Below are 57,671 nucleotides of genomic sequence, written 5' to 3' on the forward strand. Positions count from 1 at the left end.
ATTTGGATGCGGCGTCTCCGGCGTTGTAGAGCTCGCATTTGTCCAGAGACAGGCAGCCGCACCCCATACAGCCTTCCAGTTGCGCTCTCAGGTTCTCCATGCGTGCAATGCGCTCATTCAGATGAACTTTGAACTGCTGGCTCAAACGTTGCCACTCTGCTTTGTTTGGCGCACGGCCCGGGGGAAGTGTCCCGAGCTGATCTGAAATCTCTTTGATGGTGAAGCCAAACTCCTGCGCGACTAACGCAAATGATAAGCGGCGGATGTCTGCATGCATAAAGCGGCGCTGACCACCAGAATTGCGGCTGGCAGTGACGGCATTGCGCTCCTATGTGCGTTCGTTTGCGTTATTAGCGTTAGGACAGCGTTGCTATGTCTACACAGTTCGCGAAAGTAGCTCTGGCAATGCGTCAACGATGGACCGTGTTCTGTAGGATAACTCCAGCTAGCATCGGCTCTATACTGATGCCGCGAAAAGAGGATAGGAGTAATCTATCCCCCTACCTCAGATAATGCCGTCGTTACCCGTCTCAATACACGCCGGGGATAAGTGATTTGGGTGGAGTCAGCTTCCTGAAGTTACTCAGCAACTAAATCTTGTGATGAACTCAGCATCATCTGCTCCGCATCTTCTTTCAAAAAAGCATCGGGACTGTTGCAGGAGGTTGCCAACTCTACAAACCGTCGTTCGCGGCCAGAGGTTAGAATTGAGAACATGATGTCGGCGACATGGAGTGCCAGCGCCTGATTGCAGCGATGTGGGCGGTCTTCAAGAATTCCCATCGCCATATCGGAGAGGCCTGCGGCTCGGTAATTTGCCATAGCGCCCATGCTATCGTGTTGCTGATTGGGCTCTCCAAATGGATGCTTCCAGGTTGGGAGGTCTACCGATGTACCATTTTCATCTGTAACGCGTACCTCACCACCAAAGAAGTTTGGATCAGGCCCATACAGCGTGCCAGTTTGGCCATATAGCTCCATGTGGTTATGACTATGATCCTTTACATCCCAGCTCGCACCAAATGTAATTACAGCACCGCTATGGAACTCGAGCAGGGCATGAACAGTGGTCTCAGTTTCAACGGATAGTGTCTCTCCGTAACGTTGTGCAGACGTGATGGTTCGCTTTGAGGACGGAATGGACGCTAAAGAAGAAACGGCTTTTACAGGCCCAAGCAATTGAACGAGGTTCGTGAGGTAATACGGACCCAGATCAAGAATTGGCCCACCACCATCCTTAAAGAAAAATGCGGGATTTGGATGCCAATGCTCCATGCCACGGCTCATGACGTGACACGTCCCGCTCCCAACCTTACCAATTGCCCCACTATCGATCAGGCTGCGACATTGCTGATGAGATCCGCCAAGGAATGTATCTGGCGCGGAGCCAATACGAAGTCCTTTTTGCTCTGCTAACTCAAGCAGGGCCTGTCCTTCCTTCAAAGAAAGAACAAACGGCTTTTCTGAATAAACGTGTTTGCCAGCTTCGAGTATCCGGCGGCTGATTTCGAAGTGGGCTGCTGGAATTGTAAGATTGACGATTATATCGATATCGTCTGCCACCAGCAGTTCGTCAACTGTATAGGCCTGAACTCCGAATTCCGCAGCTCTGGCATGCGCAGCATCCATGTTGATGTCTGCCACGGCCTTCAGGTCCAGCCCTCGAAACTGGGGGCCAAGTGTAAGGTAGGTTTCCGATATATTGCCGCACCCAATAATGCCAATGCCAAGTGTTTCTAGCATTTACGCGCCCTCCAGTGCTTTGAGTGAGTTCAAAGAGCGTTGCGCAAAGCGGGCAAAGTCACTCGGGTTGTCGTGTTCCATGACATAAACACAAGCACGGCTTTTCTCTTGTAAGACTGAGAGGATTTGGCCCCACTGTACAGTGCCGAAACCAACGTCTGCCCAGCCATCTTCATCGGCACATTCGCCAGTGGCAGCAATGTCTTTGACATGAACAGCTGTAATGCGGCTGCCATAGCGCTCAATCCATGAAATCGGATCGTGACCACCTCGGATGATCCACGCAATGTCGGCTTCCCAATCGATCTCTGGCGCTTCAGTGAGGATGATTTCCATAGGTGTACGTCCGTTGTACTCACATTGGAATTCAAAATCATGATTGTGCCACCCAAAGCTCAGGCCTGCAGCCTGCACTTTTGTGCCGACCTGCGCGAGGCGGTGAGCAAATGAGATCCAGTCAGCTTCAGTTTGAGGGCGCTCTGATGGGGCGAGGAAAGGCGCGAAAATGCGCGTTATTCCAAGATATTTTGCCAGTTCAATATAGCGTGCTGTATCTGCTTCCAGTTCATCAATTCCAAAATGGCCGGAGGGCATGGAAAGGCCGTTGGCATCCAGCATCTGTCGCAAAGCATTGGGATCTTCATAAACCCCACCAAAGCCTTCTACTTGGGTGTAGCCCATTTTGGCCAGACCGCTCAAAACCTCAGTCAGTGGCTGAGCATTGCGTGCACTATAAAGCTGAAGGGAAAAATCCATTGTGATCAATTTCCTGCGTTTAGAGACGTAATTCAGATGTCTTGTCAAACAAAGAGGCTTTAACCGGGTCAAAGCCGATAGGCAGGCGGTCACCCACATTGACAGTGGCTTGTCCGTCCATACGGAAATGGAAGGGTTGATTGTCCAGCGAGGTCCACACCAGCGTATCTGATCCCATTGGCTCCACAACTTCGACTGATATGTCGGAGTTAAATGGTTGCTCCTGAGCTGCATTCCCCACGTGAACATGCTCTGGACGGATGCCAAGATAAATTGGTCTGTTGTCTTCTGCTCTGGTTTTGAAGTTGTAGCGGCCTAGCGCAATATCCAGGTTATTTGATGTGAAACTAGGCTGTTCATCAATGCCATATGCACCATCAAGGAAGTTCATGGCCGGGGAGCCGATAAAGCTCGCCACGTACTTGTTGACCGGTTGATTGTAGATGGTAAACGGGTCTGCGAGCTGTTGAATGACACCGTCGCGCATAATCGCAATGCGGTCTGCTAGTGTCATCGCTTCCACCTGATCATGCGTTACATAAATCATGGTGTTGCGTAGTTTTTGATGCAAACGCTTCAGCTCCACACGCAACTCCGCACGCAGCTTCGCGTCCAGATTGGAAAGAGGCTCGTCAAACAAAAAGACATCCACATCACGAACAAGAGCGCGCCCAATGGCAACACGTTGGCGTTGACCGCCGGAAAGTTGCCCCGGCTTGCGGTTTAGCAAGGGCTCGATCTGGAGCATTTGGGCTGCGCGGTTTACCCGGTGCTCGATATCCTCACGAGGCACCTTGGCATTCTTCAAGCCAAACGTCAGGTTCCCGCGCACCGTCATTTGCGGGTAGAGCGCATAGGATTGAAACACCATGCCGATGCCTCTGTCTTTCGGCTCAGCCCATGTAACGTTTGTGCCGTTTATGATGATTTGGCCTTCGGAGAGATCCAGCAATCCTGCAATGCAATTCAGCAGGGTAGATTTCCCACATCCTGATGCACCCAGCAGAACAAGGAACTCTCCTTCAGCGACATCCAAGTTGAGTTGATCGAGAACGGTAGCTTCACCAAATTTTAGCGACAGATCGCGAATGCTGATTGAGTTCACTGTATTATCCTTTCACAGCGCCGGCGGCGACCCCGCGCACAAAAAAGCGCCCAGAGAAGAAATAAACAGCCAATGGCACTGCGCCTGTCAGCAGGGTTGCAGCCATGTTGACGTTGTACTCCTTCACACCTTGTGTGGTGTTGACGATGTTGTTGAGCTGAACAGTCATGGGGAAGTTTTTAACACCGGCGAAAATGACACCAAACAGGAAATCATTCCAAATTCCAGTGACTTGCAAAATCACGGCAACGACGAATATCGGCGCAGACATTGGTACCAGTACCTTTAGGAAAATACCCCAAAACCCGGCACCATCCACACGTGCAGCTTTGAACAACTCCTCAGGCAAAGCAGCGAAATAGTTGCGGAACAAGAGTGTCAAAATCGGCATTCCAAAGATGGTGTGAATGAAGATCACCCCTTGAAGAGACCCGAATATGCCCAGCTCACGGGTAACAATCACAAGCGGATACAGCATCACCTGGTAAGGAATGAAACTGCCGAAGATGAGAATGGTGAAGAACACCTCAGAGCCCTTAAACTTCCAATTGGAAAGGGCATAGCCATTCACAGAGGCAATCGTGATGGACATAACAACACTTGGAATAGTGATCTTCACGGAATTCCAAAACCCAACCTTCAGCCCTTCGCAATAAAGGCCCGTGCAGGCGGTATCCCAGGCTTTTGCCCAGGGAGCAAAAGTGATTTCTACTGGTGGAGCAAAGATGTTGCCAAGGCGGATCTCTGGGAGCCCCTTTAGGCTGGTCATCATCATCACATAAAGTGGCAGCAAGTAGTAAACAGCAGCCACCAACAGAACGGAGTAGAGCATTATCCGTGTGGGGTTGAAGCGGCGAAGTGGTTTCGCACCGGATGGCTCGATTGCAAAGCTCTTGCTAGGCTTTGTCTGAGTAATTTCATAGGGTTCAACAGTCATATCAGCCCCTCTACCTCTGCGCTTTCTTCTTGCCGTATTCGAGATAAACCCACGGAATCAAGATGATGAGGACGGTTGTGAGCATGACCGTAGAGGCGGCGAGTGCCTGCCCAACATTGGCTCTGGCGAACATGAAGTCATAAACGTACTTGGCGGGGACTTCTGATGCGATGCCAGGACCACCCTGTGTCATCGCCACGACGAGATCGTAAAGCTTAACGATGCCGGCTGCGACAATCACAAGAGTGGTGACCATGACGCCGCGCATCATGGGAACAATCACAAAGAGATACGTCTTCCAAACCGGTATTCCATCAACTCTTGCTGCGTTCCAGATCTCCCGGTCAACGCCGCGAATACCGGCCAGCATTAACACCATGACAAAGCCGGTTCCTTGCCAGATACCCGCAATGAGCAAGGCGTAAAGCACTGTGCCCCGGTTGGCGATCAGGTCAAAAGTGAAGTTTTCAAACCCCCATGATCGTACAGTTTCCTGGATGCCCAGACTTGGGTTCAAAATCCATTGCCAGACAATGCCGGTTACGATGAACGAGAGCGCAAATGGGTAAAGGTAAATGGTTCGAAACGTATCTTCAAAGCGGATCTTCTGATCAATGAGGGCTGCGAGTATGAACCCGATCACAAACGAGATCAGGAGTGAGAGAACCCCGTAAATCACGATGTTTTCCATCGAGATTAGCCAACGAGATGTGCGAAACAATCTCTCGTATTGTGCAAAGCCAACAAACTCATTGAGTGGCAGTGCCCGGGACTTAGAAAAAGAATAGATAACTGTCCAGATAGAGCAGCCAAGAAAGACCAGCAGCGTCGTGGCGATCATTGGCAATGCCGCAATCTTGGCATTAAGGTTTCGAAACAAGGGGTTTGGCCGCTTGGCGATGGACATTAACACATCTCCGATGCAAGCCAGACGGGCCAATCATGAAGATCGACCCTCCGACTGTTTTTAAAGGAGAGGCGCCATTAATCGGCGTACTCGATGATTTCGACATAACGAGATTGCGCTTCATCGACGCTCATTTCTGGTGAGCTGAAAAACTCCACCCACAAATCTTCAATCTGTCCTTGAGTGTCAGATGAGAAGGCTTGCTCAGATCCGGGTAGAATGTTTTCCGGGTTTGCCAAAATAGCGATACCCTTCTTCATGCAAGCATTTGCATCATCAAGATTGATGTCCCCACGGATGGGAAGAGACCCTTTTCGCAGGTTGAAGCCCACTTGCACTTGTTTTGAAACCAGCAAAGATGCCATTTCCAACTGAGCTGCAACGATCTCAGGCTTGTCGCCGTTCGGTTTAGGGAAGAAGAATGAGTCCCCACCGGTGTCAAGAACAGGGTTTGCGCCCAGACCCGGCAAACAATCATACTCATTGCCAGCAGTTTGTCCGGCTAACGAGAACTCTCCCTGAGCCCAGTCACCCATAATTTGAGCGCCGGCTTTACCAGTGATGACCATGTTTGTTGCATCGTTCCATGCTCGCCCGACATAACCGCTGTCGACCAATCCACGTGCAGCAGCAACAGCTTCAAACACTTTTCGCATTGCAGGGCCTCCAGCTGCCTCAACGCTCTTTTCCTCTTTAATCTGGCGGTAGAGGTCAACACCACCCAGCGCAACCTGAAAGACATTTGCCATACCGCTGAGCTGCCAGGCTTCACCACCAACTGCCAGAGGTGTAACCCCAGCTTCTTTCAGTTTGGAAGCAGAGCCAATAAACTCTTCCCAATTGGCAGGAACTGTCAGGCCATTGCTTTCGTATACGCCGCGGTTCAACCACATCCACTGGAATGAGTGAATGTTGACGGGAACGCAGTATACGCGGCCTTCATATGTGCAGCTCTCAAGCAGCTTTGCAGGGCGAATGAAGTCTGCCCAACCTTCTTTTTCGGCAATCTCAGTAAGATCGGTCATCAGACCTGCTTTGATCAGGTCTTCGGCATCACGCCCCGTGTTGAGCTGGGTTGCTCCCATTGGGTCACCGCCAGAGATGCGGCTGATGATGATTGGCCGTGCGTTGCTGCCCCCTGCGATCGCGCTGTCCACCCAATTGTGCCCGGCACCGTTGACTGCATCAGCAAACACTTTCACAGCAGCAGCTTCCCCACCGGATGTCCACCAATGCGTCACTTCCAGATCAGCAGCATAAACAGAAGAAACGCCTGCCAGCATTGTTGCTGCAGTTAAAAAAACTTTGATCTTGAGCATTGAATTACCCTCCCAATAATTCGAATGATGATCAGGCCTCCCAACCCGACCAATACGTCAATCACAGTAGCTTTATGATAGTTTTATTTTGACTGCAATCGATTACATATATATCGTAGTCAGTGAAAATGCGCTGAGTCAACAGTAATTATTGGACAGTAACTGTCCATAAATAGTATCGGTCAACGTATGAATTCAAAAGTTGTTACAATACAGGATGTTGCTATTGTCGCCGGTGTTTCTACAGCTACGGTAAGTAGAGCTCTTAGCAAGCCTGAGAAGGTGAATAAAGCAACTCGAGAAAAGGTGATGGCTGCTGTTCGTGTCACCGGTTATCGCATCAATCAAACTGCTCGAAATTTGAGGAAAAAGGAGGCAGGAGCGGTTGTTGCTCTTGTGCCTAATCTGGGAAATCCGTTTTTTTCTTCAATACTTTCCGGCATTGAAAGTGTGCTCGCCAAAGAGGGGTTGAGCCTGCTGGTGGTGGATATACTTCAAACCAGTTTTGAGCGTGAACAGGCCTATGACTACCTCTCGATGAATCAGGCAGATGGTTTGCTGGTGCTGGATGGGACATTGGATCTCACGAACCTAAATGACGGTTCCGTATCCTCAGAATTGCCACCTGTCGTGTACTGCTGTGAGTGGGGCACAGACCCACGTTTCGGATCGGTGCGGGTTGATAACCACCAAGGCTCTCAGTTGGCAGTGAGCCACTTACACACGCTTGGTCACAAAGCTATCGGCTTGGTGAGGGGCCCAGCTGAAAACAGGCTTACAGCCGCTCGTCAGGAAGGGTTTGAGGCAGCTATTTTAAAACATTCTCTGCCACTCCGCACAGAGTGGTTGATTGACGGCGGTTTCTCGCTGGAGGCAGGCGTACAGGCAGCACACCAATGGTGCGCACTGGAAGAGCGCCCAACCGCAATTTTCTGCATGAGTGATGAAGTTGCCTTTGGGTTTATTTCAGAGCTTGACCGGCTCGGATTTTCCGTCCCCAAAGATGTCTCCGTCGTCGGCTTTGATGACATCGCAATTGCCGAACGTTTTATCCCCTCACTGACAACGATCCGCCAGCCCAGATTTCGCATTGGGCAGGAAGCAGCAGGTAAGCTGCTACGCCGCATTGCCGGAGAAGTTGAAAACCGTGCGGAGAGCGAAGCAACTGCACACCGAACGGTTCTGCCAGTGGAGTTGATTGAAAGGCAAAGTACAGCGCCTGTTAGCGAAAAACAGCGTGCCTTGTAACAGCCAAACGCCACAAGACACTCATATTTAATCCAAACAAGCTATTGGAATATTGGGAGATTATGTGATGAAAACGCTCAAAGGTCCCGCGCTTTTTCTAGCGCAGTTTGTCGGAGATGTAGCCCCGTTCAACACGCTCGGATCAATAGCCAAATGGGCCGCAGATCTGGGCTACAAAGGTCTGCAGATTCCCAGTTGGGGTGAGCGTTTGATCGATCTGGAAAAAGCAGCCACAAGCAAAACCTACTGCGATGAGTTGAAGGGAATGCTAGCGGATCATGGCGTCGTAATCACTGAACTTTCTACTCATCTGCAAGGCCAGTTGATCGCTGTTCACCCCGCTTACGATGCGATGTTTGACGGGTTCGCGCCGCCTCAGGTGCATGGCAACCCTAAGGCGCGGCAGCAATGGGCAGTCTCACAATTACTTTTGGCAGCCAAAGCCTCGCAAAATCTGAGCCTTACCTCTCATGCCACGTTTTCGGGAGCCTTAGCATGGCCCTATGTCTACCCGTGGCCACAGCGCCCGGCTGGTCTCATTGAGGCTTCATTCGAAGAGCTTGGTAAGCGCTGGATGCCGATCCTCAATGCCTTTGATCAGGCAAATGTTGATGTGTGCTACGAGATCCATCCGGGGGAAGATTTGCACGATGGCGTCACTTTTGAGATGTTTCTGGCCGAGGTGAAAGATCACTCCCGCGCGAATATCTTGTATGATCCAAGCCATTTCGTACTGCAGCAACTGGACTATCTCGGCTTTATTGATGTGTACGCTGACCGAATAAAAATGTTCCATGTCAAGGATGCAGAGTTTAACGCGTCGCCCAAACAAGGCGTTTATTCAGGCTATCAAAAATGGGAGAACCGCGCAGGTCGTTTCCGCTCTTTGGGAGATGGTCAGGTGGACTTCAAATCAATCTTCTCCAAACTTTCTGCTCTCAATTTTGATGGGTGGGCCGTGCTGGAATGGGAATGTGCCCTCAAACACCCGGAGGACGGGGCAAGAGAAGGGGCGCAATTCATTAAGGACCACATTATCCGCGTCACCGAGCGCGCCTTTGATGACTTTGCTGATGCAGGAACGGATGAGGCAGCCAACCGTCGCATTCTTGGTATTTCAGAGCTAAAAAGCGTCCAATAAGCTGAAAACCAAATAGGTTGCCGGGATACGCAAAATCAGGGTGCATGCCCGGAAGGACACATTGCGTGGGTGAGGGGCTTAACTCGTTTAAAGTTCAGGTGCGATTATATGAACTTCGGAGCCATTGGGAGTTGAAGGTTCCGTCAAGGATATGTTGTTTGCACGACTGATGTGAAAAAAGGCAGCCGAGATATCCTGAGTGATCTCGTCATGGAGTACAAATGAAATTCTGCCCGCGTTGAGCAATGCTTTGTTTTCCTGATTAAGGTCATGTGCAATGTAGCTGTCCGGATACATTTTGTACTGCTCAAGCATTTGAATTATTGCCCTGTTTCCTCCGCCCATGGAGTACACAGCACATATGTGCTGCTCTTTCTCAAGAATAGAGGCCAGGTCTTTTTCAATTTTATGATCAACTCCAGAACCTCCTGTGGTTTCAACAAATTTCAGGTCAGGACGATTACGTGTGAGCCATGATCGAAAACTGATCGCGCGTGTTTCTTCACCTTTAAAATGCTCGTGGCTGCGGCTCATCAATATGGTTCCGTCAGTCGAATGCAGTGTCTTAGAGATCAGATAGGTAGCTAAGAAAGTCATGCTGGATTTTAATGTGGCATAGCAAACTAGGTAACGTATCTGCAAAGCTATTCTAATTTTGGGTTCGTTTTCGAGAAGTTGAACAAGTTGAGACGTAAATGCTCCAAGCAGATTTGGGTACCTTTGAGCAGGAGTGCATCAAGTGCGAGTTGCTGACTAACTCCGGTGGTATGAGCTGGCTTGATGCAAGACGTGTCATCTACGAGATATTTTGTGCTTTAAAGGTGAGGTGATCATGGCACAATTAAACCTTCCTAGCATGATGATCTATAACTGTTTCCGCTGCCAATCAAAAATTGGTATCTGGTTTAAATCGTATAACCTTCAGCAACAGAGACGACAACTCGTTACTCCCCCTCACTTCTTCCCCCACGCCAGCAGGGGGCCGAAGGTCGCCACGTAGACCGCGAATGCCAGGATCCATGCCAGAGCTGACATATCGTAGAGCCTTGCCGCGAGATCTGGGAAGAGGCCTGCGGAGAAGCGGAGGAGGACTGATGTGGCCATTGCGCAGTAAAGGAAGGTGGCACTGCGGCTTGCTTTGAGCTCCTGACCAGTATGGCCGAGGGTTGCGCGGGTCATGACGGCCAGGGTCATCATACCCAGGACGCCAGCCATAAGCAGGTGTTGGGCTCCGGTGATGTCCAGCAGGTCTGGCTGGAGAATGGCAAAGCCAAGTGCAAGCAGACCCAGAGGCATAAACAGATAGCTTGCGTGCAGCACCAGAACCAGAGGTTCCTTGAAGGTATACTGCCCTTTCCAGCGAACCAGACGCGCAAAGTGCAGCGCTCCGGCAATCAAAAGTATCACGCCCGCCAGCCAATGATCTTGCAGCGCAGTCCAGACAAGCAGTGCGATCAGGAGGGTAAGCAGTGAGATCTTGTCGAACACCTGCATCGGGCTCGCTGGCAGGCTCTTACGGCCTTGCTTCACCAGCCAGTTACGGGTGAAGGAGGGAATGATCCGCCCGCCGATCAGGCCAACCATCAGAACCATGGTGGAGATACCCAGACGCATACCATAGCCCTGCGCTGCGTACCCATCGCTCCAGGCTTCCCAATGGAACAACAGGTTGGATGCAATGAGCACGCCCAGCAAACCCAGCACGATCAGATTACGCCAGTTTTTGCCTGCCATAATTTCACGCAGGCACGCAATGGCCAGCACCAATGGCATTGCAACATCAAGCGCGGCAACGATGCCTGCTGGAAGGTAAGCGCCGAACAGGATCGCGGCACGGCCAATCACCCAAAGACTGAACAGGACAATGAGTGGCCTGCCCACAATAGGCATACGCCCGGTCCAGTTGGGAATCGCGGTCAGCAAAAACCCTGCAACAACGGCGCTCAGATAGCCGAAAAGGAACTCATGGGCGTGCCATGAGACCGGATCAAACGCAGTCGGCAGCTCGATGTGCCCGGAAACGAGTGGTATCCAGAGCAGCATAAGCACGATTGCCCAGACTGCGCTGGCGAGGAAGAACGGCCTGAACCCATAACTGAATAGTACAGGGCCTTGCCAGGATCTGACTTGTTCCATAGTGGTCGACATGAGGCGCTCTTTTGGCTTTATTGATGCGCGCGTGCACATTCAGTGATCGATGCGTTAGAGCGCGTTCCGTTTGATTGCATTCAATCAAACAACAAGAATTCGCTCCACCAAAGATGCTAGAGCGCGATGCATAAATGAAAATGAACGCAACGTGCTCTAGCTTTTACAGTCAGCTTCATCAATCTAACTCACCATGTCCTTGACTATTATTAAGTGCACTCTGCATTTAAAGAATGTTCCCGAAAAGTGGTTCCGGTTTTTGGATAAGAATACGCGTAAAATTAAAGAGTTAGAGCTTGGTGCGTGAATGCATATGAACGAAACATGCTCTAATGAGAGGAGAGTGTCTCGATACGTCAGCTCGTCCAGGATATCTCTTAGCTGGCTTAGGACAATACAAGCACTGAACCACCACATGGCCTCCCATGCAGTGTTGAACCAGAATTCCCGGAAGCCGGGATGAGCAAGGCGGCAGGCAATACCTGCGCTACTTGTTAGTAATGAGTCTTCAGCATTGGCTACACGCCTTGCCCGGGCTTTCTTGTAATGAACTACGTCGCCTCTTTTGCCTATAAGGCACGATAGTCAGTTTCCTGAAAAGAAGGTGGCTTATCCAGACACGTTTCCATGCCCAAACAGTTCCTCCGTCTTTGACAAACACATCTGCAAAAGCAGGTCTTTCTGCCGGTACATTTGCACCTGTCACCGCGTGATACCCTATAGTCCTGGGCCCTTCCCCTCAAACCATGCGGTCACGTTTGAAGTTCGGTTCACCGGACCACTGAAAGGTGCGTTACGTCTTCCAATAGCCCCGCCCAACCTACGACAAACTGACGGTCGCTCCGCCAGCAGCCCGTTACGTAGGCATAGGTTCACAGTATGGGAGGAAAACACGAGGGGGATAAGTTTACCCTTAAAACCAGTCTAGTTTTCAGGTGTTCCAACACCTGCAATCCTGTTGCCTATGTTGTACTTGCCGCGAGGCTTTCTCATGGGCAGGCGCCGCACTTCTTCCAGCGTTTGCGCATCATAAACAATGACAGCCCCATCCTCTTCCCAGACAGAAACCAGGGCGTATTTGCCATCATCTGTGAACTCCACATGGGCCGCACGGGAGCCTTTTTGAGGGCGCAGGGTCTTTACAATCTCAAGGCTCTGCTTGTCTATCACCTGGATCGCGTCTTTGTCTGGACCAAAGAAAACATCTACCCAGACATAGGGTGAGTTCTCGTGCGTCCGGGTGAAGAAGCCGGAGCCGAGCATCTCAATCTGTTTGATGGTCTCCCATGACTTCATGTCTACAATGGAAACCAGCGGTTCTCTCAGATGCGGGGTGGCCATGACGGTCCGCTCACCCATCTTCCAGGTAGAACCTGAGCCCAGGTGTGGCAGACCTTCCAAGTCCAGATCAGCAATCTTGTGCCCGATGACCAAATCAACCACCTGTCCACCAATGCCACTGGGGGAAGCACCCATCACGTATTCATCGCTTGGGTCGAGATAGAAATCTTCAACCAAACTTTTGACAGTGATCTTGCGCAAAGGGAACGGGTCTTTGTTAGGCGCAGGCCCCTCAACACGCCAGTCATGGGCAAATCCGTAATGTGGTGGATTAGGGCCATAAAACACTTCCCAAATGGAAGGCGCATCCTTCAGCGCCAACACAAAGCTCTTGCGTTTGGCGGCGAGGTAAACAGCGGAGACACGGCTTGGTGTGCCGTCCTTGCCTTGAACATACTCTAGTTTCTGCGGGCTCAAATCATCAGCGGAGAGAATGACAAAGGTGTTGGGCAGATAGTTCGCTACGGCAATCCACTTGCCATCGTGGCTCAAAGCAATATTACGGCTGTTCAGCCCGGCACGAATACGGCTCACCTCCTGTAACCCGTAAAGGTCATACTTCAGGATCCAGCCATCGCGGGACATGATGTAGACGTAGCGCCCATCAGGGGAGAACTTGGGCTGCCCGCGCGTCCCAAACGGAATCTTGAAACGCGTCAGAACCTCGAAGCTGTCGCCATCCACCACGCTGACAGAATGGTCCAGCGTCTCCACGACCAATGTCAGGTTCATCGGATCGGCAGACCAGACAGGCTTCACAGTCGCTTTGTAATCATCGTTGGCAATCAGGCTCGCGGAAATCTGCTCCATCATCCATGTCGGTGCAGGCTTCAATGGCGTCTTGAGAGAAGCGCTGAGTGCGTCAATCTCCTGGTCACTCAGCACATCCTGAAAGGACGGCATCTCAGTTGCGTTTCGCCCGCGTTTGATTGTGTCTTGCAACGCCGTGCCGCGCATACCTCCCAAAGTTTCAGGAAGCAGAGCCGGACCGATCAGGCCCAAACGGTTCTCACCGTGGCACTCTACACAATGCTTTTGGTAAAGGGCGGCAGGGTCGGCAAGGCAAGCAGATGCTGAAAGAACAGCCGAACCAAGAGCAACAAGGAGCCTGATCATTGAATAAACTCGAATTAGGGGAAAGTACCTCTGAAGCGCAGTCGCAGTGCAGGTTCAAAGCCACGCAAAACAAAGGCAAAACAGTTCATGTGTTTCACCTTAAATGCGAACTGCTTTAAGGTGTGACGGTCACCATACCGATCATCTTCTGCGTTTCCCAATGCGGACCACACAGATATTGCTGCGATCCCGCGCTCAGGAAGGTGAACTCGAAGACCTCTTCAGGAAACAAGCGATCGGATTCTTTCTCACCCGCCTCATTCAAATGAACGGTGTGGCTTGTCCGCTTGTCAACATTCACCCAGCGTACGGTGGTGCCAACAGGGACAGAAAGCTTTTCTGGGCAGAACCGATACTTGTACATCTTCACGATCGTAACGCCATCTGCCTCAGCTGCCGGATGTCCAAACATATCGACATAACGAGCTTCTGCTTTTGCGCAAAGTGCAGCAGCTTTGTCATCCGCCGCAACGGCAGGTGTCACCATCAAAAGACCCAGAAGAAGTGCGGAACAGTGAAGAAATCTTGAGTACATGAAGCGCCCCCTTGCAAATGCATATCCAAAAATCACGTACTATTATTGATAAGGATACGCTCGGAAAAACTTAGAGCAAGTTCTGCATATCTCTGAAAAGTGGAAACCGGTTTTCGGATAAAGATACGCAAAAGCAAAAGAATAAAGGAGGATCCAGCCTCCAGAAAAAAAGGTGGCCAATTGCTCGGCCACCCTTTGTGTTTTCTTAGCGTCCTACCACATTGATTTGGGCAGTTTCGTCATCCAGTGCCAGACTGGTGTTCAACGTCACGTGGTGGAAACGTGCAGCTGAGAAGTCATCATGGATAGCAAAGCCAACTGTGTAGGTCTTGCCAGCTTCAAGCGGCACATCACCTGGCTTGTCGCTTGCCAGCGGACGGGAGAACACCACAGTCCACATACCAGCAGAAAGCTTGGCAGAAGCAGTGATATCACCGTCGTTTTGGACGCGACGCTCAAGCAGGTAGCCATTGGTTGCGGAACCGTCAGCATAGACGCGCATCAGATCCATGAAGGTACCATCAGCCAGCAGCTGGTCGATCTCTTCAGCTGATTTCAGCTTGTTCCAACCACCCTGTGCTTTACCGCGGCGACCTTTGATCTCGACCTTTGTCCGGGTCTCACTCAGGTACTTCTGGATGGACTTCTTGGCTTGCAGCATCTCAGCAACATCACCGGAAGCAGCGATTGCTTCTGGACCCGGATCAAACGGCATGTAGGTGTTGTCTGCATGGCATGTTGCCCAGCAACCAACCTGTTCACCCATCTTGATACCGGTGCCGGTGATCATCATGGCAACCTTGATCTGGTTTTCAGGATCCATCTTTCCACCGTCAACAAATGGTGCAGGTGCATGAGGAGTATCTGGCCATTGCAGGCGGAAGTAGACATTCTCATCATCATGAGCAGCCTGCATCGTTGCGTTGATCACACCACGCTTCCCAGGAATTGGGGTCGGCTCGGTGTTGTCAGTGCCTTTGACGATCTTGTTGCCAATGTTGTTCAGCTCTTTCGCATGACAGGTTGTGCACTGGTCGCCACCCTTTGTCAGCGGACGAGCACCACCGTGCTGCTTGCCGTTCTGCACAAACTCGAAGGAAGCCTGACCAGGGTAGAACAGTGTCATGTCTACGCTGTCCACACCGCTCCAGTCGATGTTGGCACCAACAGTGTCGCCTGCATCAGCAGCAGGTGCTTCACCGGCAGCTTTTGCACGTTCTTCAGCAACGGCTGCGTCAACAGCAGCTGCAATCTGAGCCTGTGTAGCTTCCTGCTGTGCTTTCTTCGCAGTGCTTGCAGCCTCAGCTTCAGCAGCTTCTTTGGCTTCAATGCGAGCAAGGCTCTCCAGATACTCTTTCGGAATCTCGCGAACGTAATTCTGGTCAGGAGCTTCAATCATCTCCAGATATTCATCAGATGCGCGGTCACGAACGTTCTTATGCGCAATACCTTTATGGCAATCGATACAGGTCTGCCCTGTTTTCATTGCATTCAGGTGCTGCTGACGTGCGCGTGGCTTCTGGAACTCCGGCATCATGGATTCAAAATCATGACAGTTACGGCATTCACGAGAGTCAGAAGATTTCATCCGCGCCCATTCGTTTTTGGCGAGGTGCAGACGTTTCTTGTCAAATTTCTCTGGTGTGTTGATCGTGCCGACCAGCTTGCCCCAAACTTCTTTGGATGCCTTGATCTTACGGATGATCTTATGTGTCCAGTCTTTAGGAACGTGGCAGTCTGAGCAAACTGCACCAACGCCTGACCGGTTTACGTCGTGGATTGTACCCTGATATTCCTGATAGACAAAGTCATTCATCTCGTGGCACGAGACGCAGAATTCTTTTGTGTTTGTGGCTTCCATGACGGTGTTGAAACCGCCCCAGAAGATAATGCCGACGACAAAAGCCCCCAAGAGGCCAGCAACCGGCATTCCCCATAGGAAATACCGGCGCCAGATCGGCTTTTTCTTTTCCGTACCGTTGGACTGGGTCATTTCCAGGCTCCGTTTTGGATTTTCTGTCGACCCATCCTTGTCGGGTCGTGTGCGGTCGGCTTTCAAGATACGGGGAGCAAATCCGTCATCTCCGACTGGTGTCCAGCCGTTGCAGTCTCGATACCGCTGATAAAAAAGAAGGGCGGGCGTGGTGCCCGCCCCTCAAAAGGATCGTTAGATCACATTAGGTAACGTGGTTCGAACGGATGTGAACGTTGAACTTGCCGGTTGGAGCGTAAAGGCCCTTAATCCGGGTTTTCTCTTCAAGGGTTTCTGCGTCGTAAACAACGATTTCACCGTTTGGAGCAAGAGAGTCGCCCATGTTCCAGTTGGATACCCAAACTTCAGAACCATCTGCGTTGAACTCGAAGTGAACAGCGGCATTGCCCTCTGTTTCGGTGATGGTGATTGTTTTCACAATCTCACCGGTTTCTTTCGAGATCACCTGAACAGCCTGCTGAATTTCAGGATCTGGGTGTTTGGTCTGGTCAGCCCATACGTACTTGGAGTCTGGATGTGTACGGATGAACAGGCCTGGGCCGTCAGTTTCAACTTCGTAACACTTCTTCCAAGCTTCATCAGGACGTCCTGCTGGGTCGTTCGCCCAAACAGAAACAGTACCAACGCCGAGGTGGGTTGTACCCGCAACCGGACCACACTTAGGATCGTTCCAGTTAGCGCCTGGACCTGGGTGTGGAAGAGCAGCAACGTCGATCATAGCTTCGAGCTTGCGCTCTTTGGTGTCGACAACAACCATTTTGTTCGATGCGTTAGCAGCGATCTGGAAGTAACGGCCTGTTGGATCGAAGAAGCCGTCATGCAGGAACTTAGCGGAGTCGATTTTGTCGATACGAAGGTTGTCGATATCGGAGTAATCAACCTGCCACATCTGGCCAAGTTCTTTAACAGCAACCAGCCATGTAGGCTCATTTGGAGTTGTGTAGATAGCAGCAACACGGCTTTCTTCTACATAATCTCCGTCCACGTTCACGCCGCGGGTTGAAACAACCTTAAGCGGTTCCATGGTCACTGCGTCAGAAATCACGAAGTGTGGAGGCCAGTAAGCACCACCAATGATGTATTTACCATCGCCGGATACGGCAACGTCGCGTGCATCATAAGCAACGGTAACTTCAGAAACGAGCATCTTGTCTGGTGTCTGCCAGAGGTCGATTTTCGTCATCTTGCCGTCACGGCCCATGGTGTACCAGAAACGACCTGGATTCTCAGGCTCTGCCAGTTTGTGGTGCTCGGATGCTTTGATCACGTGCACTGCATAACCGGTAGGAATATGAACCAGAACTTCTTTGGTGTCGCCGTCGATGACTGCAACTTTACCTGCATCACGCTCGATAACAACGAAGAAGTTTTCCCAGTTGCGGCCATGCATAGGCTTGGTTGGGTAATCTTTTTCTTCGACGTAAACCTTGCGGGTTTCCTTCATCTGAGCAAGTGACATCTCAGGTGGCTTTGGCGGATCCAACATAATGTAGGTCGCCATGTCCTTGATTTCTTGCTCGCTCAGGATTTCCGAGAAGTTGTTCATGCCGCCTTCTGTGCCCCAGGCGATGATCTTCTCAAGGCGTTCCTGACCTAGCTGAAGGGTACCACCTTCAGTGACGGTGCCGTCTTTGCCTTTTTTCTTCCAATGCGGCTCAAGGTTTTTACCTGTCGCGCCCTTGCGCAAAACGCCGTGACAGCCTGCGCACTGCTCAAAATAAAGCTGCTTAGAACGTTCAAAGGCTTCTTCGCTCAGTGTTGGACCTTCAGCAAATGCAGGTGCAGCTGCACTACCTAGCAACATCGCGAAGCCGGCCGCTAAAGCGTACCCTGACCCACGTCTCTTATTTTGTAACATTCTCAATCTCCAATGCTGGTGAGACCAAGTCACAGTGAATTGAACGGCCGCTGTCCTCCTTGACTAATGTTAAGCAAGAAAACTTAGAACCCCGCCCTGAAACATCACGCCCCAAAAAACCGCCGAAAACTCCCCATTTAGGCAAACTTGCGACAGAACGTCTCAACCGGGCTTTTCATTCAGTGGACAATAATCATGCGATGAAGAGGCGTTGAGACAGCCTTGAGCTGGAAATCGGCATTAAAATAGATAACGTATTGAAGTAATTGACTTTAATTTCATGAGCAGCTGTCGTGTGTGGCAGTCAAGGAGAATGACGAACGATCGTTCAACTGATTCTTGCTTTTGAGACTCCAGTTTTGCGTACTTCCAAAAACAGCCCCACAGACTCGCACATAGTTTTCAACTTCGGTTAAATTAAACGTTTATATTTTGTAGTGCGCTCTGATATATCTCTGGCGTGGGTGATTCTTTGAGCGTCACTTTTTGAGAGATAGTCGTTGTATTGAGGCGTTTTGAATGTTGGAGTTGGGGACCTGTTATTATCCTGAGCAATGGCCAGAAGCTATTTGGGCTGATGATGCGTATCAGATGGTTGAGCTTGGGTTGAAATGGGTACGTATTGCTGAGTTTTCGTGGGCTTTGGTTGAACCGGAGGAGGGGAAGTTCGATTGGGCTTGGTTGGACAGAGCTGTCAACGTGCTCGGTCAAGCAGGGCTGGATGTTGTTATGTGTACACCAACCGCAGCGCCTCCCAAATGGCTCATCGATAAGCATCCAGAAATTCTTCCCGTCGATGAAAACGGAGTAACACGAAAATTTGGAGCGAGGCGCCACTACTGCTTTTCAAGCCCAATTTATCTTGAGTATGCGACAAAAATTGCGGAAGCATTTGCTCAAAGATATGGTCAGAATCCGTATGTCAAAGCCTGGCAGATTGACAACGAGTACGGGGATCACGACACGATTCATAGTTATTCGCCTGCAGCAAAGCGGGCCTTTGGCGAGTGGTTAGAACACCGTTATAGCTCAATCGAGCAGCTAAACGAGGCATGGGGAACATGCTTCTGGGGTATGAAATACTCCGCATTCTCTCAGATTGAGCTGCCGAACAATCTGGTAGAGGAGCCAAGCCCAACTCATTTGTTGGATTACTATCGCTTTTCCTCTGATCTGGTCGTTAAGTTCAATCGGGCTCAAGTAGATACCCTTCGAAAATTTGTTGGAAGCTCGCCAATCACGCATAATTTTATGGGCCACAATGCGGACTATGATCATTATGCCGTTGGTGCGGATGTCGACTTTGCCTCTTGGGACAGCTACCCCATGGGTGCACTTGTCTACTCGCCGAAGGAAGATGCTGAGAAAGCAAAGCTTCTGCGGGTTGGTTTGCCAGATCAACCTGCGTTTAATCATGATCTGTATCGCCATGTTGGCAAAGGTAAAGCCTGGGTGATGGAGCAGCAACCCGGACCTGTGAACTGGGCGAAGCATAACCAATCTCCTCAGGATGGCATGATCCGCCTTTGGACGTGGCTGGCTTATGCGCACGGCATTGATGTTGTCTGTTACTTTCGTTGGCGCCAATCAAAATTCGCGCAAGAGCAATTTCATACAGGTCTTCTCTTGCCGAACAATGAGCCCGATCAGGCTTTTAGTGAAGTGGCTCAAGTTGCGAACGAGTGCAAACTGCTGCCCGAAGCCGGTGAAAAGCCAAAAGCACAGGTTGCGCTTGTCCTTGATTATCCATCTCGATGGGCAGCTCGTACCTTGCCTCAGGGAGCTGATTACTCCAGCGCGAAAATTGCGATGGATTGGTACGCAACACTCTCCAGGATGGGCGCGGATGTCGATATCATTGGCCCGCACTCCGATCTCAGTGATTACAAGCTGATCATCCTCCCGGATATGATCATAGATAATCCGAAATTTACTTCGCGATTAAATGAGGCAGCCGCCAAGGTCTTTCTGGGGCCGCGCTCTGGCAGTAAAACTGAACACATGCATGTTTCGGAGCCTTTGCCACCAGGCAGCTTCAAAGAGCTCATCCACCTTGATGTTGTGCGGGTGGAGTCTTTGCCTCGTTACAATCAAGATCAGTTTGTTTTCGAGGGGGAGCATGGAAATGTCACCAACTGGCGGGAGAGCATTAAGGCCTCTGAGGAGGTCTTGGGGCACTTCAGCTCCGATTACCGCGATGGGTATCCGGCATTGGTTGGTAATCAGAAATGCATCTATGCAGCGGCACACGTTGACGATGCTTTACAGGAAAGAATAGCAGCTTATCTTGTGAAATGGGCGGACGTTGAGTTGCATGCAGGCCTACAAGAAGGTCTCCGTATTACGTGTCGCGGACAGCTTAAGTTTGCGTTCAACTTCACCAATGAAACCAAGTATCTGAATCTGCCGGAAGCGGCGGTGATCTATGTAGGGGCAGAGCACATATCGGCCTTTGGAGTTGTAATCTGGTCAGACAGTCCGATTGAGTGAGTAAGGTGATCAAAACATAAGTAGCTTTACATATAAAATTAAACGTTTATATTTTGAGTGGCCTTGATCAGCTTCGGGGGGAGATCCATGGCAGGCGTAGATATCAAGCAGCTTTACAAAAGCTTCGGCAAGACAGAAGTGCTCACCGGGATCGATCTGAGTATCCGGGATGGAGAGTTCGTCAGCTTCCTTGGTCCGTCTGGATGCGGAAAGACGACGCTCCTGCGTTCCATTGCAGGGCTTGAAGAGGTGTCTGGTGGCTCAGTCAGGTTGGGAGAGCGCAACATAACGCAGTTGCCACCCGCTAAACGCGATATTGCGATGGTGTTTCAGAACTACGCGCTCTATCCGCACATGAACGTCTACAAGAACCTGTCTTTCGGTCTTTCCTTAAATGGTGTCCCTAAAGTGGAGATTGAAGAACGAGTACAGACTGCCGCACGAATTCTGCAAATTTCCGACCTTTTGAAACGCCGCCCAAGACAGCTTTCGGGTGGTCAGCGTCAGCGCGTGGCTATCGGGCGTGCCATTGTCCGTGATCCTAAGTTATTCCTGTTGGATGAGCCTCTGTCTAATCTGGATGCAGGTCTTAGAGTGAGCATGCGGGTGGAACTGGCCAGTCTTCACCGCCGGTTGGGTGTGACCATGATTTATGTCACGCATGATCAGGTAGAAGCAATGACGCTTTCTAGTCGTGTCGTTGTCCTGAACAAAGGTGTGGTGGCACAGTTCGGTACACCGCTTGAGTTGTTTTATGCTCCGCAAAACCTGTTTGTTGCCGGTTTCATCGGTTCACCCAAGATGAACATGATGAAAGTAAATGCCAATGCTATCAATGAGATGAGTATCGCACTCACATCAGAAAGCATCTCTGGCTCTATTTCGTTTCAGTTAAGTGCTCCCGTGCAACAAGTCCCCGACCAGCCTCACACTTTTGGTATTCGTCCAGAAAATGTGGGGCTGGTTGAGGAAGCCGAGTCTCATATGAGCGGCAACGTGGAACTGGTCGAACGATTGGGAACAGAAAGCCAGGTTCATGTTCGTTTGGACTCTGGTCAGGGATTCACGGTCGTCACCAGAGGAACGCATCCGGTCAATATGGGCGACAGGGTCCATCTCAATTTTCCAGCAGAGCACTGCCATCTTTTTAGTCCTGAGGGGGAGGCCTATCCACGCAAGTTGGATGGGGAGACGCGTTCATTGATTGAACGTCAGGAGACTGCAGCACTTTGCATTGCATAGAAGGAGGAGAGGAATGAAAAAGCGTCTGAAACAATTAGCGATGGTGACAGCAGTTACCTCAATGGCTTTGGGAGGAGCCAGTGCTGCATTTGCAGAAGAGGTGCTCCGCTTTGCAACATGGAACAGCAGCGAGAACCTCGCTATTTTACAGGAAATCTCAAAGCGTTTTGAAGCCGCAAATCCCGGCGTAAAAGTGCAGGTAGAATCCTACGGTGATGGTTATGACAAGAAGCTCATTGCAGCATTCGGGGCCGGAAACCCACCTGATGTCATGTACATGTGGAACTACCCTAAGTACTACAAGTCTCTGATGCCTCTTGACGAGTTGATGGCGCGTGATGCTGAGAGCATGGATCTTGAGGATATTCCGGCGGGCCTAATCAACACCACGCGGATAGAAGGCAAGGCCTACGGCATTCCTGCGGGCTTCACCACTCATGTCGTCTTCTACAACAAAGATATGTTTGAAGCTGCTGGTGTTGCCGAGCCAAAAACAGGATGGACTTGGTCAGATCTGCGTGAAAAAGCCGCGCAATTCCGCGACAAGGGCAGTAAGACCTATGGTTTTGCTGTGGAAGCCAAGCCAGATCCATATGACTATGAGCAGTTCTTCTGGTCCAACGGTACGCGCTTTATTGCGGAAGATGGTAGTTCAGTTGATGGATACATGAACAGTCCGGAAGCTGTCGAAGTGCTGACCATGTTTGCTGAAATGGCGAAAAACGAAGAGGCAACGGTTCTCGGCATTGGTGATAGCACTTCTGGCTCTGCACTCTTTAAAGGTAGCAAACTAGCCATGTTCCAGAGTGCTATGTGGTCCAAGGGGGGCATTGACAAAGCAGGTATAAACTATGGCGTTGCCATGTTACCTGCGTTTGGTGACAAGCCTGTTCATTCATCAATCGGCGCCTCTGCTATGTCCGTCGCGAAGGCGACGAAAAATCCTGAGCTGGCTTGGGAATTTGTTAAATTCTACGCCTCCCCAGAGGCCGTCAAGTTGCGTGAAAACGACTTACCAATCCGCACAAGTGTCGCTGAAGAGATGAATCTTACAGCTGACCCGATCTACAAGCCATTTTTTGAAATGCTGGCCCTTTCTGATCGGGAATCCAACGCGTTTCTCAAGCACAAAAACTGGAGCAAGATCCAGACTAATCTTGAACGTGCGATTGAGGCGACCATGATCGAAAAAGGTAACGCTAAGAAACACTTGGACAGTGCTGTCGCGCGCTCTAAGCGTCACCTGAAATAAGAATTGTTGGGGGAGGGAGAGATGTCTACATTGGTCGTGCAGGATGAAGCATCTGAGGAGCGGCATCGCTTCATCGAAAAGCTAACACCATATCTATTCATCTCTCCCTGGATCTTGGGCTTCCTGTTCTTCACATTGGGGCCGCTCATCTTCTCGTTCATCATGAGCTTTTATGACTGGCCTGTGGTGGGAGAGCGTACATTTGTTGGGCTACAGAATTACGAGGTGATGCTGACAGAAGATCCGCTGTTCTGGGACAGTCTCTGGATTACCGTCAAGTTCGGTCTGTTCTTCGTGCCATTTAATGTGATCCTTGGATTATTGCTGGCTGTACTGCTCAATCAGAAAGTCTTTGGCACAGGCGTCTTTAGAACAATCTTTTATCTGCCCTCGGTAATCTCCGGCGTTGCACTGGTAACCATCTGGGCGTGGATCTACAGCCACGAATACGGCATCCTGAACTTTCTGCTTGGATTGGCAGGTATCGAAGGGCCGAATTGGTTGGGGGATCCAAACTGGTCGCTGCTGGCTATCGTGATTGCATCTCTTTGGGGCCTGGGCGGCACCATGCTCATATTACTGACTGGCCTGCAATCCATCCCGAAAGAACTTTACGAGGCGGCCAAAATGTCTGGTGTGCCAGCTTGGGCACGACTTATTTACATCACCATCCCAATGCTCTCACCCATGCTGCTCTTCACTGTGATCACGTCGATCATCTCAGCCTTTCAGCAACTCACAATCGCGCTGTTACTGACCGGTGGAGGACCACTGGAGAGCACCTATTTCTTCGCCATGTACATTTACGACAATGCTTTCAAGTATTTCGAGATGGGTTTTGCTGCTGCGAACTCATGGGTCATGTTCCTGATCATTCTCGTCCTGTCCATGTTGGTCCTGAAATCATCTTCCGCATGGGTTTACTACGAAGGGGAGATGAAGAACTCGGAGGCAGCTGATGACTAGAGCTCTCACATATGGCGCCCTGCTGTTTCTCTCAGCAATGTTCATCATACCGTTCTATTGGACATTCATCACGGCAGTAAAAAGCATTGGCGAGCTCTATCAGTTCCCGCCAGTCTTCTGGCCCGATGAGGTTATGTGGGATAATTTTGTCACCGCTTGGTTCAAGCAACCATTCGATGTCTATCTCAAAAATTCTGTGATTGTGGTGATCCTTTCCACCATCGGGCAATTGTTTTCCTGCTCTCTGGTAGCTTTCGGTTTTGCCCGCTTCAAGTTCAGAGGCCGTGACGCTATTTTCGTCCTGTTGCTCTCCACCATGATGATCCCGTGGGATGTGAAAATGATCCCGCTCTACATGGAGTTCAACATGCTCGGCTGGATCAACACGCTCAAACCACTGATCGTTCCGGCCTACTTCGCAGATGCGTTCTTCGTGTTCCTGCTGCGCCAGTACATCATGACTGTACCCATCGAGATTGACGAAGCCGCCCGCATGGATGGTGCCAACTCCTGGCAAATCTACTGGCGTATTCATCTGCCGTTGATGATGCCCGCTCTGGTGCTGGTTGGCACGTTCCACTTCATGAACGCGTGGAACGACTATCTCGGTCCGCTGATTTATCTGAACGACCAATCCAAATATACACTCACGCTGGGCCTTTCCATGTTCAAAGGTCTGCATGAAACGGACATCACGTCCATCGCGGCCATTACTGTGGTTCTTTGCATCCCGCCGCTGATCCTGTTCTTTTTTGCGCAGCGCTACATCATGGACGGCTCAATCGGCTCCTCGGTGAAAGGATAAGGCATGACGCTATTTGACTTCGACCAGGTGCCATTCTCCCGCCACCAGCGTTTTACAACGCTCTCCATGATGCGCGGCCGGGATGATGAACAGCACTGCTATCTACGCTATATTGCTGGTGGAGATGAACGACCAAGCCTGGGCCGCTTGTGCAAGCTGGAGTTTCTGAGCAAGGATGGCACAGTACTCACCCCTCAGTTCACGCTGTCTCCACATCGTCTGGATGTTGATCTGTTCTCAAATGAGAGAAAGCAGGGATATGTCAGCTTCTGCATTGGTGAGGGAGAACTGCTACATATCAAAGGGCAGGGCGTCTTACTGAAGTTCGCCTTGGAAGGCTCCCGTTATGATTACGCTTTCCAACACCCCAACGGAGACCAATGCATCGTTGCAGCAGGTGAAAACCTGCGCCTGACACCGTTCACAACAGTTGGCAATGCTGTTGTTGAAGGCAACTGGCGCCGCGATCATGCAGACAACGTTTCCCTGATCTTTTCTGGAGAGCAGTTTGAAGGTGGTATAATCCTTCACCGCCGCCTCTGTCCTGAAGTCGAGAAACAGTCCTTCGAAGAAGCTCAGGCAATATCTCGGCAAGCCTTTTTCAACTGGCATGGCAAGCAAGACCAAAGTGAAGCGGAGCAACTCGCCACCTACCTCCTTTGGGCAAATACTGTTCCTGCAGAAGGAGTGCTAACGCATCCGTCTACCTACATGTCCAAGAACCACATGATCAATATCTGGAGCTGGGACAACGCCTTTTCTGCAATCGGGCTTGCTGGTATCGATCCTGATCTGGCATTTAGTCAGTTCGCTGCAATTTTTGACTGGCAAGATGACAGCGGACTGCTGCCAGATTTTGTGCACGATGCTGGCACTTCCTTTGCATTCACAAAACCACCCGTCCACGGTTGGGCACTCCTGCACATCTTTGAAGCCTATCGTGATTGCTTTAACTCAGAGCAGCTCGTGTATCTCAGAGACAAGATGGAACGCCAGCTCAGCTATTGGCTCACGCATACACGCGCAAATGAACAGGAGCTTCCCAGCTACTTTCACGGCAACGACAGTGGCTGGGACAACGCCAGTTTCTTCGATCACGGCGGTCCGGTCGTTGGACCAGACCTGCCAACATTCCTATGCCTGACAGCCACCTGCATTGCGCGGCTCTACCGCACATCTGAAGACCCGAATACCGCGAGTAAGTATGATCATGTCAGTAAGCAACTGAAAGACCTGATGATAAACCAGTTATGGAACGGCAAGACCTTTGAGTTCCGCAAACCTGCTCAGCCAGACTTGGTCTTGCCAGACACTAGCCTGGCGCAGTTTATGCCTCTTCTGCTTGGCAGTGACCTGCCAAGAGAGATTGCAGGCAAACTCATAGAAAGGTTCAATACTCAGGGCTTTCTCACAGAATGGGGACCTGCTACTGAAAACCCGCAAAGCACGTATTATGAAGCCGATGGGTATTGGCGTGGGCCAATATGGGCTCCAACGACACTACTGATCTTTGACGGTTTATGTCGGCAAGGCGAAATCCGGCTGGCTCACGAGTTGGCAAAGCGGTTCATGAAAACCTGCGAGGCCTCAGGAATGGCGGAAAACTTTGATGCCTTGACTGGAACCGGTCTTCGCGACAAAGCTTTCGCTTGGACATCTGCCGTTTATCTTCGTTTTCAGAATGTGCTTTCCAAAGCGCAACTGACCCCAGCTTGAGTACCCCATGGCACAAAGACCGACGATCAAAACAATTGCTAAGGAAACCGGGCTTTCCACGGCAACAGTATCGAAAGCACTAAATGCCTCGCCGCAGGTACGCCCACGCACACGTGACAAAGTACTGCAAGCGGCTAAAGAGCTGGGATACGAACTTAACATCAGTGGAGTTCAACTCCGGACTGGCAAGACCTATCAGTTAGCCATGATCACAGTCATTGCATCACCTGATGATGACGAATGGGCAGGCGTTGGTTACACGCAGCTGATCAGCGGAATATCCCGCGCAATTGAGCATACGCCTTACAGAGTTGTGCAGCATCAGGTTGCCAGTTTTGATGATAGCTTTGAGGTTATAAAACGCATCGTTCAAAACAAAAAAGCCGATGGAATCATCATCTCCGGGACGAGAGCAAATGATCCGCGCATCAGCTTCATGCAGGAGCAGGACTTTCCGTTTGTTACCTACGGAACCAGTGACGCCAGCGCACCCCATGCGTTTGTTGATACCGATAACCGCCGTATTGTGACGATCTGTGTTGAGCGTCTGCTCTCCAAAGGTCATCGCCGCATCGCGATGATCAATGCCAGAGAAGAGTTGAACTATACTCAAAACCGTATTGAGGCTTACAAAGCCGCACTGTCAAAGGCGGGCCAGACATTCGACCCTTCACTGCTTGCTTACGGGCGCCTGACACCGGCCTTCGGGCGAGAACAGCTTTTTGAAATGTCCATGTTTGATGAGCCGCCGACTGCCTACATCTGTGCCAATGAAGCAACCGCAATGGGGGTTCTGTCAGGCTTTCAGGTGCGTGGTATGGAACATGGCCGGGATGCTGTCGTTATTGCGACAGATGACCTGAACGTGTCGCAGTATTTCTCACCGCCAATTACAACATGTTATCTCCCGATATCAAAGCCGAGCGAAACGCTGGGCAAGTTCATGCTGGACTTAATTGGCGGTGAGGATCCTATCAATCTCCAAAAGCTGTTCGTACCAGACCTCATCGAGCGCGGCGCAGATACCTGTAACTTGGAGAGACAGTAAGGGCTCTTCAGCCGCTCCCATCTGCAATCAGAGCAACATCCTTATACCCTTGCTTTGCAAGCGCCTCTGCTCCGCGCCACGCGCGCAGGCCTGTGCGGCAGCAAAGGGTGATGCGGTGTGCAGGGTTAAAGTTGTGCTGGTCGAGTTCATCGGGGGCAAGACGCAGTGCGGTATTGCAGACAGGTTGGGGTGCTTCCAATGCATCTCGAAGCTCAACCACAACGTCGTCCTGCCTCAGTTCACTAACTGAGATAAAGGGTGCATGCCATTCCGGTTCTTTGGCGTTGAGAAACGAAAAGCCACCGAACTCAAATCCCTTTAAATCCACTGTGGTGAGACGACCCAATGGGCTGGGCGAAAAGCCCAACAGTACCGCTAAAGTCATTTGTGCCTGCATTGCTCCGATGCTTCCGACCGAAGGGCCGAGGACACCCGCACTGGCGCAATTGGCAGAGTTGGTTGATGGGGTGGGAAACACTGCTCGCAATGATGGCGCACCACCACAAAAACCTCCGAGATAACCGGAGGTTCCAAGCGCCGAGGCTGAGATAAGCGGTTTGCTTTGTTGGTAGCACTCATCTGAGAGCGTGTAAGAGGCAGCAAACGTATCTGCAGCATCCACGATGATATCTGCCTGGGCAATCAGTCCGCCCGCATTTGCAGGATCCAGAGCAATGTTGAGGGCGCGTAGCTCCACCTCTGGATTGTAGCCATGTAACCGAGCTGCTGCGGCATAGGCCTTGCTCTCCCCTACATTTGCCGGTGAGTACAAAGGCTGTCGATGCAGATTACTCTCTTCAATCACATCGGGATCAACAATCGTGATAACGCCCACCCCGGCCCCGGCAAGATATTGCAGGACTGGACAGCCTAAACCGCCAGCACCAACAACGAGGACATGAGCGGATAGCAACCGCTTTTGCCCTGCGGTTCCAACTTCTGGCAAGAGCATCTGGCGGTCATAACGCGTCATTGCTTACAAGCCTCTACCCATTCCTGAGTTCGGGCAATCGGATCGTGTGCCTGTAAAATGTCTGTCACCACCGCAGCGCTATCAGCACCAGCTTCAAACACACCGGCAAGTCGCTCCGGCGTTAACCCACCTATGGCAACAAGAGGCGTCTCGCCCACCATCTGTTTCCAGCGGCTGACACGCTCCAAACCTTGCGGTTCCCACTTCATTTTCTTCAGCTTGGTTGGATAGACCGGGCCCAGAGCGACATACTCGGGCTTGAAGGAGAGGGCGTGATCCAATTCGGCCTCATCATGGGTGGAAAGACCAAAGCGAACACCAGCCTTCTGGAGTGCTGCAAAGTCAGCACTGTCCATGTCTTCCTGTCCAAGATGAACGAAATCACAGCCAAGCTCTAACGCCAGCTCCCAATAGTCATTGATGATCAGTTGAACGCCATGTTGACGGCAATAGTCACGAGCCTGTGCAATTTGCAGACGAACAACTTGTTCAGGTTGGTCTTTGATCCTCAGTTGAACAAGCTTCACGCCGTGAGGGACAAGCTTTTCAATCCAGTCCGCGTCTCCGGCAATCAGATAAAACCGTTCCATCAGATCAACTCCGCCATGCCAAGGATTGGGGTAGAGGGAACCGCCATGTCGCGCGGGTCCATTGGGTCTGCTATGTATCCATTGCGCCCTGCTTCAATTGCCTGCGCCATTGCCTGCGCCATCAAAACCGGGTCACCCGCTTTGGCAACTGCGGTATTGAGCAGAACAGCATCCATGCCAAGCTCCATTGCACGCGTGGCGTCAGAGGGACGCCCAATACCAGCATCCACGATCAAGGGTACATCCGGAAAATGCGCTCGCATGGCCCGCAAGGCCTCGGGATTTCGCAGGCCCTGACCAGACCCGATGGGAGCCCCCCACGGCATCAGCAGTTCGCATCCGGCTTCCAACAGCTTTTCGCCAACCACAAGATCATCAGTCGTGTATGGAAACACCTTGAAACCATCTGCACAGAGAAGCCTCGCAGCTTCGACCAACCCAAACACATCGGGCTGTAAGGTGTCTGAGTTGCCGATAACCTCTAGCTTGATCCAGTCAGTTCCAAACAACTCGCGAGCCATCTGTGCAGTAACAACGGCTTCTTGCACGCTATGGCACCCAGCGGTGTTGGGCAGAATTCTGCAGCCACTATCTTTCAATAGCCCCCAGAAACCAGCCCCAGAACCGTCAGCGGTTTCGCGTCGCAAAGAGACTGTGATGATCTCTGCCCTGCTGGTCTCAATTGCTTTTTGTAGCACAGCAGGAGAAGGGTATTGCGCTGTCCCGAGCAACAGCCGGGAACTGATGTCTGTACCATAAAGCTGCATGTTACCCTCCCTGCATAGGCGCAAGAACTTCCAGTCGATCGCCTTCTGAAAGGGATGTCTCAGAGTAGTCCTCACGAGGGACAAAACGGCCGTTCAAAGCCGTCGCAACAGCGGGGCTGATGAACTCCAGCTCCGTAAGAGCATCCTCCAACGTTTCGTTGGTGACGTCGCGTGGTTCTGCATTCACGATGATCTTCATGCGCAAGCCTCCTTCAAAAGATGTTGTGCTGCTTGCTGTGCCAGTGCTGGTGCAAGCAAAAAGCCGTGGCGGTAAAGCCCGTTGAGGTGGAGAGACCCGTCATGCTCGACCAGTCGAGGCAAGTTGTCTGGAAACGCTGGACGCAATCCCGCTCCAATTTCAACCACACTGGCCTCGGCAAAGGCAGGGTGAATGGCAAAGGCTGCGCTCAGCATTTCTGTAAGGGATCGTAGGGTAGGAGGACGGTCAGAGTTACTCTCCACCATCGTTCCGCCAATCATGAACAACCCATCAGCCCGCGGCACCAGATAAAGCGGCATACGTGGGTGTAAGAGCCGGATGACACGGGAAAGCTGAACCTCAGGACAATGCAAAATCGCCATCTCACCGCGCACAGCCCGCAAGTCAGGAAGGCTGGATGCGGTTGCTGTGCAATTGAGATTGACCCGCGCAGGTGCAGTCCTTCCATATTGGATCTCTACCCCAAGCTCCTGAACAACGCCTGTCAGGTCAGCCAGTGCCTGCCGTGGATCCAGATGCGCCTCCTCTTTGAAAAACAGCCCGCGCTCAAAGCGTCCAGCCAATGCTGGCTCCAGCTCTGAGATCGCTTGACCGTTCACCTCGGTAAAGTGTGAGGTCCGCCGTGCAAAACGGGTCAGCTCGGCCTGATCGCGCGGCGGAGTAACCACCAGCGTTCCGTGCCGGGTAACAAGCGTTACCTGAGACCACCAATCAGCGGCCTGCACCCCAAGTGTAACAACGTCTTCTTCTGCACTTTCCCGTTCGCAAAACGGAGCAAGCATGCCGCCGGCAAACCGTGCGACACTGCTTTCGCCCGGTTTAGCGGATTTTTCAAAGATAGTGACGGATGCACCGCTCTTTGCCAGCTCATAGGCGGAAGCCAGCCCCGCAAGGCCAGCTCCTGCAATCGTAATCACTGCTCTGTTCCTTCAAGTGGCAGATACAGTTTACCGCCTTCCCGGAACTTGGCCGCCATAGCCTCCATGCCTTCCTTCTGCGCTTCCGCGCGGATGTCATGGGAGATCCGCATAGAGCAGAACTTCGGTCCGCACATAGAACAGAAATGAGCCACTTTATGCGCATCTTTCGGCAACGTTTCATCGTGGAACTCTCGCGCAGTATCCGGATCGAGAGAAAGGTTGAACTGATCCTCCCAACGGAATTCAAAGCGTGCACGGGACAAGGCATCATCCCGGCGCTGGGCACCCGGCAATCCTTTCGCAAGATCAGCGGCGTGAGCTGCAATCTTATAGGTAATCACACCGGTTTTCACATCATCCCGGTCCGGCAACCCTAAATGCTCTTTCGGTGTCACATAGCAAAGCATGGCGCAGCCAAACCACCCGATCATCGCAGCACCGATGCCGGAGGTGATGTGATCATATCCGGGCGCGATATCCGTGGTGAGAGGGCCAAGCGTGTAAAACGGTGCTTCATGGCAGCATTCCAGCTGCTTATCCATGTTCTCTTTGATCTTGTGCATGGCCACATGACCCGGGCCTTCAATCATCACCTGACAATCCTTGGCCCATGCAATCTTGGTCAGCTCCCCAAGCGTCTCCAACTCGGCAAACTGGGCTTCATCATTTGCATCTGCAATGGAACCCGGACGCAATCCATCACCAAGAGAAAACGCCACATCGTACTGGCGGCAAATATCGCAGATCTCGTCAAAGTGCTCATAGAGGAAGCTGTCTTTGTGATGATGTAGACACCACTTCGCCATGATGGAACCGCCACGGGAGACAATCCCCGTCACGCGATTAACGGTCATCGGCACCATGTGAAGGCGCACGCCAGCATGGATGGTGAAGTAATCAACCCCTTGCTCTGCCTGCTCAATCAACGTGTCGCGGAAGATTTCCCAAGTCAGATCTTCCGCAACTCCATTCACCTTCTCAAGTGCCTGATAAAGCGGGACGGTCCCAATCGGTACAGGACTGTTGCGGATGATCCATTCACGGGTGTTGTGAATGTTACGACCGGTAGACAGATCCATCACCGTGTCAGCGCCCCAGCGGATCGACCACACCATCTTGTCGACTTCCTCTTCCATGGAGGAGGTAACAGCAGATGTACCCATATTGGCGTTGATCTTGACCAGAAAGTTCCGCCCGATGATCATCGGCTCACTCTCAGGGTGGTTGATGTTCGACGGAATGATCGCGCGGCCAGCTGCCACTTCATCACGTACAAACTCTGGTGTTACATAATCTGGAATGCTCGCACCCCAGTCATTGCCACACCGCTCTTCTGCAACCGCTTCCCGCAACTGGTTTTCGCGGATGGCGATAAACTCCATCTCCGGTGTGATAATGCCAGCGCGGGCATAAGCCAGCTGGGTGACGGCTTTACCGTCCTTTCCGCGCAAGGGGCGAGGCTTCACCGGAAACTCAGGAACAAGCCGGTCGCCTTTCACAAAACCATTGTCTTCAGGTTTAATCTCGCGGCCATCATACTCCTCAGTGTCACCGCGCACCTCAATCCACTTGCGCCGTAGAGCAGGCAAACCTTCAGAAATATTCGTTGTTGCCGTTGGGTCTGTGTATGGGCCGGAACTATCATAGACTGGCAGCGGTGGTTCACCTGCTGTCGGGTGAACGCTGATTTCGCGCATGGGCACAAGCACGTCTTCGTGCAAGCTGCCACGAACATAGATTTTGCGCGCTGCTGGCAAAGCGCCTGTGGTGATGGATGGGTTCGGCGTCGTCATAATGGTGCTCCTCAAGTTCATAACTCGAAAAAGACACCAGATGAGTTTTGGCTGGGAAACGGCAGAAAGAACTTCTGCTGCTAAGATCGCGGTTGTTACACTGGCCCTTCAAACAGGCCCCGCGACCCGTGCTTCCTACGCCAGTATCAACTGGGTCAGGTTCTAAGGGTCGCGTCGCCGAGCTTGCGCTCTGTCAGCCTCTCAGTCTCCTTGGTGAGACTCCCCTGCAGACATGATTTTGCTAGAACGATTATGAACTAGTGTCAAGGCAGGTTCGGTTCAGGCGAGGTTCAGAAATCTTTTGTAAGTTGGATTTTATGAGAGGGGAGTCGCTGACACTTATTGGATTTTGCGGTTTGCGTTCCTATCTCTCATCTAAGAATTTCACATCTGGATATCGCGAAAAATAATATCAACGAATGCTTGAAAACTATTCTCTCCCATCCGTTTTAGCTGGCCCGATCTTGCGTCGACTGGAAACCTCACGTTTAACATTCTGGCTCGCAGTGCGCGCTCCGGCAGATGTGAAACTGGATTTGCTCCCACAAGGCCGTGAGCCGCAAACCTACGAGCTGACGAAAGCGCAAACTGAGGTAAACCTGATCTCAGCAGGGGTACATCTCCATTACCTCCTGATCGATCTACCTCTCCAAAGCCCTCTACCGCATGACACTTGGATCAGTTACCGCCTTGCTCTGCGTATGGAGGATGATGAGGAGGCTGGGTGGCAGGATCATTCCGTATGGGCTCCTGATCTCTGCTATGAAAATCAGGAACTCCCAGGCTTTCTGCTAAGCTCAAAAGTTTCCTCACTCCTGCACGGGTCTTGCCGCAAACCACATCACGAATCCGGCGATGGTCTGGTCGCAGCTGATCTGTTTCTGGCAAAGCACATCAGAGCTGAGAAGGGCACCAAAGTTGATAAGGAAAAATGGCCAGCTGCCCTCGTGATGAGTGGCGATCAGATTTACTCAGATGATGTTGCTGGCCCCATGCTGCGAGCTATCCATGTGCTTATCGAAAAACTCGGTATCACTGAGGAACAGCTGGCGGGCTTGGAAAGCAAAGTGCCTGATAAGGCATCAGATTTCTACCAGCACGGCGACACCTACTACCGCCGCGAAAAATTTCTCCCAAGTCTGGAGAAAAACCGAAAGCTCTGGCTTGTCTTGTTCGGTGGCGTAGAAAAACCGATCTTCACTGCTGATCACGCCCATAACCATCTGATCACACTTGCTGAATTCTTGGCAATGTACCTCCTCGTCTGGTCTCCGGCGCTATGGGGACTGGTTGAGACAGATGCCCCCGAAGGACTGACACCAGAAGAAGCAGAGCTCTATGAGAGCGAACAGAAAATCCTGAAGGAGTTTGTTGTTGGCCTCAGTCAGGTGCGCCGCCTGTTTGCCCATCTTCCGGTCGCGATGATCTTTGATGACCATGATGTCACTGATGATTGGAACCTCAACCGTGACTGGGAAGAGACCGCCTACGGCCATCCGTTCTCCCGACGGATCATTGGCAATGCCTTGTGCGCCTATATGCTCAATCAGGGGTGGGGCAACCGACCTGAAGCGTTCTCAGGTGGAACACTTGAAGCGATGACGCAAGCTGTCACAGTGCCAGGCACAAACAGCTACGATGAGTTTCTGGATCACCTCTTCGCCTTTGAAAACTGGGACTATCACTGGGAACTAGACCCACCACTGCTGGTGCTGGATACGCGCACACGTCGATGGAGATCAGAGCGGGCAGGATATCTACCCTCGGGTCTTCTGGACTGGGAAGCGGTCACAGATTTACAACGATCTCTGCGCGGAAAAGACGCCGTGCTACTCGTCTCCGCAGCTCCGATCTTCGGCGTAAAGCTGATCGAAACGCTGCAGAAGCTGCTCACGTTCATGGGCAAGCCGCTCATGGTGGATGCGGAATACTGGATGGCACATCCGGGAACGGCAGATGGCATTTTGAACGTGTTCCGCCACCGCAAAACGCCAGATCGCTTTACGATCCTTTCCGGTGATGTGCACTACTCCTTTGTTTACGATGTCGAGTTGCGCGGACACTCTCGTGGGCCTGACATCTGGCAAATCTGCAGCAGTGGCATCAAAAACGAGTTCCCGGCCAAACTGCTTGATAAACTCGACCATCTGAACCGCTGGCTCTATGCGCCTCGCTCTCCCTTGAACTGGCTCACCAGACGACGTGGCATGAAGGTTATTCCGCGCAAACCTGTGGGCACGCATCATGGCCGACGCTTGCTGAATGCAAGTGGCATTGGATTAGTTGAGTTTGATGAACACGGCGGCCCAGATCAAATCAGCCAGTTGCTGCCTGATGGACGTCAGGTCGTCTTTGTACGCCGCGAAGAAGAAGCACGCTGGGATTGACCAAGAAAAAACTAGGTCCAAAACAATACCTGTGGCCTGCAATTGTCACAGGTAACTGCTAGAAATCTATTGTAATTACGCAAATTGCGGGGCTTCTCTAATATATCATTGCCATATCGTGAGTTGTTGGTATGCTATTGGTATCAGGGAGAGTCTCGTGTCCAGCATGTCCAAAAAAGTGGGGTTTCCAGAACATTCCAATCCGCAGGAGTGGCGTGAAACCGAGCAAAGATCTTCACGTTATGCAGGCTTGGAAACATGGGGGACTGACGAAGTCCTCAAAGCCTTGCTGGGTGGTCAAATGCAAGCCCTCAACGCTGTCTGGTCTGCGTTGGGAGAGCTGGAAGCCGCAGTTGATGCAGCTGCCCAAAGACTGCAGGGAACCGAAGGTAGACTTGTCTACGTCGGCGCAGGGACCTCAGGTAGACTGGGCGTTCTGGATGGCATTGAACTCATCCCTACATTTGGCTGGCCAGAGCATCGCCTGATCTATGGTCTGGCAGGCGGTGAAGCTGGATTGTTACGCCCGCAGGAAGGCGCTGAGGACAGCGAAGAAGCAGGCCGTGCTTTTATTTTGGAGAATAATGTCGGCGCTTCTGATGTCGTTTTAGGTGTTGCAGCAAGCGGCACCACACCTTTTACCCGCTCTGCCATTCAAACCGCCAGAGGCGCGGGGGCTCTGACCATATCACTGGCGAACAATCCGCAAAGCCCGTTACTGGCCGATGCCGAGCATGAAATCCTGTTAAGGACGGGTCCTGAAGTATTGGCAGGATCAACCAGACTATCCGCAGGTACCAGCCAAAAAGCGGCGCTCAACCTGTTCTCTACGGCGCTTATGGTGCGGTTGAAGAAGGTATATCGTGGCTACATGGTGGATATGCAGCTGACCAACATCAAGCTTGATCAGCGCGCCAAAGACATGGTGGTCTCACTCACCGCTTGCTCTCAGGAAAAAGCCGCTGCGGCCCTGCATGAAAGCGGAAGCCAGATTAAACTGGCTGTCTTGCTGGTGCTGGGAGCAACAAAGCAACAGGCCATCAACGTATTGAATGAAACTCAGGGAGATTTGGGAGAATCTCTTCGGGTGCTTGGGTTACATCAACCTGATTGATTTATGCGCGCATTGCGATCCGTTTAGATCGTAATGTGCCAACAGGAATATTCGCCCGCTGGGGGGCAGGCGAGTTGCGATACCGACGGTTTTTCAAGGCGGTATTCGATTATTTGTTATGGGAGGAAATAATGAAACACTATTTGTCATCAGGCATTGCTGCATCCCTGCTTCTGGGCTCCGCATCCTTTGCTTTTGCTGCTTCAGAACTGACAATTGAGAGCTGGCGTAACGACGACTTGAGCATCTGGCAGGAAACCATTTTGCCAGCGTTTATGAAGGCGCATCCAGAGGTCAAAATCAGATTCTCGCCAACAGCTCCAACGCAATACAACGCTGCACTGAATGCAAAGCTGGAAGGTGGAACCGCTGGTGATCTGATCACATGCCGTCCGTTTGATGGGTCGCTGGATCTTTACAGCAAAGGTTACCTGAAGAACCTGCAGGGCATGGCAACCCTCGACAACTTCCCGGATTCAGCAAAAGGGGCGTGGAGCACAGATGATGGCAGCGCAACCTTCTGTGTGCCAATGGCCGCTGTGATCCACGGCTTCATCTACAACAAGGATGCTTTTGCTGAAGTCGGTGTTGAACCACCGAAAACTCAAGCAGAGTTCATTGCTGTTCTCGACAAGTTCAAGGAAGACGGCAATTACATCCCAATGGCGATGGGCACGTTGGATCAGTGGGAATCCGCTGCAATGGGCTATCAGAATATTGGGCCAATGTACTGGAAAGGTGAGGAAGGTCGTAAGGCAGTCGTTGCTGGCACCGGCAAGTTGACGGATGATGGCTGGGTAAAGCCGTTTGAAGTGCTGGCAAGCTGGGGGCCGTACCTTGGGGATGGCTATGAAGCTCAATCCTATCCGGATAGCCAAACCCTGTTCACACTGGGCCGCGCTGCAATCTATCCATCAGGCTCTTGGGAAATTGCAGGTTTCAACCGCGATTCAGACTTCGAGCTTGGCGCCTTCCGGCCACCTCTGCCAGCAGAGGGTGACAGCTGCTACATCTCAGACCACACTGACATCGGCATTGGCCTGAATGCAGCCTCGCCAAATTCTGAAGCTGCCATGAAGTTCCTTGAGTGGATGGGCACCAAAGAGTTCGCAGAACTCTATTCCAACGCTGTGCCGGGCTTCTTTTCTTTGTCCAAGCATGAGATTTCGCTCACTGATCCATTGGCAGACGAGTTCATCTCCTGGCGTAAAGACTGTCAGTCCACCAACCGCTCTGCGGCACAGATCGTTTCTCGCGGTACTCCAAACCTCTGGAACGAAATGTGGGTCGTGTCTGCAAACGTCATCAATGGCAAGCAGACGCCTGCGGATGCAGCGAACCAGCTTCAGAAGGGGCTGAGCGCCTGGTACGAACCTCAGATGGATTAAGCCATCTCTCTGACTGAATACAAAACAGCAGATGTGCGGACTGACCCGTGCATCTGCATTGCAATGAGAGATGATGGAATTGGAACAGGACCTTATGGTCAGTGAGCGGAAGAAGAAGCCGTTCCGCTGGCATGTACTTGTCTTTTTGGCACCGGCAGTCATCGTTTACACGATGATCATGATCCTGCCGCTGGCCGAAACCCTGCGCTTTTCGTTCTTCCAAAGAGATACGACCACGCAAGTGATCTCGTTTGTCGGCTTGGAAAACTACATCAAGCTGTTCTTCGATCCGTACTGGGTCAAGCCGTTCCTCAATTCGCTTTGGAACAACTGCTATTTCTTCCTGATCCATATGCTGGTGCAAAATCCGATCGGTGTCTTGATTGCGGCTTTGCTCTCCATGGCGCATCTGCCGGGCAAGAAGTTTTATCGCACAGCCATATTCATGCCGACCCTTCTGTCCTTCGTTGTCGTCGGGTTCGTCTGGAAGCTTATGCTCTCCCCGCTATGGGGCGTTTCCAAAGGTCTGATGAAGTCTGTCGGGGTTGGCAGTTGGTATCTACCGTTCCTTGGTAAAGAGGAAACAGCGCTGACTACACTTTCTCTCATCTCTGTCTGGCAGTTCATCGGCATTCCAATGATGCTGATTTATGCTGCGCTTCTCTCCATTCCTGATGAGGTGATTGAAGCCGCAGAATGTGATGGTGTGACCGGCATTTCCCAGTTCTTCAAGATCAAGCTGGTCCTGATCCTGCCAACCATCGGCATCATCTCTATCCTAACCTTCGTAGGCAACTTCAACGCATTTGATTTGATCTACACCACGCAGGGGCCGCTTGCGGGGCCAAACTTCTCGACAGACCTGCTGGGCACGATCTTGTATCGAACGTTCTACGGGCAACAGTTGCAACCCGGTGACCCCAACATGGGCGCTGCCATTGCAACGGTGATGTTCTTTATCATCCTGATGGGTGTTGCTGTCTATCTCTTCTTTATTCAGCGCAAGCTGACCCGCTACGAGATGTGAGGCGCAAATGGCTATTTCTCGTGCAAGACGAAACCGAATGGCAGAACTGGGAGCGCATGTAATCCTGCTCACGTTTGCAGTGATCGCGCTTTTCCCTGTTCTCCTCATTCTCATCAACTCGATCAAAACCAAAAAAGCGATCTTCCGCAAGCCTTTGGAACTCCCAACCTCCGAAACTCTGGATCTGGTCGGGTATTCAACAGTGCTGCAGCAAGGCAACTTCCCGCTATATTTCTGGAACTCGCTGTTCGTGACTGGTGTGAGCCTGTGTCTCATTCTCCTGTTTGGAGCAATGGCAGCTTTTGCGCTCAGTGAATACAAGTTCCGCGGTAATCGCCTCATGGGTCTTTATATGGCGCTGGGCATTATGATCCCAATCCGTTTGGGAACTGTCGGAATTCTCCGCCTGATGGTCGCAACAGATCTCGTGAACACGCATTGGGCACTCATACTGGTCTACACAGCGCAAGGCCTGCCACTGGCGATCTTCATTCTCTCCGAGTTCATGTCGACAGTGTCATCAGACCTCAAATCTGCTGGCCGTATCGATGGCCTTTCGGAATACTCAATCTTCTTACGCCTCGTACTGCCTCTCATCAGACCCGCAATGGCAACAGTGGCTGTTTTCTCTATGATCCCGATTTGGAATGATCTCTGGTTCCCACTCGTTCTGGCCCCCGCAGAGCATACCAAAACACTCACACTGGGCGCTCAGGTGTTTGTTGGGCAATATTCCAACAACTGGAACGCAATTCTCGCGGCTATGGCGCTGGCAGTCATTCCGGTCCTCATTCTCTACACGCTCTTCTCGCGCCAACTCATTCGGGGCCTAACATCTGGAGCAGTCAAATGAGTAAAAAACCTATCCGCGTGCTCGTGGCTGGCCTAGGAAACATGGGAAAATCCCACGCTCTGGCGTATGAGACCAATTCGGGATTTGAGATCGTCGGACTGGTCAATCGATCACCGGTGGAATTGCCTGAAGAGTTGAGTGGCTACACCATGCAATCTGATTTTGCGCAGGCTCTGGTCGAAACCAAACCCGATCTTGTGTCCATCTGCACTTACTCAGACAGCCATGCAGAATATGCAGTCATGGCGATGGAAGCAGGGGCAGATGTGTTTGTAGAAAAACCACTGGCAACCACTCTGGAAGATGCTCAAAGTGTCGTGGAAACTGCTCGCAAGCTGGGACGTAAACTGGTGGTTGGTTATATCCTGCGCCATCACCCATCATGGACAACCCTCATAGAGCAATCGCGCAAACTGGGCGGCCCTTACGTCTTCCGCATGAACCTCAATCAGCAATCCAGCGGCGCAACATGGCAAACCCATAAACAGCTGATGCAAACAACATCGCCCATCGTGGATTGCGGCGTCCACTACATCGATGTCATGTGCCAGATCACTGATGCAAAGCCCGTTGAAGTGCGTGGCATGGGCGTGCGCCTGAGTGATGAACTTCCCGAGGACATGTACAATTACGGCCATCTGCAAGTCCAGTTCGAGGATGGCTCCGTCGGTTGGTACGAGGCAGGGTGGGGCCCGATGATGTCGGAAACTGCGTTCTTCGTAAAAGATGTCGTCTCGAAAAATGGCAGCGTCTCGATTGTTATGGAAGGCGAGGCCCGTTCGGACGATATCGACATGCACACCAAAACCTCCACCATCCGGGTTCATTACGGAGAAACGGATGCGAACGGCGAGTTTGCAAGCAAAGACGATGTACTCAGCATGGATGGTGAACCGGGGCATCAAGCCCTGTGTGATCGCGAGCAAGCCTTTGTGCTCACAGCTATCCGTGAAGGGCTGGATTTAGAAGATCACATGAATGCAGCGGTAAATTCTCTAGCTGTCGTATTGGCGGCAGATCAGGCTGTGCGCACAGGCACAGCTCAGAAACTGGACTTGTAATATGGCTAACTTGAAAATCTCATCCCTCTACAAGTCTTTCGGTGCTGAGAATGTGTTGGATGGTATCAACCTTGATATCCAATCCGGTGAATTCCTCGTCTTGCTCGGACCATCCGGCTGCGGAAAATCCACACTCCTGCGCATCATGGCAGGGCTGGAAGACGAAAGTGCGGGCGATATTGCCATTGAAGGCAAATCCATCGCACACCTTCCGCCGTCTAAGCGTGAGATCGCCATGGTCTTCCAGACCTATGCGCTTTATCCGCATTTGAGTGTGCGGGGAAACATGGAGCTGGTCCTGAAGCAAGCAGGGTACTCAAAGGCAGAAATCAAGGATCGCGTTGCTGAAAGTGCCCGTGCGCTGGAGCTGGACGCGTTGATGGACCGAAAGCCCTCTCAGCTCTCAGGTGGACAGCGCCAACGTGTTGCAATTGGCCGTGCGATTGTGAGAGATCCCAAAATTTTCCTGTTTGATGAACCTCTCTCAAATCTGGATGCAGCATTGCGTGGGCAAGTGCGGTTGGAAATCGCGCGCCTTCATCAACGTCTGTCAGCAACCATGGTGTATGTGACCCACGATCAGGTCGAGGCTATGACACTGGCAGATCGTATCGTGGTTCTGAATGACGGCGAGGTCCAGCAGGTCGGCACACCGCGAGATCTTTATGAGCGTCCAGCAAACCTGTTCGTGGCCAGTTTCATCGGCTCGCCCAATATGAATTTTTTGCAGCTGGAAAAACTGAGCGAAAACAGTGCGCAGCTTAAGGATGGGACACTGCTCCCTATCTCCAACAAGGCCTCGGTCATCCCGACAAATGTCACACTCGGTATCCGTCCGTCTCACGGCATTTTGCATGATGAAGCAGGGGAGAGCTATCTGAAGGCAGAAGTGTTACTGGAAGAGTATCTGGGGGACACCACTTACGTGCATGTTGAGTTGGAAACTGGCGAGCAAATGGTTGTTCGCGAAGATCCAGAGATAACGCGCCGAACTGGTGACCAGGTCCACGTTGAGTTGACACTGTCGGGCGTACATCTCTTCAATGCTGATACGGGCAAGCGGATGGATGTCAGAATTTCTGAACAGGAAACTGCTTAGGGCTTAAACTGAGGGAACATGCAGATTTCCCTCAGTTCTCATCAATCTGCGGCTTGTAGTCAAACTCGATGAACTGCAGAAACTTGCGCAAGATATCTGTCTCATAGTTCTTTTTGTAAATTGCGCAAAGGTCTGCCGGAATGTCTTCCTTCAAGCGAATGAAACGCACATTCTTGGATTTCTGACTACGAAAACAGTCGCTAACCAAAGCAATCGCCTGACCGGAAGCAACCAACGCCAACAAGGTACTTGGCTCCTGAACCTCAAAAGCGGCTTTGGGGTAGAAGCCCTGATCCTTACATCTTGCAATCAAAAATGGCGTCGAGTTGGACATGCTCCGGTCCAAAACAGCCATTTCCTCATCTTTTAGTTCTTCCAGTCCCACCACCCTGCGATCCTTGAGAGGGTGTGTGCTAGGCACTGCCAGAGTAAGGTTTTCTCTCACCAATACTTTTGAGTTTAAGGCTGGCTCATTGAGTGTATCGCCATAGCGGCAGATACCCAGATCAATGATGCCGCCATCCAGCGCTTCCTTCTGTTGATTGGGCGCCAACTCGGTAAAATTCAGAGAACAATCCGGATGCTTGCTCTTGAAATCCGAGAGCAGGTTCGCAAATCCATCCAAAAAGGCGCTGCTCACCATCCCGATGCTGAGGGTCGAGTTTTCCGCACGTCCCTGCCGCTGGGTGTTGGTGATGGCGTAATCCAACGTATTGAAAATCTGCTCGCACTCACGTTTCAGCACGCGCCCCGCAGCAGTCAGAGAAACATTTCGTGAGTCACGCTGAAAGAGAGAGAGACCAAGGGCAACCTCCAACTCTTTGATTTGTATGGACATAGGTGACTTAGAAATATGCAGCTCTTCCGCCGCACGCCCAAAGTGTCCACTTACTGACACTTGATGGAAGTAACGCAGCATTCGCAAAGTAATGCGGCCTGATGTGATTAGATCGTGCATGAACTTGTTTTGTTATTCTTATTTTGTTCTAGGTTGTAGCTCTTAAAGTTCTACTATTTTTATTCTATATGTTCTGTAAGAACTATAATCTACGAAATAATCCGTATGTGGCGTGGTTTTCTACGTAATATTTTCTAGTTTGTTTCGAACTTCGAAACGATTGATATATTTAAAAAACTTAATAATTGCCTCTCAGGCAACTAGGTTGCCCTCACCAAAGGGAATTAATTAAAAGGTGAGGCAAACTATGCAATCGGGTCAGTTCACATTCGCACCTACGCAAGGTGAGTGTACTGCGCCTGTCGTATGCCGCACGTTCACAGAGACTGATGGCTCATACTCGCGAACTCCCACCGTGTGTATATCCTCAGCACTGACAATTCCTGATGAAGCACTAGAAGGTTCTACAATCGCAGGTGTTTTGCATTGTTTTTCAATGACAAAGCATTTGTTGGATGCGGGTGGCCATCTCAACTGTCCACGTGAAGGTGGGTACGGTTAGTCGCCTTCCGGCGCTTCAAATTTCTCCCCAACCATAATCAACAACTTACCTCAGAGCCTCTGGGAGGAGCTCATAATGTTCGCAACAGGTTTTCTTGGCATCGCTACACTGATTGTTATTGCTGTATTGGTTTCAACCAATCGCAAGGCGATCAATCTCCGCACCGTAGGTGGTGCGCTGGCTCTACAGATTGGTATCGGCGCTTTCGTGCTCTACGTTCCAGCTGGCCGTGCTATTCTTCATGCAATGTCAAAGGGCATTTCCGGTGTGATCGACAGTGGTCGTTCCGGCGTTAACTTCCTTTTCGGCAACCTCACCAACGGTTCACTTTCTGAAACTGTTGGCTTCGTGTTTGCCTTCAACGTGCTTTGCCTCGTTATTTTCTTCTCCGCTCTGATTGCAGTTCTGTACCACCTCGGTGTTATGCAGGTCGTCATTCGTGTCATCGGCGGTGGCATGGCAAGACTGCTCGGTACATCTCAGGCAGAATCCATGTCTGCAGTTTCCAACGTTTTTGTTGGTCAGACAGAAGCTCCACTGGTTGTGAAGCCTTACATGCCTAAGATGTCTGATAGTGAGTTCTTCGCTATCATGTGCGGTGGTATGGCGTCTGTTGCTGGTACCGTTCTCGGCGGCTACGCGCTGATGGGTGTTAAGATCGAATTCCTGCTCGCTGCATCCTTCATGGCTGCACCAGGTGGTCTTCTCTTCGCAAAACTCATTATGCCTGAAACCAAAGAAGTGAACTACACAGTAGACACAAGCGCTGACTTTGGTGACGAAAAACCAGAAAACGTGCTGGCTGCTGCTGGTCAGGGCGCAATGAATGGTCTTCAGCTTGCTGGTGCGATCGGTGCAAACCTTGTTGCAATGATCGGTCTCATCACTCTGGTGAACCTGATCCTCGGCAGTGTTGGTGATCTGGCAGGCTTCAGCTTGTCTCTGGAAATGATCCTCGGCTGGATCTTTGCTCCAATCGCTTACCTGCTGGGTGTTCCAATGGCTGACATCGGTGTTGCAGGTTCTTTGATCGGTAAAAAACTGGTCGTCAACGAATTCGTGGCGTACCTCGACCTGAAGAACTACCTCGTAGATGCCACAGCAATCGACATGGGTCTGCCTGTCATTCAGGAAAAGACCAAGGCAATCGTTTCCTTCGCTCTCTGCGGATTCGCGAACATCTCTTCCATGGGTATTCTCATTGGTGGTCTGGGTGTTCTGGCTCCAAACCGCATGAACTTCATCGCGAAGTACGGTCCTCGCACTCTGTTGGCAGCAACCTGCTCCAACCTCATGAGCGCGGCGATCGCCGGTATCTTTATCTCCTTGGCAATGTAAGAGAGTTTTCTTCCTTAATCTCTGAATTGCCTGCGACGGGGGGAGCTTTGCTCCCCCCGTTTCTATTTGTTTTAGAAAAACAGGCCGCGCCGCGTTGGGGGTGAACGCTTACCTGCCTCACAGGAATGAAGTGTTAGCTGCTAACGCCTTCTTCGATAACTTCTCGTGAGCCTTGCGGAGGCATTTCCGGGAATGCCGGAAGCTTCGGATCAATCTCATCCCACGATGGTGCTCTACTGGAATACACGTTTACCTGAGGCTCGATGACCTCCGGTTGGTCAACAGCAGATGCACGCACAAAGATCAAATCTGTCATGGCTGAGTTGAGTGAGTAAACAGCGCTGCCGCAGGTTGGGCAAAAGCCCCTTGTGACTACATTTCCACTATTTGCAGGCTTGTCAAAAAATGTGAGCTCCCCAGTCACTTCAACCGCCTCTTTGGGCAGAGCTGCATGAGTGCAATGTCCTGTTCCGGACGACTTGCGACAGTCATCACAGTGACAGTGTGCGGTAATCTGCGGCTTCATTGTGGATTTCAGCTGTACATTCCCGCAAAGGCAGGACCCTGTAAAAGCGCTTTCCATGATACTATCCTTAGTCAGAGTTGAGAGATGACTTGGTGACTTGTAAATTGCAAGCCACTATTCACCATAGGAGAGATTGGCGGTATGTCAACCGAAAACCGTTCCGGCTGCCCGATCGCAAATACGCTGGATATTGTGGGAGACCGTTGGAGCCTCCTGATTCTGCGCGACATGTTCAATGGAAAGAAGATCTTTTCAGAGTTTCTGAGCTCACCGGAGAAGATAACCACGAGCGTTTTGACAGTGCGCCTCAACCAGTTGGAAGCGGCTGGATTGGTGAAAAAAGAGCTCTATCAACCGAACCCAAAACGCTACCAATATCTCTTGTCTGAGACGGGCAGGGACATCCTACCTGTGCTTCAGGAAATGTGCCGATGGGCCAACAAGCATATGCCCGAAACCTGGATCCCGCCGGAGAGCTTTATGGAAATGAACCCATGAAAAAAGGCTGGACGCGATATCCAGCCTTTCCCAACTTCAAATGATGCCCTGCGATCAGAACAAAACTGACGGCAACCATGTTGCTATCTGAGGGAAGAACCAGACCAGTGCCATCCCGACAATCTGCAGCAGGATGTAAGGCAACACCCCTTTGTAGATCATGCCTGTTGTGATCTCTGGCGGTGCTGCCCCGCGCAGGTAAAACAGAGAGAACCCGAACGGTGGCGTCAGGAAGCTGGTTTGCAGGTTGATGGCGATCATTACGGAGAGCCAGATTGGATCAAAGCCCATCATCAGCAGGGTTGGGCCAACGATCGGAAGCAAGATCACCGAGATCTCAACGAAGTCCATGAAAAAGCCCAGTGCGAAGATCAAGGCCATTACAAACAGTAAGGCCCCCATTTCACCGCCTGGCATCGCAGAAATCAGCTCTTCAATACGTGTATCACCACCAAGGCCGCGGAAGATCAGCGAGAACACACTCGCACCAATAATAGTCGCAAAGATCATGGCCGAGATTGAGAGCGTATTGGTCATCACTGGCGCTAACAGCTGAGATCGCCACATGCGCATCACGCTTTGCAGCAGACCACTGATGCCGATGATCAACAGCACAATCGCAACAAACGCCAAGCCCCAGTCCGCAGCTGTCAGCTCGCTCTTTTGCAAGCGAATAGTCGTAAAGCCTGCAAGAGTAATCACTGCCAGCAATGCGATGACGCTTGCTCCGAGCAGGAGGTTGGATTTGCCGTTGCTCAGCCGGAAACCAGCAAGCAGCAAAGCGCCAACAGCACCAACCGCGGCAGCTTCTGTTGGTGTCGCAACTCCGCCCAGAATAGAACCCAAAACAGCAATAATCAGCGCCACAGGTGGAATGAGCACAGACGCAATACGGCGCACTGAAGTTGTGCCCAGCACTTGCTTGTCCATAGCAGGCGCACAGCTAGGCTGAAGATAAGCGCGGACAAGCAAATAGATGATGTAAACACCCACCAACATCAATCCGGGGACCAGCGCTGCAGCAAATGTCTGCCCCACACTGATTGTCTCAACGGTGAACTTGCCCTCAGCAAACTGAGCCTGCTGATAGGCGTTGGACATCACCTCAGAAAGAATGATCAGAAGCGTTGAAGGAGGGATAATCTGCCCCAAAGTGCCAGCTGTACAAACCGTGCCAGCAGCTAGTTTCGGATCGTAGCCATTACGCAGCATAGTGGGCAAAGCAATCAACGCCATCGTCACCACAGTTGCACCCACAATACCAGTGGAAGCTGCGAGCAACCCACCAACGAGCACAACGGAAATACCCAGACCGCCACGAAGAGAACCGAACAACTTGCCCATTTCTTCCAGCAGGTCTTCAGCAATGCGGCTGCGTTCAAGCACAAGCCCCATGAAGACAAAGAGCGGGATCGCAATCAACACGTTGTTTGTCATCGTGCCAAAAATGCGCTGCGAAAGCGCACCCAGCAGGCCGGTATCAAACGTGCCAGCCAGCGCTCCAAGAATTGCGAAGAGAACGGCCACACCAGCAATTGTGAAGGCAACGGGGTAGCCCAGCAAAATCGCAAAGCACAAGCCAGCGAACATAAAGATATCGAGAAACTCAATCACAGCTTTGGCTCCTCAACATCAACACCACACAAGAAGAGGCCGTCGCGCAAAATGCCAGAAATACCCTGAATGATCAGAAGGCCGCAAAATGCTGGAATAAGGCTCTTAAGCAAAAAGCTCGCAGGTATGCCGCCAACAGAGATCGGCCCCTCTAGGATCTTCCAGCTGTTGGAAACGAACGGCCAACTGATCCAGAGCAGCAGCCCGACAGTTGGCAACAGAAAGAGCAAGGCACCGATCAGATTGATGATGGCTTTGGCCTTAGGTGAGGCCTGCCCATAAAAGATGTCAACGCGCACATGCTTGTCAGCCAGAAGCGTATAGCCCGCGCCAAGCATGAAAACGGCGGCATGCATGTAGAGCACGCCTTCGCCGAGAAAGATGTAGCTGATGCCAAACAGATAGCGCAGCAAAACAATCGCAAACTGCAAAAGCAACATAAACAACGCAAACCAACGAATGGTATGGCCAACCATGCGGTTGATAGCGTCGAGTTTCAAGACAACAGAGGTCATCGGTAGAATCCGATCAGGCCAGAGTTTTTTCTTGGCTTTCTAGAGCGCACCTTCGAAAAATAGCTATTGGCTTTCGGAGAAAGGAGCGTACTAAACTGAGGAAAGCAGGAGAGCAGCCGGGGTGATGTACCCCGACTGAATATCGCGCTGAAAATTCTGACAAACTGGCAGTTTGCCAGAACACTGCAACTTAACCGTAGTTGATGTCCAGAAGGCGCATATTCATCTGACCATTATCTGCCAGAGGTTTGTATTCCTTCATGGATTCACGATAGGTGAGGAAGCTCTCAGTGATGCGCTTCACCAGTTCATCATCGTTCTGACGCAGTTCGCCAATCACTTCACCAGCAGCGTTGCCCATTGCCAGAATAACGTCTTCTGGCATGTTGCGAACCATGACACCTTTTTCCGCAACCAGCATCTTCAAAGCCTTAGCATGGTTGGTGGTGTATTCAGTCCAAACATCGTTGTAGAGCGAGGAACACGCAAACGCGACAACCTGCTTCAGGTCATCAGGGAGAGCATTGTAAGCCTCAGAGTTCACAGCACATTCTTCAGCTGAAGATGGCTCACCCACACCCGGGAAGTAATAGTTCTTGGCAACCTGATAGAAGCCTAGAGCAGAGTCCGTCCAGGGACCGATAAACTCACCGGCATCCAGTGTTCCTGTCTGAAGCGCCTGGAACATGTCGCGGCCACCCATTGCCTGAACAGCCATGCCCATCTTGGTGCACATCTCAGAAGCAAGACCGGTGGTACGGAAGCGCAGACCTTTCAGGTCCTCAGCCGAGTTGATTTCGGTGCGGAACCAACCAGCTGCTTGTGGGCCTGAGTTGCCACACAGGAACGGCTTCAGGTTAAAGCGGGCATACATCTCATCATAGAGAGCCTGACCACCGCCATGCGCCATCCAGCCATATTGCTCATCTGCGGTCAAACCGAAAGGCTGAGAACCAAACAGCAGGAAGCCTTTGGACTTGGAGCCCCAGTATGCAGGGACAGAGTGGTAAAGTTCAGCAGTTCCCTCCGATACTGCATCAAACACACCACGACCCGGAACCAGCTCACCAGCTGCATAGAGTTTTACCTCAATGCGGCCACCAGAAAGCATGGTAATACGGTCTGCAAGCATCTGCGCTGCAACGCCAGGACCCGGAAGATTCTTTGGCCACGAGGTAACCATCTTCCATTTGATCTTGTCGGAAGCAACAGCCGGAGCTGCCAAAGCAGAAGCAGCGGCGACGCCAGTTGCGGCAACACCTGCACCCTTAAGAAAATCACGTCTTTTCATAATTTTTCCCCTCAAAAATTAGAATAACAAGGGGCCGCGAACTGCGGTCCCTCATCGGTTTTTGTTTAAAGTCTGGAGTGCCAGAATACGCGGCTAGACTAGTTTGCCCGGAAATGGAGGAACTGACTCAATCACGAAAGGTTTGTGCTCCCGAGTCAGTTACTTACCTAGAGATGGTAAGTTCAAACCATTCTCCTTGGCGCAATCAATTGCCAATTGGTAGCCTGCGTCCGCATGGCGCATGACACCTGTCGCAGGGTCATTCCACAGCACACGGCCAACACGCTCATCAGCTTCTTTCGTTCCGTCACAACAAATCACCATGCCGGAATGCTGGGAAAAGCCCATGCCGACACCACCGCCATGGTGCAGAGACACCCATGTTGCGCCAGAAGCAGTGTTCAACAGCGCATTAAGCAGGGGCCAGTCAGAAACAGCATCAGAGCCATCCATCATGGATTCAGTTTCGCGGTTTGGAGAGGCGACAGAGCCGGAATCCAGATGGTCGCGACCAATCACAACAGGCGCTTTCAGCTCGCCATTGCGAACCATCTCGTTAAACGCAAGACCGAGACGATGACGCTGACCCAGACCGACCCAGCAGATTCGTGCTGGCAGCCCTTGGAAGGAAATACGCTCCCGCGCCATGTCCAGCCAGTTATGAAGGTGCGGATCATCAGGAATGAGTTCCTTCACCTTTTGGTCTGTCTTGTAGATGTCCTCTGGATCACCAGAAAGCGCTGCCCAACGGAATGGACCAACACCTTTACAGAACAACGGACGAATGTAGGCAGGGACAAATCCTGGGAAGTTGAAGGCGTTCTCTAAGCCTTCTTCAAATGCCATCTGACGGATATTGTTGCCGTAATCTACCGTCGGAATACCGCGCTCATGGAAGTCCAGCATCGCCTTCACATGTACTTTCATGGAGGCACGGGCCGCTTTCTCAACGACCTTCGGATCGCTCTCGCGTTTTTCTTTCCACTGCGCCATGGTCCAGCCCTGTGGCAGGTATCCATTGATCGGGTCATGAGCAGACGTCTGGTCTGTCACGATATCCGGACGAACGCCCCGCTCAACCAGCTCTGCGAAGATGTCAGCTGCATTACCGAGCAGGCCGACGGATTTAGCCTCACCAGCTGCAGTCCAGCGCTCAATCATCTCCAGCGCTTCATCAAGCGTCTTGGCTTTCTCATCGACGTATTTGGTGCGCAGGCGGAAATCGATGCTGTCTTCGTTACACTCAACGGCCAGACAAGACGCACCAGCCATGACTGCAGCAAGCGGCTGAGCGCCCCCCATACCGCCAAGACCGCCAGTCAGGATCCACTTGCCCTTCAGGTCTCCACCATAGTGCTGACGACCTGCCTCAACAAAGGTTTCGTAAGTGCCCTGAACAATGCCCTGGGAGCCAATGTAAATCCACGAACCAGCAGTCATCTGGCCGTACATTGCCAGACCTTTTTTATCCAGCTCGTTAAAGTGATCCCAGTTTGCCCAATGCGGTACAAGGTTGGAGTTAGCGATCAAAACACGTGGTGCATTCTCATGCGTGCGGAACACACCAACCGGCTTGCCGGATTGAACTAGCAAGGTTTCATCAGCTTCCAGCTTTTTGAGGCTCTCGACAATGGTGTCGAAATCTTTCCATGTGCGCGCAGCACGGCCAATGCCACCATACACCACCAGTTCATGCGGGTTTTCAGCCACATCAGGGTGCAGGTTGTTCATAAGCATGCGCAACGGTGCTTCCGTCAGCCAGCTTTTGGCATTCAACTCTGGCCCGGTTGGTGGAAAGATATCGCGCGTATTCTTGCGAGGGTCTTGAGTGAGCGTATCGGTCATTGTCGGCTCCGTTAGCGACTTGTACTGGCGTTTGAAAATGCCCCTGCAAGGGCCTGCGCTTCTAACTGAGTAAGAATGGATTTGAGAGTGGTGCGTGTCTTGTCCGCGCGCTCTGGAGCGTAAGCCCACGGGCTCTGCTCAAACATATAGGCCCGCTGCGCTGTCTCCATCTGAATGGCATGCATGCCAGTCTCGGGCTTGCCATAATGGCGTGTAGTCCAGCCGCCTTTAAAGCGGGCATTGACCACCGTTTCCACGCTGTCATCCTGCCGGCAAGCATCAACGGTGATTTGCTCAATCATCGGAGCACAGGTCTGCCCAACATTACTGCCAATGTTGAAGACTGGTAGTTCACCTTCAAACAGAAACGGGATGTTGGAGCGGATGGAATGGCAGTCGTAAAGAACAGCAACACCAAACTTCTGCCGCACACGCTCCAGCTCTTCCGCAATCGCCTCGTGATACGGTGCGTGGAACTTTGCGCGACGTTCTTCAACTTCATCCTCAGATGGCTCTTGCCCGTCACGGTAAATCGGGCGTCCGTCAAAGTCAGTCAGCGGGCAAAGAGTGGTCGTGTTCTGCCCCGGATAAAGCGAGGCACCTGCAGGGTCGCGATTGGCATCAATCACATAGCGATGCACCGGTGTTTGGATTACACTCATGTTTTCCAGTAGGCCATCATAAAGGCGATTGATGTGCCAGTCCGTATCGGCCAGCGCTTGTCCCACTGTATTGAACCTGTCCCAGATGTTTAAAGGCACATCAGTGCCCCCATGCGGCTGAGCCAGCACAATCGGGCTGTCGCCTCGTTTGATCAGAGGGGAGAAAGAATAGGTCAATTAGGCCTCCTCTAACTTGAAAAACTGAGCTTTGTTGGCAGCATCAAAAATTCGACCAGAAGCAACAAGTTCAGCCGCTTTTTCCAAATCCGGCGCCATGTAGCGATCATCTTCCAGTTCTTCCACCTCAGTCCGTACGGCTGCGATAACTTCCTGCAAGATTGGGCTGGTTTTGAGCGGAACGCGGAATTCAATGCCCTGAGCGGCCATCAGCAGTTCAATGCCGATGATCTGGGAAAGGTTCGCATTCATATCAATCAAACGCCGCGCCGCATGGGTTGCCATGGAAACATGGTCTTCCTGATTGGCACTGGTCGGCGTTGAATCTACGGAGCAAGGTGCCGCACGCTGTTTGTTCTCGCTGTAAAGGGCAGCAGAGGTCACGTCCGCGATCATAAAGCCGGAGTTGAGGCCCGGATTTGGTGTCAGGAACGGCGGCAGACCATAGTTCAGCGCTGGATCAACCAGCGTAGCAATCCGGCGCTGCGAGATTGCGCCAATCTCGGAAATGGCGAGAGCGGTCTGGTCAGCAGCAAACGCAACCGGTTCAGCATGGAAATTGCCGCCGGAAACAATGGAGCCGTCTTTGAAAACAAGCGGGTTATCAGTCACTGCATTGGCTTCAATCTCAAGCGTATAAGCAACCTGAGCAAGAAGCCCCAGTACAGCGCCCATCACCTGAGGTTGACAGCGCAGGCAGTACGGATCTTGCACGCGCTCATCATCCTCGCGGTGGCTTTCTCTGATCGCTGAGCCAGACATCAGCTCGCGAATGGTCGCGGCGGCAGAAATCTGGCCTTTATGACCGCGCAGCTCTTGGATCTCAGGGCGGAACGGAGCGCCAGAGCCCATCAACGCATCAACGGACATAGCACCGGTAATCAACGCAGTCTTCGCAAGACGATGTGCCTGGAACAGACCCGCAAGAGCAAGTGCAGTTGAAACCTGCGTGCCATTGATTAGCGCAAGGCCTTCTTTCGCTGCCAGTTGAATAGTCGGAATACCAGCCAACTGCATCGCTTCTTTGCCAGAAACGCGCACACCGCCAAAGAAGGCCTCTCCTTCACCGAGCATCACAGCTGCAACGTGAGAAAGTGGAGCCAGGTCACCGGAAGCCCCCACACTTCCCTGACCAGGAACCACTGGCACAACATTGTGCGCCAGCATCTGCTCAAGACACTCAATCAACTCCCACCGCACACCGGATGCGCCGCGACCCAGCGAGGCGAGTTTTAGCACAATCACCAAACGCACAATGTTTTGCGGCAGCACATCACCAACGCCGCAGCAATGCGAAAGAATGAGGTTTCTCTGTAGGGTAGCAGTATCATCACTAGGGATTTTGACAGAAGCAAGCTTCCCAAATCCCGTATTCACCCCATACACCGGTGTGTCACCCTGTGCCGCTGCATGCACAACAGCTGCAGCCCGTTCAACACCCTCTTTGCAAGAGCGGTCCAGTTCTACGTTGGCTTCAGTGCGATAGATCTGCTGAAGCTGAGAAAGCGCAATTTCTCCCGGTTTTAAAACCAGCTTTGGTTTGGAAGAGACGGTGGGGGAACTAGTCATGAATGCCTCAGTGCTTAATTTGCTTGTGTTTTTGTGATGTCTTTGCCGAGGAAATACAGGCGGTTCAGTGGGTTGAACCCGATCCGGTAGGCCAGTTCGGCTGGCTCCTTAACATCCCAGATCGCAATGTTTGCCTGCTTGCCTGCTTCCAAAGTCCCGCAAGTCTCCGCTTGCCCCAGTGCTTGGGCTGCATTGCGAGTAATCCCAGCCAGCGCTTCCTGCGGTGTCATGCGGAACAAGGTGCATGCCATGTTCATACACAGCAGAAGTGAGGTGAGGGGAGAGGACCCTGGATTGGCATCTGTCGCCAGAGCAATAGGAACACCGGCATCGCGCAATTCCTGAAGAGGAGGATGTTGAATTTCACGCAGGAAGTAGAATGCGCCCGGCAGCAGAACGGCAACAGTTCCTGCTTCCTTCATGCTCGCAATACCGGCGGCATCCAAATACTCCAGATGATCAGCGGAAAGCGCTTTGTGGCTGGCTGCCATAGCTGTGCCACCAAGATTGGAGAGCTGCTCAGAATGAATTTTAACTGGCAGGCCAAGCTCCTGTGCCCGGTCAAATACGAGGCTGACCTGCTCAGGTGAAAACGCAATCCCTTCACAGAATGCATCAACCGCATCGGCAAGGTTCTCGGCCTGAACAGCAGGGAGCACTTCATCGCAAACAAAGCTGATATAGGCATCACTGCGTCCTTCATACTCAGGCGGCAACGCATGTGCGCCGAGGAAGGTGGTCAGGACCTTGACTGGCCGAAGTTCACCAATCTTGCGGGCAACTCGCAGCATTTTCAGCTCGGTATTCAGATCCAGCCCATAACCGGACTTAATCTCCAGAAGTGTCACACCCTCCGCCAGCAATGCATCAACGCGTGGCAATGCATTGGCTAACAGGTCTTCTTCACTGGCAGCGCGCGTAGCAGCAACAGTGGAACGAATACCACCACCGGCGCGGGCAATCTCTTCATAGGTCGCACCATTCAACCGCATTTCAAACTCACGAGCGCGGGAACCGCCATAGACAATATGCGTGTGGCAATCAACGAGAGACGGTGCTGCGAGGCGTCCGCCAAGGTCGGTTTGTCCAGCCTCTTTCCAGTCCTCTGGCAAATCCTGCTCAGGGCCAATCCAACAGATTGTGTCGTCTTCAATGGCAATCGCTGCGCCATGGATCAGGCCATAACCATCCGACTGCTCAGTAAGAGTTGCAGCTGTCAGGTTGGTGAGTACGGTTCTCCCGCTTGTCATGGACCCTCCCGAGATTCCACGTGAATTCACTTCAGTAAAAATCTACATGGAAATCGCTTAATGTCTATACATAAAAAATGTGCAATGTGCGTAATTCTTGAGCCAATGCATCTGAGGAGGTTGAATAAATAGCTAAATTCAGCCATTATTATCATTGTATGGTGATATCTTAGAAGAATGGTGTGGTTGTGTGAGTTGCATTTATGTATATGCTTATTAATGTAAAAATGATCTGAGCTGATCATCGTTTCACATCAAACCTATTGAGTGAGCAATGAAAACCATCTTTGCAGGGCAGGCTTTACTTCCCACTGGTCTAACTGAAAATGTGCGCTTGCGCTTGGACGACAATGGCACAATCAAAGCCATTGAGACAGGGGTAAGACCTGAAGGCGAAGAGGTTTCCGGCAAAAGCAGAATGATCTGTCCTGCTCCTGCCAACTTGCATTCACATGCCTTCCAACGCGCAATGGCTGGCATGACAGAAGTGCGCCAAAAGGGAAAAGATAGTTTCTGGACCTGGCGTGAGCTCATGTATCGCTTTTTGGGGCAATTGCGCCCTGAGCAAGCTGAGGCAATCGCAGCGCTGGTCTATATGGAGATGTTAGAGGCTGGCTATGCCAGTGTGGGTGAGTTCCACTACCTCCATCACCAACCAGATGGAACACCCTACGACACCCTTGCAGAAATGAGCGACCGCATCTTTGCCGCTGCCAGCCAGACAGGCATTGGCCTCACGCATCTGCCGGTGCTGTATTCCTACGGCGGTGCAGGCGAGCAGCCACTCAGTGGCGGTCAACTACGGTTCGGCAATGATCTCGAACGTCATCTGCAACTCATTGAGCAAGCGTCGAAAACGCTGACTGCCACTCTACCCGCTGACTGTCAGGTCGGTATCGCACCACATTCACTGCGGGCAACCAACCCATCTCAATTGTGCGAGATTGCTTCCACGTTTGCAGGCAAGCCAGTTCACATCCACATTTCCGAGCAGATGAAGGAAGTGGAAGCCGTTCAGGAATGGCTGGGCGCACGGCCAATCGAATGGTTATTGGGCAATGTTGATGTGCAAGACAACTGGTGTTTTGTGCATGCAACCCACATGACCACAGAGGAAACCGTGGCCATGGCGAAGGTTGGTGCAGTCGCAGGTCTCTGCCCGATTACGGAGGCGAATCTCGGCGACGGCATCTTTAATGGCCCAACATTCATCGAAGCTGGTGGTGTCTATGGTGTCGGCTCGGACAGTAACCTGCGTATCTCGCTCTCTGAAGAACTGCGCATTCTTGAATACAGCCAACGCCTGCGTGATCAGTCTCGCAATGTCATGTTGTGTGGAGAAGGCTCTGTCGGCACCGCCATGTATCAGGCCTCTGCCAAAGGCGGTGCACAAGCGCTTGGTCGGGGTACTGGTGAGTTGAAGGTAAGTCATCTGGCTGATGTGGTTGCAATCGACACCACTCGCGTTGAGTTTGCAGGCCTGAGACCAGACCAATATCTCGACTATTGGATTTTTGCAGGCGATGACCGTGTCGTGTCCGATGTCTGGTCGGCCGGGCGCCACATGGTGAAAGACGGACAGCACATCCACCGTGCAGCTATCACGGCTAAATACAGAGAACAGCTTGCAGTTTTGCTGGAAGCAGCCTAACAACGCCGCAATCAATTCCATATGAAAACGACAGGACAAGCGCTTGCGATCCTATAAGGAAATTAGAGGTATTTTGCAGGAACGGATCACCAGCCAGCAATGGCAGCCAGGTGATTTACTGCCAAGTGAGCAAGCGCTTTCTGAGGAGTTTGGGTGTACCCGATCAACCGTCAACCGCGCGATGCGAGAGCTCGCGGATGCTGGACTGGTCGAACGCCGCCGTAAAGCTGGCACCCGTGTCGTTCAACCGAAGTCCCATCCTGCAACCATTTCTATTCCAGTGATCCGACAAGAAATCGAAAACAAGGATCAGTCTTACAAGTACCTGCTACTGGAGCGCCTGGAAGCCCTGCCGCCGGAAGATGTTCGTGCCCAGCTTGGATTGGAGCAGAACGAGAAAGCTCTTTTTCTGAAAAGCTTGCATTATGGTGACGGCATTCCGCAGCAACTTGACGTGCGCTGGATCAATATCTCAGCATTGCCTGAAGCCTCGCAGGAGAGTTTTGCTGATATCGGCCCAAATGAATGGCTGCTACAACGCGTCCCACATCCAAACATTGAGCACGTCTTCCGCGCCGACAAAGCCACAGCTGAGGAGCAACGGCTCCTGCAGCTGCAAGAGTGTGAGCCTGTTTTCACGATTGAGCGTCGCACATGGATTTCAGGGCAGGGCATAACTTATGTACGCCTTGTGCACCCAGGCAGCTGTTACCGTATGGCAACACGCAGTTCAGCAACCCCCACCTTCAACTAGCGAAATCTAGCCAGTATTTTGCTTTTCCTTTTGCTCCAGTTGGGCAAAGTGATCTTCCAACCGGATTTTGCCGTAGCACTTTCCAATCATGTCCATCCGCATGGCACTCAGGAAAAACTGGATCGGCCCATAAATTTTCACGGAAGTGAACGTCTCCAGCACCCGCTGTAGTGCGATGCTGATCCAATTGGGGAGATGCGTGATCCTGGTTTTTTTGCTCAAGCTCTTAAAGGCGATCTCAGCCAACTCGTTGTGGGTATACTTCACCGGACCACCAACCTCGGCGTAGGCTTGCCCTTCTTCGATAATCTCAAAGCAAGCTGTGGCGAGGTCTGCCCCGTGGATCGGATTGATGCGAAAGTCTCCAGAACCAAACATGTAAACCCGACCAGATTTCGCCATGCCCCGGAATTCCTCAATATCTGAGAAGTACCCGCTTGGAGAAATAACTGTGCTTTTGATTGGCGCGGATTGAAGCACCTCAACAAAGTGCTGTTTGGCGCGCACGAGTTTCACATTCAGCAGTTTACTCGCGTTCAGCACATGGACATACGCAAAATGAGGGACGCTGTTCTCCACTGCAAGATCAAGCAGGTTTTTGTTGGCCTGGTAATCCACGTCGTTGTAACTCAAGCCGTCTTTCTGGCGGGTAATACCAAGCGC

General features: G+C 51.7%; 49 protein-coding genes, 1 pseudogene and 1 riboswitch (1 of these 51 running past the window's edge). Of the genes and pseudogenes, 20 read left to right on the forward strand and 30 right to left on the reverse strand.

What is annotated here, in order from left to right:
* The 7 genes from PsAD46_RS04425 to PsAD46_RS04455 all read right to left on the reverse strand — a co-directional run.
* Positions 1-277: MerR family DNA-binding protein (locus tag PsAD46_RS04425; protein ID WP_153040682.1), on the reverse strand; the 277-nt coding region annotated here is incomplete at its 3' end.
* A 302-nt stretch (positions 278-579) separates the two neighbouring features.
* Positions 580-1,743, reverse strand: a complete 1,164-nt coding sequence (locus PsAD46_RS04430) for a Gfo/Idh/MocA family oxidoreductase (protein ID WP_063306230.1) — start codon at positions 1,741-1,743, stop codon at positions 580-582.
* Positions 1,744-2,499, reverse strand: coding sequence for a sugar phosphate isomerase/epimerase (locus tag PsAD46_RS04435; protein ID WP_063306231.1), 756 nt, complete (start codon positions 2,497-2,499; stop codon positions 1,744-1,746).
* A 19-nt stretch (positions 2,500-2,518) separates the two neighbouring features.
* Entirely contained in the window at positions 2,519-3,604 is a 1,086-nt protein-coding gene (locus PsAD46_RS04440) for an ABC transporter ATP-binding protein (RefSeq protein WP_063290911.1), read from the reverse strand.
* A 4-nt stretch (positions 3,605-3,608) separates the two neighbouring features.
* Positions 3,609-4,541, reverse strand: coding sequence for a carbohydrate ABC transporter permease (locus tag PsAD46_RS04445; protein ID WP_063290912.1), 933 nt, complete (start codon positions 4,539-4,541; stop codon positions 3,609-3,611).
* Positions 4,542-4,551: 10 nt separating this feature from the next.
* A complete protein-coding gene (locus PsAD46_RS04450) occupies positions 4,552-5,448 on the reverse strand; it encodes a sugar ABC transporter permease (RefSeq protein WP_063290913.1) in 897 nt (298 codons plus the stop codon).
* 77 nt (positions 5,449-5,525) lie between these two features.
* Positions 5,526-6,767 carry an ABC transporter substrate-binding protein gene (locus PsAD46_RS04455; protein WP_063306232.1) on the reverse strand — a complete coding sequence of 414 codons (1,242 nt, stop codon included), beginning with the start codon at positions 6,765-6,767 and terminating at the stop codon, positions 5,526-5,528.
* Between the two features lie 189 nt (positions 6,768-6,956).
* On the opposite strand from PsAD46_RS04455, the gene PsAD46_RS04460 reads away from it, so the two are divergent.
* The gene (locus PsAD46_RS04460; protein WP_063297720.1) at positions 6,957-8,015 is read left to right on the forward strand and encodes a LacI family DNA-binding transcriptional regulator; all 1,059 of its coding nucleotides are present in this window, start codon (positions 6,957-6,959) and stop codon (positions 8,013-8,015) included.
* 67 nt (positions 8,016-8,082) lie between these two features.
* Positions 8,083-9,156, forward strand: coding sequence for a sugar phosphate isomerase/epimerase (locus PsAD46_RS04465; RefSeq protein WP_063297719.1), 1,074 nt, complete (start codon positions 8,083-8,085; stop codon positions 9,154-9,156).
* Positions 9,157-9,243: 87 nt separating this feature from the next.
* Here PsAD46_RS04465 and PsAD46_RS04470 read toward each other — a convergent pair whose 3' ends face one another.
* The 7 genes and pseudogenes from PsAD46_RS04470 to PsAD46_RS04495 all read right to left on the reverse strand — a co-directional run bounded on the left by PsAD46_RS04470 (position 9,244) and on the right by PsAD46_RS04495 (position 18,147).
* Complete coding sequence (locus PsAD46_RS04470; protein ID WP_153040683.1) at positions 9,244-9,693, reverse strand: hypothetical protein; 450 nt, start codon at positions 9,691-9,693, stop codon at positions 9,244-9,246.
* 417 nt (positions 9,694-10,110) lie between these two features.
* Entirely contained in the window at positions 10,111-11,304 is a 1,194-nt protein-coding gene (locus tag PsAD46_RS04475) for an NnrS family protein (protein WP_063306278.1), read from the reverse strand.
* Between the two features lie 924 nt (positions 11,305-12,228).
* The gene (locus PsAD46_RS04480; RefSeq protein WP_063290918.1) at positions 12,229-13,761 is read right to left on the reverse strand and encodes a nitrite reductase; all 1,533 of its coding nucleotides are present in this window, start codon (positions 13,759-13,761) and stop codon (positions 12,229-12,231) included.
* A 115-nt stretch (positions 13,762-13,876) separates the two neighbouring features.
* The gene (locus tag PsAD46_RS04485) at positions 13,877-14,296 is read right to left on the reverse strand and encodes a plastocyanin/azurin family copper-binding protein (protein WP_063289351.1); all 420 of its coding nucleotides are present in this window, start codon (positions 14,294-14,296) and stop codon (positions 13,877-13,879) included.
* A 205-nt stretch (positions 14,297-14,501) separates the two neighbouring features.
* Positions 14,502-15,695, reverse strand: coding sequence for an ethylbenzene dehydrogenase-related protein (locus PsAD46_RS28510; protein WP_275078109.1), 1,194 nt, complete (start codon positions 15,693-15,695; stop codon positions 14,502-14,504).
* 36 nt (positions 15,696-15,731) lie between these two features.
* A pseudogene (locus PsAD46_RS28515) lies at positions 15,732-16,226 on the reverse strand (NapC/NirT family cytochrome c); the annotation flags it as partial.
* A gap of 247 nt (positions 16,227-16,473) precedes the next feature.
* Positions 16,474-18,147, reverse strand: coding sequence for a cytochrome D1 domain-containing protein (locus tag PsAD46_RS04495; protein ID WP_208981673.1), 1,674 nt, complete (start codon positions 18,145-18,147; stop codon positions 16,474-16,476).
* A gap of 519 nt (positions 18,148-18,666) precedes the next feature.
* Between PsAD46_RS04495 and PsAD46_RS04500 the strand changes: the two genes are divergently transcribed.
* The 7 genes from PsAD46_RS04500 (at position 18,667) to PsAD46_RS04530 (ending at position 27,666) form a co-directional block, all read left to right on the forward strand.
* On the forward strand, positions 18,667-20,637 hold the full coding sequence (locus PsAD46_RS04500) for a beta-galactosidase (RefSeq protein WP_084404334.1): 1,971 nt from the start codon (positions 18,667-18,669) through the stop codon (positions 20,635-20,637).
* A gap of 87 nt (positions 20,638-20,724) precedes the next feature.
* Positions 20,725-21,879 carry a sn-glycerol-3-phosphate ABC transporter ATP-binding protein UgpC gene (gene ugpC / locus PsAD46_RS04505; RefSeq protein ID WP_063306234.1) on the forward strand — a complete coding sequence of 385 codons (1,155 nt, stop codon included), beginning with the start codon at positions 20,725-20,727 and terminating at the stop codon, positions 21,877-21,879.
* A gap of 13 nt (positions 21,880-21,892) precedes the next feature.
* Positions 21,893-23,131: a sugar ABC transporter substrate-binding protein gene (locus PsAD46_RS04510; protein WP_063290922.1), complete on the forward strand. Its 1,239-nt coding sequence runs from the start codon at positions 21,893-21,895 to the stop codon at positions 23,129-23,131.
* Positions 23,132-23,152: 21 nt separating this feature from the next.
* Positions 23,153-24,097, forward strand: a complete 945-nt coding sequence (locus tag PsAD46_RS04515) for a sugar ABC transporter permease (protein WP_063306235.1) — start codon at positions 23,153-23,155, stop codon at positions 24,095-24,097.
* Entirely contained in the window at positions 24,090-24,902 is an 813-nt protein-coding gene (locus PsAD46_RS04520) for a carbohydrate ABC transporter permease (RefSeq protein WP_057464118.1), read from the forward strand. Before PsAD46_RS04515 ends, PsAD46_RS04520 begins: the two co-directional genes overlap by 8 nt.
* Positions 24,903-24,905: 3 nt before the next feature.
* Entirely contained in the window at positions 24,906-26,618 is a 1,713-nt protein-coding gene (locus tag PsAD46_RS04525) for a trehalase family glycosidase (RefSeq protein WP_063306236.1), read from the forward strand.
* A 7-nt stretch (positions 26,619-26,625) separates the two neighbouring features.
* The gene (locus PsAD46_RS04530; protein WP_063306237.1) at positions 26,626-27,666 is read left to right on the forward strand and encodes a LacI family DNA-binding transcriptional regulator; all 1,041 of its coding nucleotides are present in this window, start codon (positions 26,626-26,628) and stop codon (positions 27,664-27,666) included.
* Positions 27,667-27,673: 7 nt separating this feature from the next.
* Here PsAD46_RS04530 and PsAD46_RS04535 read toward each other — a convergent pair whose 3' ends face one another.
* The 6 genes from PsAD46_RS04535 to thiC are packed head-to-tail and all read right to left on the reverse strand — an operon-like array spanning position 27,674 to position 32,950.
* Entirely contained in the window at positions 27,674-28,639 is a 966-nt protein-coding gene (locus PsAD46_RS04535; RefSeq protein WP_063306238.1) for a HesA/MoeB/ThiF family protein, read from the reverse strand.
* Positions 28,636-29,229: a thiamine phosphate synthase gene (locus PsAD46_RS04540; protein WP_063306239.1), complete on the reverse strand. Its 594-nt coding sequence runs from the start codon at positions 29,227-29,229 to the stop codon at positions 28,636-28,638. The genes PsAD46_RS04535 and PsAD46_RS04540 overlap by 4 nt, the downstream gene beginning before the upstream one ends.
* Positions 29,229-29,996, reverse strand: a complete 768-nt coding sequence (locus PsAD46_RS04545; protein ID WP_063306240.1) for a thiazole synthase — start codon at positions 29,994-29,996, stop codon at positions 29,229-29,231. The genes PsAD46_RS04540 and PsAD46_RS04545 overlap by 1 nt, the downstream gene beginning before the upstream one ends.
* A 1-nt stretch (position 29,997) precedes the next feature.
* Positions 29,998-30,195, reverse strand: coding sequence for a sulfur carrier protein ThiS (gene thiS / locus PsAD46_RS04550; RefSeq protein WP_063306241.1), 198 nt, complete (start codon positions 30,193-30,195; stop codon positions 29,998-30,000).
* A complete protein-coding gene (locus PsAD46_RS04555) occupies positions 30,192-31,133 on the reverse strand; it encodes an FAD-dependent oxidoreductase (protein ID WP_063306242.1) in 942 nt (313 codons plus the stop codon). The genes thiS and PsAD46_RS04555 overlap by 4 nt, the downstream gene beginning before the upstream one ends.
* Positions 31,130-32,950, reverse strand: coding sequence for a phosphomethylpyrimidine synthase ThiC (gene thiC / locus PsAD46_RS04560; RefSeq protein WP_208981040.1), 1,821 nt, complete (start codon positions 32,948-32,950; stop codon positions 31,130-31,132). The genes PsAD46_RS04555 and thiC overlap by 4 nt, the downstream gene beginning before the upstream one ends.
* A 94-nt stretch (positions 32,951-33,044) precedes the next feature.
* A riboswitch (TPP riboswitch) is annotated at positions 33,045-33,165 on the reverse strand.
* Positions 33,166-33,348: 183 nt separating this feature from the next.
* Here thiC and PsAD46_RS04565 point away from each other — a divergent pair.
* The 7 genes from PsAD46_RS04565 to ugpC (PsAD46_RS04595) all read left to right on the forward strand — a co-directional run bounded on the left by PsAD46_RS04565 (position 33,349) and on the right by ugpC (PsAD46_RS04595) (position 41,858).
* On the forward strand, positions 33,349-35,316 hold the full coding sequence (locus tag PsAD46_RS04565; protein WP_063306243.1) for a hypothetical protein: 1,968 nt from the start codon (positions 33,349-33,351) through the stop codon (positions 35,314-35,316).
* A gap of 166 nt (positions 35,317-35,482) precedes the next feature.
* A complete protein-coding gene (locus PsAD46_RS04570) occupies positions 35,483-36,430 on the forward strand; it encodes an N-acetylmuramic acid 6-phosphate etherase (RefSeq protein WP_063306244.1) in 948 nt (315 codons plus the stop codon).
* A 131-nt stretch (positions 36,431-36,561) separates the two neighbouring features.
* On the forward strand, positions 36,562-37,818 hold the full coding sequence (locus PsAD46_RS04575) for an ABC transporter substrate-binding protein (RefSeq protein WP_063306245.1): 1,257 nt from the start codon (positions 36,562-36,564) through the stop codon (positions 37,816-37,818).
* A 73-nt stretch (positions 37,819-37,891) separates the two neighbouring features.
* Positions 37,892-38,845: a sugar ABC transporter permease gene (locus PsAD46_RS04580; RefSeq protein ID WP_244273172.1), complete on the forward strand. Its 954-nt coding sequence runs from the start codon at positions 37,892-37,894 to the stop codon at positions 38,843-38,845.
* Between the two features lie 13 nt (positions 38,846-38,858).
* Positions 38,859-39,698 (forward strand): carbohydrate ABC transporter permease, encoded by an 840-nt coding sequence (locus tag PsAD46_RS04585; protein WP_063306281.1) that lies wholly within the window; start codon positions 38,859-38,861, stop codon positions 39,696-39,698.
* Entirely contained in the window at positions 39,695-40,759 is a 1,065-nt protein-coding gene (locus tag PsAD46_RS04590) for a Gfo/Idh/MocA family oxidoreductase (protein ID WP_063306246.1), read from the forward strand. Before PsAD46_RS04585 ends, PsAD46_RS04590 begins: the two co-directional genes overlap by 4 nt.
* Position 40,760: 1 nt before the next feature.
* On the forward strand, positions 40,761-41,858 hold the full coding sequence (ugpC, locus tag PsAD46_RS04595; RefSeq protein WP_063306247.1) for a sn-glycerol-3-phosphate ABC transporter ATP-binding protein UgpC: 1,098 nt from the start codon (positions 40,761-40,763) through the stop codon (positions 41,856-41,858).
* A 31-nt stretch (positions 41,859-41,889) separates the two neighbouring features.
* Here the strand turns inward: ugpC (PsAD46_RS04595) and PsAD46_RS04600 are convergent, their stop codons facing one another.
* Entirely contained in the window at positions 41,890-42,816 is a 927-nt protein-coding gene (locus PsAD46_RS04600) for a LysR substrate-binding domain-containing protein (RefSeq protein ID WP_057464105.1), read from the reverse strand.
* Between the two features lie 577 nt (positions 42,817-43,393).
* On the opposite strand from PsAD46_RS04600, the gene PsAD46_RS04605 reads away from it, so the two are divergent.
* Entirely contained in the window at positions 43,394-44,656 is a 1,263-nt protein-coding gene (locus PsAD46_RS04605) for a NupC/NupG family nucleoside CNT transporter (protein ID WP_057464104.1), read from the forward strand.
* Between the two features lie 133 nt (positions 44,657-44,789).
* Here PsAD46_RS04605 and PsAD46_RS04610 read toward each other — a convergent pair whose 3' ends face one another.
* Entirely contained in the window at positions 44,790-45,239 is a 450-nt protein-coding gene (locus PsAD46_RS04610; RefSeq protein WP_063286673.1) for a GFA family protein, read from the reverse strand.
* 84 nt (positions 45,240-45,323) lie between these two features.
* Here PsAD46_RS04610 and PsAD46_RS04615 point away from each other — a divergent pair, with 84 nt between their 5' ends.
* Positions 45,324-45,680 (forward strand): helix-turn-helix domain-containing protein, encoded by a 357-nt coding sequence (locus PsAD46_RS04615; protein WP_057464141.1) that lies wholly within the window; start codon positions 45,324-45,326, stop codon positions 45,678-45,680.
* 54 nt (positions 45,681-45,734) lie between these two features.
* Here PsAD46_RS04615 and PsAD46_RS04620 read toward each other — a convergent pair whose 3' ends face one another.
* The 7 genes from PsAD46_RS04620 to hutI all read right to left on the reverse strand — a co-directional run bounded on the left by PsAD46_RS04620 (position 45,735) and on the right by hutI (position 54,603).
* Positions 45,735-47,294 (reverse strand): TRAP transporter large permease subunit, encoded by a 1,560-nt coding sequence (locus PsAD46_RS04620; RefSeq protein ID WP_084404335.1) that lies wholly within the window; start codon positions 47,292-47,294, stop codon positions 45,735-45,737.
* A complete protein-coding gene (locus PsAD46_RS04625) occupies positions 47,291-47,809 on the reverse strand; it encodes a TRAP transporter small permease subunit (protein ID WP_063286674.1) in 519 nt (172 codons plus the stop codon). The genes PsAD46_RS04620 and PsAD46_RS04625 overlap by 4 nt, the downstream gene beginning before the upstream one ends.
* A 190-nt stretch (positions 47,810-47,999) precedes the next feature.
* On the reverse strand, positions 48,000-49,100 hold the full coding sequence (locus PsAD46_RS04630) for a TRAP transporter substrate-binding protein (protein WP_057464101.1): 1,101 nt from the start codon (positions 49,098-49,100) through the stop codon (positions 48,000-48,002).
* Positions 49,101-49,259: 159 nt separating this feature from the next.
* Positions 49,260-50,945 (reverse strand): urocanate hydratase, encoded by a 1,686-nt coding sequence (gene hutU, locus PsAD46_RS04635; protein ID WP_063306248.1) that lies wholly within the window; start codon positions 50,943-50,945, stop codon positions 49,260-49,262.
* A gap of 11 nt (positions 50,946-50,956) precedes the next feature.
* Positions 50,957-51,784, reverse strand: a complete 828-nt coding sequence (hutG, locus tag PsAD46_RS04640) for an N-formylglutamate deformylase (protein ID WP_084404336.1) — start codon at positions 51,782-51,784, stop codon at positions 50,957-50,959.
* On the reverse strand, positions 51,785-53,353 hold the full coding sequence (gene hutH, locus PsAD46_RS04645) for a histidine ammonia-lyase (RefSeq protein WP_063306249.1): 1,569 nt from the start codon (positions 53,351-53,353) through the stop codon (positions 51,785-51,787).
* Positions 53,354-53,367: 14 nt separating this feature from the next.
* Positions 53,368-54,603 (reverse strand): imidazolonepropionase, encoded by a 1,236-nt coding sequence (gene hutI, locus PsAD46_RS04650; protein WP_063306250.1) that lies wholly within the window; start codon positions 54,601-54,603, stop codon positions 53,368-53,370.
* Between the two features lie 274 nt (positions 54,604-54,877).
* On the opposite strand from hutI, the gene PsAD46_RS04655 reads away from it, so the two are divergent.
* Together PsAD46_RS04655 and PsAD46_RS04660 are read left to right on the forward strand one after the other, a co-directional pair.
* Entirely contained in the window at positions 54,878-56,254 is a 1,377-nt protein-coding gene (locus PsAD46_RS04655) for a formimidoylglutamate deiminase (protein ID WP_063306251.1), read from the forward strand.
* A gap of 43 nt (positions 56,255-56,297) precedes the next feature.
* The gene (locus PsAD46_RS04660) at positions 56,298-57,008 is read left to right on the forward strand and encodes a UTRA domain-containing protein (RefSeq protein ID WP_063306252.1); all 711 of its coding nucleotides are present in this window, start codon (positions 56,298-56,300) and stop codon (positions 57,006-57,008) included.
* Between the two features lie 6 nt (positions 57,009-57,014).
* On the opposite strand, the gene PsAD46_RS04665 is transcribed toward PsAD46_RS04660, so the two are convergent.
* Positions 57,015-57,671, reverse strand: partial view of an SDR family oxidoreductase gene (locus PsAD46_RS04665; protein WP_063306253.1) — the 3' portion only. It continues 213 nt past the right edge of the window; 657 of the gene's 870 nt are visible here — the last part of the coding sequence; the start codon falls outside the window, past its right edge — the gene reads right to left on this strand; its stop codon occupies positions 57,015-57,017.

Source organism: Pseudovibrio sp. Ad46 (genome assembly GCF_001623065.1).
GTDB lineage: Bacteria > Pseudomonadota > Alphaproteobacteria > Rhizobiales > Stappiaceae > Pseudovibrio.

Bases quoted from the DNA above. Each gene is read 5' to 3' on its own strand.
- PsAD46_RS04430 (WP_063306230.1), bottom strand. From the start codon at position 1,743: ATGCTAGAAACACTTGGCATTGGCATTATTGGGTGCGGCAATATATCG.
- PsAD46_RS04435 (WP_063306231.1), bottom strand. From the start codon at position 2,499: ATGGATTTTTCCCTTCAGCTTTATAGTGCACGCAATGCTCAGCCACTG.
- PsAD46_RS04445 (WP_063290912.1), bottom strand. From the start codon at position 4,541: ATGACTGTTGAACCCTATGAAATTACTCAGACAAAGCCTAGCAAGAGC.
- PsAD46_RS04450 (WP_063290913.1), bottom strand. From the start codon at position 5,448: ATGTCCATCGCCAAGCGGCCAAACCCCTTGTTTCGAAACCTTAATGCC.
- PsAD46_RS04455 (WP_063306232.1), bottom strand. From the start codon at position 6,767: ATGCTCAAGATCAAAGTTTTTTTAACTGCAGCAACAATGCTGGCAGGC.
- PsAD46_RS04460 (WP_063297720.1), top strand. From the start codon at position 6,957: ATGAATTCAAAAGTTGTTACAATACAGGATGTTGCTATTGTCGCCGGT.
- PsAD46_RS04465 (WP_063297719.1), top strand. From the start codon at position 8,083: ATGAAAACGCTCAAAGGTCCCGCGCTTTTTCTAGCGCAGTTTGTCGGA.
- PsAD46_RS04475 (WP_063306278.1), bottom strand. From the start codon at position 11,304: ATGTCGACCACTATGGAACAAGTCAGATCCTGGCAAGGCCCTGTACTA.
- PsAD46_RS04480 (WP_063290918.1), bottom strand. From the start codon at position 13,761: ATGATCAGGCTCCTTGTTGCTCTTGGTTCGGCTGTTCTTTCAGCATCT.
- PsAD46_RS04485 (WP_063289351.1), bottom strand. From the start codon at position 14,296: ATGTACTCAAGATTTCTTCACTGTTCCGCACTTCTTCTGGGTCTTTTG.
- PsAD46_RS28510 (WP_275078109.1), bottom strand. From the start codon at position 15,695: ATGATTGAAGCTCCTGACCAGAATTACGTTCGCGAGATTCCGAAAGAG.
- PsAD46_RS04495 (WP_208981673.1), bottom strand. From the start codon at position 18,147: ATGTTACAAAATAAGAGACGTGGGTCAGGGTACGCTTTAGCGGCCGGC.
- PsAD46_RS04500 (WP_084404334.1), top strand. From the start codon at position 18,667: ATGTTGGAGTTGGGGACCTGTTATTATCCTGAGCAATGGCCAGAAGCT.
- ugpC (WP_063306234.1), top strand. From the start codon at position 20,725: ATGGCAGGCGTAGATATCAAGCAGCTTTACAAAAGCTTCGGCAAGACA.
- PsAD46_RS04510 (WP_063290922.1), top strand. From the start codon at position 21,893: ATGAAAAAGCGTCTGAAACAATTAGCGATGGTGACAGCAGTTACCTCA.
- PsAD46_RS04515 (WP_063306235.1), top strand. From the start codon at position 23,153: ATGTCTACATTGGTCGTGCAGGATGAAGCATCTGAGGAGCGGCATCGC.
- PsAD46_RS04520 (WP_057464118.1), top strand. From the start codon at position 24,090: ATGACTAGAGCTCTCACATATGGCGCCCTGCTGTTTCTCTCAGCAATG.
- PsAD46_RS04525 (WP_063306236.1), top strand. From the start codon at position 24,906: ATGACGCTATTTGACTTCGACCAGGTGCCATTCTCCCGCCACCAGCGT.
- PsAD46_RS04530 (WP_063306237.1), top strand. From the start codon at position 26,626: ATGGCACAAAGACCGACGATCAAAACAATTGCTAAGGAAACCGGGCTT.
- PsAD46_RS04535 (WP_063306238.1), bottom strand. From the start codon at position 28,639: ATGACGCGTTATGACCGCCAGATGCTCTTGCCAGAAGTTGGAACCGCA.
- PsAD46_RS04540 (WP_063306239.1), bottom strand. From the start codon at position 29,229: ATGGAACGGTTTTATCTGATTGCCGGAGACGCGGACTGGATTGAAAAG.
- PsAD46_RS04545 (WP_063306240.1), bottom strand. From the start codon at position 29,996: ATGCAGCTTTATGGTACAGACATCAGTTCCCGGCTGTTGCTCGGGACA.
- thiS (WP_063306241.1), bottom strand. From the start codon at position 30,195: ATGAAGATCATCGTGAATGCAGAACCACGCGACGTCACCAACGAAACG.
- thiC (WP_208981040.1), bottom strand. From the start codon at position 32,950: ATGAACTTGAGGAGCACCATTATGACGACGCCGAACCCATCCATCACC.
- PsAD46_RS04565 (WP_063306243.1), top strand. From the start codon at position 33,349: ATGCTTGAAAACTATTCTCTCCCATCCGTTTTAGCTGGCCCGATCTTG.
- PsAD46_RS04570 (WP_063306244.1), top strand. From the start codon at position 35,483: ATGTCCAAAAAAGTGGGGTTTCCAGAACATTCCAATCCGCAGGAGTGG.
- PsAD46_RS04575 (WP_063306245.1), top strand. From the start codon at position 36,562: ATGAAACACTATTTGTCATCAGGCATTGCTGCATCCCTGCTTCTGGGC.
- PsAD46_RS04580 (WP_244273172.1), top strand. From the start codon at position 37,892: ATGGAATTGGAACAGGACCTTATGGTCAGTGAGCGGAAGAAGAAGCCG.
- PsAD46_RS04590 (WP_063306246.1), top strand. From the start codon at position 39,695: ATGAGTAAAAAACCTATCCGCGTGCTCGTGGCTGGCCTAGGAAACATG.
- ugpC (WP_063306247.1), top strand. From the start codon at position 40,761: ATGGCTAACTTGAAAATCTCATCCCTCTACAAGTCTTTCGGTGCTGAG.
- PsAD46_RS04600 (WP_057464105.1), bottom strand. From the start codon at position 42,816: ATGCACGATCTAATCACATCAGGCCGCATTACTTTGCGAATGCTGCGT.
- PsAD46_RS04605 (WP_057464104.1), top strand. From the start codon at position 43,394: ATGTTCGCAACAGGTTTTCTTGGCATCGCTACACTGATTGTTATTGCT.
- PsAD46_RS04610 (WP_063286673.1), bottom strand. From the start codon at position 45,239: ATGGAAAGCGCTTTTACAGGGTCCTGCCTTTGCGGGAATGTACAGCTG.
- PsAD46_RS04615 (WP_057464141.1), top strand. From the start codon at position 45,324: ATGTCAACCGAAAACCGTTCCGGCTGCCCGATCGCAAATACGCTGGAT.
- PsAD46_RS04625 (WP_063286674.1), bottom strand. From the start codon at position 47,809: ATGACCTCTGTTGTCTTGAAACTCGACGCTATCAACCGCATGGTTGGC.
- PsAD46_RS04630 (WP_057464101.1), bottom strand. From the start codon at position 49,100: ATGAAAAGACGTGATTTTCTTAAGGGTGCAGGTGTTGCCGCAACTGGC.
- hutU (WP_063306248.1), bottom strand. From the start codon at position 50,945: ATGACCGATACGCTCACTCAAGACCCTCGCAAGAATACGCGCGATATC.
- hutH (WP_063306249.1), bottom strand. From the start codon at position 53,353: ATGACTAGTTCCCCCACCGTCTCTTCCAAACCAAAGCTGGTTTTAAAA.
- hutI (WP_063306250.1), bottom strand. From the start codon at position 54,603: ATGACAAGCGGGAGAACCGTACTCACCAACCTGACAGCTGCAACTCTT.
- PsAD46_RS04655 (WP_063306251.1), top strand. From the start codon at position 54,878: ATGAAAACCATCTTTGCAGGGCAGGCTTTACTTCCCACTGGTCTAACT.